A 57,224-nucleotide genomic window follows, 5' to 3' on the forward strand; every position below is an offset into this window, starting at 1 on the left:
CAACTGCGGCGGCGCGATGAACTCCAGTTCGATGTCATTGCCTTCGACCAACGGGCGGAACATGCCGCGCAGGGCCGAGAACAGATCCATGAGGTCGAACCAGCCCGGTGAAATGGTGATCCGGCCGGCCTCGATCTTGGCCAGGTCGAGCAGGTCGTCGACCATCTCGCGCAGCTCGCTGGCCGCGCTGCTGATGAACAGCACCTGCTGCCGCTGCCCGCTGCTCAGCTCACCGTCCATGCCGTCGTCAAGCAGCCGCGTCATGCTCAGGATGGAGCCGAGCGGCGTGCGGAACTCGTGGCTCATGTAGGACAGGAACCGGCTCTTGAGTTCGGACACCTGGCGCAGCTGTTCGGCCTGCTGGTCCAGTTCGCCATACAACGCCAGCACGCCTTGGTTGGTCTCGTCCAGTTCCATGCGCAGGCCCTCGTTCTCCACCCGGAGGCGCTCCAGTTCCTGCTGCAGGGACAGATCGGTGACGCTCATCGGAAGGCTCCCACGCGCAGCGCGACGACGCAGACATCATCGCGACCACGATCAAAATCACGTTGCAGCACGGCAACCACCAACGCCGGATGGCGATGCTGCAGCCCAGGGTAATCGCGCAGGCTCCACCGCGCCTGCAGTCCATCACTATGCATCACCAGCAGCGTGCCAGCCGGGGCGTGAAGGCTGAATGCCTGCGCCTTGCGGTACTGCACGCCGACGATGCCGGGCATCGAAGCCATGCCACGCGAGGTATCGCCGATCAGCAGGCTGCCGGCGATGTTGCCCACGCCGGCGTAATCAATGTCGCCACTTTCCGGCGAAACGCAGGCGACCGCCGCCGCACCGCCGCGCGAGCCCGACAATGCGGCATGCAGGTCGTTGATGGCGTCCACGGCCGAATCTGCGGTTGGCAGCGCGGCCAGCACGCGCACTCCGCCTTCGGAGGCCTCCGCCGCCAGCGCGCCGTGGCCCAGGCCGTCGATCACCGCCAACGCCAGTTTCTGGTCCTGCACGCGCAGGTGCCAGGCATCGCCGCAGGCGAGCTCATGCTTCATCGGCAGCCGCACCGCGCCATAGGCAAGGTCCGCATCGCGCGGCGCCCGCTCTGGATGGATCCGCACCACCACAATCGAGCCGCGCGCATCGGACCAGGCCTCCATCACCCGCGCCTGGCGTGCGATGGCGGCCATGCCAAGGCCCTGGCTGCCGCCGGTGGAGTACCCATCCTGCAGGCACTGGGCAAGCACGAAGCCCGGGCCGCGGTCGAAGGTGCACAGCTCCACCCCTTGGCCGCAGGCACCGGCGATGACCGACAGGGTCATGCGACCGCCGCCACCGTGGCGCCACAGGTTGGTCGCCATTTCCGTGGCGGCCAGCGCGACCCGGCCGGCATCGATCTCGTTGAAGCCGGCTTCGGCGGCCACGCGCAACGCTTCGCGCCGTGCCTGCCCGACCTGGGTGGTTTCCTCGACGACCACGACACGGGTAAGCGGACCGGAAAAATTCAGATCCATTTGGTGATGGTTACCCGCGTGCCCTGCCCTGCGGCAGTGTCCAGATCGAAATCATCGACCAGCCGACGCGAGCCGGACAGGCCCAGGCCCATCCCCGACCCCGACGACCAGCCATCGGTGAGCGCCTTCACCTGGTCCGGAATACCCGGCCCCTGGTCGGCGAACTGCAACTGGATGCCGCGGCGGACACCGCGTTCGACGATGCGCCAGTGCATGTCACCGCCACCACCATAGATCACCGCGTTGCGTGCCAGTTCGCTGGCGGCGGTGACCAGCTTGGTCTGGTCCACCAGCCGCAGCCCGAAGCGGACCGCCAGCTGCCGCACGGTCTGCCGCGCCAGCACCACGTCCTGCTCGATGCGAATCGGAAGGGATCCGTTCTCGGCGATCATGGGTCGCCTGCGGGCAGCTGCAGCAGCTTCATGCCGCGCTCCACGTTCAGCGCGGTACGCACGCCGCGCAGGTCCAGGCCCAGCTCCACCAGGGTGATCGCCACCGCCGGCTGCATGCCCACCACCACGGTGGTGGCATCCATGATCCGCGCCAGCGCGGAGATGGTCGAGATCATGCGGCCGATGAAGGAATCCACGATATCCAGTGCCGAGATGTCGATCAGTACGCCGCGTGCGGAGGTACGCTGGATCTTCTCGGTCAGGTCATCCTGCAGCGTCAATGCCAGCTGGTCGTGCATGTCCACCTGGATGGTCACCAACAGCAGATCGCCCATCTGCAGGATCGGGATGCGATCCATCTCAGCCTGCCACCTTGGTCACGGTCTGGCCGGTCCGCTTGAGCGCCAGTGCGAGGGCGTCGGCCAGGTTGGCCTTGGTCACGATGCCCTGCAGGTCCAGGCCCAGGTGCACGATGGTCTGTGCGATCTGCGGGCGCACGCCACTGATGATCGCGTCGGCGCCCATCAGGCGGATCGCGGTGACGGTCTTGAGCAGGTGCTGGGCCACCAGCGTATCCACCGTGGGTACGCCGGTGATGTCGATGATGGCGATTTCCGATCCGGTTTCTACGATCCGCTGCAGCAGCGACTCCATCACCACCTGGGTGCGCTGCGAATCCAGCGTGCCGATCATCGGCAGCGCCAGCACGCCTTCCCACAGCTTCACCACCGGGGTGGACAGCTCGAGCATTTCTTCCTGCTGGCGCTGGATGACCTCTTCGCGGCTCTTCTGGAATGCCTTCACGGTCTGCAGGCCGAGCAGGTCCAGCAGTTCGGAGATGGCCCACAGCTGGTCTCCCAGCTGCGCCGGATCAGCTGCCAGGGCCGCCTGGACCTGGGCGAACAACGGGCGCTTCAGCGAGAAGATGAAGCTCGCCGTCTCCGACGAATTGAAGCCCCTGCGCGCGCGATCGGCGGACAGGTCTTCAAGGAAGCGGCGCAGGCCCTGCCATTCCGGGCCCTGCAGGCTGCCGACATCGGCGGCCGGGATGGACTGCAGGAACAGCCGCCAGAACTCACGAAGCTGCGAATCCACTTCGTGGCTGGAAATGCGGTTGTCCTGTCCCTGGCCTGCGGCGGCAAGGGTCTGCTGCCACTGCGTGAGGACCTGTTCCTCGTTGCTGCGGATGAGATCGAGAGTGCGCTGCTGCAATGCCGCCATGGGAGTTTCCTGCTGGGTGGGGCCAGCAGTGCATGCCATTGCATGACCACCTGGCCGGAAGGATTCCAGCCGGGTAAGACGTAACGCAGTACGGTGCGTTCCCCTCCCCCGACCGGACAACCTTCACATTACGCAATCAGCAATGTGTTCAACGCGTGAAGACATTCCGGGCGACTCGCGACGCGGTGTGTCGCGTACTCCGTATCGCCAAGGCCGGCGTCAGCTGACTTGTTCAGAAATGCGCTGCAAGGCCACCCGTCCCACCCTGCGCTTCTCCATCGACAGCACCCGCAGCCGGAAGCCTGCGTGCTCGATCACATCGCCGGCCAGCGGCATCCTGTCCAGCGCATGCAGGACCAGCCCGGACAACGTCTGGTAGTCGCCGCTGCGCTCGAAGCGGATGCCGGCCATGCGCTGCAGGTCGTCCAGGGTCAGCGCGCCGTCGGCCTCCCACTGCTGGTCGGCGATCCCGGTGATGCCATAACGCTCATCCTGGGTGTCGGCGAGGTCGCCGGCGATGGCGGCCAGCAGATCGTTGGAGGTCACCAGCCCTTCCACGCTGCCGTACTCATCCACGGCCACCGCCAGCGGCACCGGATGCTGTCGGATCAGCTCCAGCACCTGCAGCGCGCTGGCGTTGGAGGAAACAAACTGGGCCTCGCGCAGGCTGGCCTCCAGCTGCAGCGGCTTGCCCTGCAGCAGGTTGGCCAGCAGATCGCGGCTCTGCACCACGCCGCGCAGGCGGTCCAGGTCGCCGTCGGCCACCAGCAGGCGGGTGTGGGGGCTGGCGATCAACCGTGCAATGACATCTTCAGTGCCGCGGCTGATGTCGATCCACTGCACATCGGTGCGCACGGTCATCACGCTGGACACCGGCCGTTCGGCCAGCGTCAACACGCTGCGGATCATGTCCTGTTCCACCGGTTGCAGACGCTCCCCGCCGACGCCAGCTGCCGGATCACCATCGTCCTCGTGCGCGCCGACATCGCGCACCCCGAACATGCGCATCACCGCATCGGCGGTGCGCTGGCGGAACGGCAGCTGAGCCTGGTCGCGCTCGCGGTTGAAGCCCACCCACTGGTTGAAGCCTTCCACGAGGATCGAGAACGCGATCGCCGCGTACAGATAGCCCTTCGGGATCCTGAAGCCCAGGCCCTCGGCCACCAGGCTGAAGCCGATCATCAGCAGGAAGCCCAGGCACAGCACCACCACGGTGGGATGGCGGTTGACGAAGCGCGTCAGCGGCTTGCTGGCGAGCAGCATCAGCGCCATCGCGATGGTCACTGCTGCATACATGACGCCCAGGTTGTCGACCATGCCGACCGCAGTGATCACCGAGTCCAGCGAGAACACCGCATCGAGCACCACGATCTGCGCCACCACCGTGCCGAAGCTGGCGTATACCCGGTTGCCGCCGCCTTCGTGCGTACGGCCTTCCAGCCGCTCGTGCAGTTCCATGGTGCCCTTGAACAGCAGGAACAGGCCGCCCACCAGCAGGATCAGGTCGCGCCCGGAGAACGCGTGCTCCATCACCGAGAACAGCGGCTCGGTGAGTTTCATGATCCACGACAGCGCGGCCAGCAGCACCAGCCGCATCAGCAGCGCCAGGGTCAGGCCGATCACCCGCGCGCGGTCGCGCTGGTGCGGAGGCAGCTTGTCGGCCAGGATCGCGATGAACACCAGGTTGTCGATGCCCAGCACGATCTCAAGCACTACCAGGGTTGCAAGCCCCATCCATATCGAGGGGTCAGCCAGCCATTCCATGCGTGGGTTCTTTTCTGTGGTTGAAGGGGAAGAAGTGCGGTTGCTGCAGGATCAGGCGCCGTCGTCCTGCGTCGCGGCCGGATCGTGCCCGAGCAGGTCACCGGGCGTGCAGCGCAGTTCGCGGCAGATCGCATCGAGCGTGGAAAAGCGGATCGCACGCGCCTTGCCGGTCTTCAGGATGGACAGGTTGGCCAGGGTGATGTCGATGCGCCCGGCCAGCTCGGACAGGGTCATGCCGCGTTGCTGCAGCATGCGGTCCAGGGTGATGACGATCGCCATCAGACCACCCCCTCCAGGTCCTCACGCATCGCAGTGCCCACGGCAAACACATGGGCGATGACGAACAGCATCAGCACCGCCACCAGTCCGGTGATCGACATGCCGCCGCCTACTTCCATCCAGGCGAACTGCGGTCCCATCCAGCTGGCATAGACGCCGATGAGGATCGACAGCAGCTCCATCGCCAGCATCAGCCAGGCCATCCGGCGCAGGCGGGTGACATTGCCCCGGGTGAACGGTTGCCGGTCGCCCACCGAGCGCACCAGGCGCTGCAGGTGGCGCAGGAACACCAGGCCCAGCGCCAGCAGCGCCACGATGGCCAGCAGGCCGGCACTGAAGTGCAGCAGCAGGTGCGGCGCATCGCCATGGTCGGCCACCACCGACGCGTCGACCGCATCGAGCAGCCGCGCCGGACGCTGCAACACCAGCGGCACCGCGCACAGCGCGGCCAGGATGCCGAGCCAGCACATCGCCACGACGGCGTGGATGGCGGCATGGGTCAGCTTGAAGATGCCACGCGGATCAGGCGCGCGGCGGGTACGGCTTGGCACGGAGCCTCCAGCAGACAGGCGCCGGAAGAGCGCCCTGCGTTTATTGATAAACGATAAACAGCGTCGTGTCCAGCCCGTGATGCGGTCGTCAGCGCGGGTCCGGCAGCGCGTCCAGCGCGGCACGCAACGCGGCAACCTGCGTGGCGTCGCTCTGCTGATGGTCCAGCGCCAGGCCGGACAGGGCGCGGTTGTGGTGCTGCATCGCACTGCGCTTGAGCGCCTTTGCCGAGGCATGCAGTTCGGTGCAGCCACTGCGCTGGGCGACATCGGCGATGTTGGACGCGGCAAGGCCCGCCCCGGCGATGATCCCGATGCGTCCCGCAGACCGCTGGACCATGCCCGCCAGCACGTCCGCGCCTTCCACCGCCGAGCCGTGGCCACCGGAGCTCAGCACCCGCGCGCAGCCCAGCCCGATCACCGCCTCCAGCGCCTCGTGCAGCTCGCGCGCCGCATCGAAGGCGCGATGGAAAGTGACCGGCAGGCCGCCTGCCGCCGCCACCAGCTCGCGGCACAGCGCGACATCGACGTCGCCCTCGGCCGTCAACGCGCCGAGCACCACGCCGTCCATGCCCAGTGCGCGGCAATGCTGGATGTCGCGCAGCATGACGTCCGCTTCCCAACCGCCATACAGGAAGTCCCCGGCGCGCGGCCGGATCAGCACGAACAGCGGCAGGCGCACCCGGTCGCGGCTGACCGCCAGCGTTGCATGCGAGGGCGTGAGGCCACCGGAGGCGAGGTCGGCGAACAGTTCCACCCGGTCCGCTCCGCCGGCCTGCGCGGCCAGCGCAGATCCAACCCCATCAGCGGCGATCTCCAGCAGCCGGCGCATGCTCAGGTCTGCTCCGTGCGGTACACCGAGTCGGCATCGTGCAGCCCGTCCTGGCGTTGCGCATCGCACACGGCGTAGACGAACCCACGATGCAAGGCGTAGGCGCCGACCTCGCCGTCACGATTCATCGCCAGGAAACAGACCTGCAGTGTGCGGCTGGCTTCGGGGCGCTTGCGCACCACCCGTGCGATCGCCTCGCGGCAGGCCTCGGCCGGACTGCGGCCCTGGCGCATCAGTTCCACCACCAGGAACGAGGCCGCGTTGCGGATCATCTCCTCGCCGACACCCGATGCGGTCGCCGCGCCGACGTCGTTGTCCACGTACAGGCCAGCGCCGATGATCGGGCTGTCACCCACCCGGCCCTGCATCTTCCACGCCATGCCGCTGGTGGTGCAGGCCCCGGCCAGCCGACCCTGTGCGTCGCGGGCCAGGATGCCCAGCGTGTCATGGTTGCTGCTGTCGCCAGGAAGGCCGCGGCGTTCGGCATTGATCTGCGGTGCGTACTCGGCGGTCTGCAGCCACGCCTTCCAGGCCTTTTCGGCGGCGGGGGTGAGCAGCTTGCCGCGCGGGAAACCCTGCTCAACCGCGAAAGCCTGTGCGCCCTGCCCGACCAGCATCACGTGCGGGGTCTGTTCCATCACCCGGCGCGCAACCGATACCGGATGCAGGATGTCGATCAGCGCCGCGACCGAGCCACAGCGACCGTCGCCGTCCATGATGCTGGCATCCAGGCTGAGGTTGCCGTCGCGGTCGGGGTTGCCGCAGCGTCCCACGGTCGGATTGCACAGTTCGCTCTCCGCCCAGCGTGCGCCCTGTTCCACCGCGTCCAGCGCGCTGCCGCCCGCAGCCAGGGTCTTCCAGGCCACGTGGTTGGCACCCACTCCGAAGTCCCAGGTCGACACCACCCGGGGCCCCGGATCGGCCGCGGCAGCGCGTGCGCTGCGTGGCAGTCCGAGAGCGCCGACTGCCAACGCACCGGCCTGCAGGAAGCTTCTACGATCGGTCATGCGCATCCCTCTATTGGTTGTGCCACCGGGCGCGGCGGCCTCGTTTTACCGGGCCAGCGACGCGTTCCACGCCGCTGCACCGAGTACGCCCAGTTCGCCATGTTCAACCCGCCACACCGGCACCTGCTGCAGCACGCTGGCCAGTACGCCCTTGTTGAGGAAGCGTGCCACGAACGGGCTGTCCGGCAGGAACGGCGCGATATGCGCCGAGACCCCGCCGGCGAGGTAGACCGCGCGTGCACCGAACGCAATCGCCAGGTCACCGACGAAGCTGCCCAGCCAGCCGCAGAACATGTGGACGGTTTCAAGCGCCAGCGGATCATCGCCCCGGTGCGCGGCAGCGAGCAGCGCTTCGGTGTCGTCCCAGTGCGCGCTCGCGCCACGCAGTTGGCACAGACACTGGTAAAGATTGAGCATGCCGGTGCCGGACAAAACGCGTTCGTTGTCGACGTGGTCCCAGCGCTGCAGCAGCAGGCGCAGCACGTCCAGCTCCAGCGCGGTACCTGCCGACAGCGCCGAATGACCGACTTCACTGGCCAGCACCGGACGCGCGCCATCGGCAAAGCGCAGCGCAGCACCCAGTCCGGTACCAGGCCCGAGCACCAGCGCCGGCCACGCCGTGGTTGGATCGCCGCTGCCATGCAGCGCGACCAGTGCACCGGCGCGCACGTGCGGGATCGCCAGCGCGACCGCTTCGAAATCGTTGATCAGCTGCAGCGAATGCAATCCTGCCTGCTGGCGCGTGGATTCGACGGCCACCGGCCAGGGCAGGTTCGCGTTCACCAGCACATCGCCGCGCAGCAGCCCGGCGATGGCCACTACCGCGCCACAACCAGGCCCTGCACGTTCGCCGGCGAAGTCGGCCAGGATGGAGGACAGGCTCGGATGGTCGGCACAGCGGTAGCGCCGGAAACCCTCGATGCGTGGCGTGCGCCCAGCGCCGCACGACCAGGCCAGGCGGGCGAAGGTCCCGCCGACGTCCGCGACGATCTGTGCGACATGGGACTCGGGCAAGGGCTGCGGCGAGGGGGATGGGCTCTCGATGGAGACCGGGGACGATACCGCAACGTTCACTCGCACGCCTTTACGGAAAACAACGCAATGCGTGCAATTCTCAGCGATTGCCCGCGCTTTGCATAGCGCGGGCCCTGGCCGTTCAGGCTGTGCCCGCCACCGGCTCGCGGGAGCTCATGCGCGCCGGACGGCTGGGGAACGCATGCCGCAGGATGCGCCAGACGACCTGGCCGAACTGGCTCGGCAGTGAGCCGGTGTTATAGTGCTGGCCATAGCGGCGGCAGATGTCCTTCACTTCCACGGCGATGCGTGAATAGCGGTTGGCCGGCAGGTCCGGGTAGAAGTGGTGCTCGATCTGATGGCTCAGGTTGCCCGACAGCACGTTGATCACCCAGCCGCCCTTGAGGTTGGACGAGCCGCGCAGCTGGCGCAGGTACCAGTGACCGCGCGATTCGTTGCGCAGGCAGTCCTTTGGGAAGGTTTCCGCATCGGCGGTGAAATGACCGCAGAAGATGATCACGTAGGTCCAGATGTTGCGCATGCCGTTGGCCACCAGGTTGCCCAGCATCACCGGCAGGAAGAACGGGCCGGCCAGCGCCGGGAACAGCAGGTAGTCCTTGCCCAGCTGGCGGGCCATCTTGGCACCCACCGGACGGGTCTCCTTCCACAGCTGGCGGGCGGTCATGCGGCCCTTCAGCCAGCGCCCGATGCGCAGGTCCTGGATCGCCACGCCCCACTGGAACAGCAGCGCGAAGACCGGCGCGATGATCGGCTGCAGCAGGTAGAACGGACGCCAGCGCTGCTCGGGGAAGATGCGCAGCAGGCCGTAGCCGATGTCATCGTCCATGCCGCGCACGTTGGTATAGGTGTGGTGCTTGAAGTTGTGGGTCTTGCGCCAGTTGTCACTGGTGGCCACGATGTCCCACTCGTAGCTGTTGCCGTCCAGCTTCGGGTCGCCGGTCCAGTCGTACTGCCCGTGCATCACGTTGTGGCCCAGCTCCATGTTTTCCAGGATCTTGGACAGCGCCAGCAGCAGCGTACCGGCGATGCACGCCGGCCACAGCAGCGGCGACCAGAACAGCGGCGAGAACGCGCCAACGAACAGCAGCAGGCGGCCGAGCACGCCGGACCAGCGCACGGCGGCGGCGACGCGACGAATGTAGCGGGTGTCCTTGGCGCCCAGTTCGCCGATGACCCGGTCGCGGATCGCGTCCAGTTCGGCGCCGAAGGCGTTCAGCTCAGCAGGGGTCAGGGCACGATCAGGGCGGCTCATCAGCAAAGGCTTCCTTTAAAGATCCAGAACCAGGTCGGTGGTCGGGGCACTCACGCAGATACGTACCGGCATCGCCGGTTCATCCTGGTCCTGGCCAGTACGCAGGTGCCGGGTGGCGCCACTGGCGCGCACGCAGGTGCAGGTATTGCAGATGCCCATGCGGCAGCCATGCTTCGGCTTGAGCCCTTGGGCTTCCAGGCTGTCCAGCAGTGCCCTGCCGCGTGGCACGGTCAGCGTGCGGCCACTGCGTGCCAGGGTCAGCTGGACCTCGCCCTGGTCATCGGCAGCCACCGCAGGCGCCGTGAAGGCTTCGGCCTGGAAACCTGCCACGTGATGCAGCAGGCGGTTGCGCGCTGCAGCCACGAAGCCGTCCGGACCACAGGCCAGCACGTGGCGCTGCGCCAGCGGCACATCCCCCAGGCTGTCGAAGGCCACGCGGTCGATGCGTGCCGCTGGCGCCTGCGCATCGCGCGTGGCCAGCAGGCGCACCTGCAGTTGCGGGTCGGCTGCCGCCATCGCCAGCAGCTCCTCGCGGAAGTTGAAGCCGGCGGGGCCGCGCTCCCAGTAATACAGGTCCACCGGTGCACCGAGCGGGCGCATGGACAGCGCGCGCAGCAGGCTGCGCATCGGCGTGATGCCACTGCCAGCGGCCAGCAGCAGCAGCGGGGCCGCGGTGGGCACCGAGAACTCACCGAACGCCTCACCGATGTGGAAAACACTGCCGCGGCGGGCCTGTGACACCAGGTACTGGCTGACCCGGCCGCCATCCACGGCCTTGACGGTGATCGCCAGCAGGTTGCGGCCGAGCAGCGTCGGGCTGTAGCTGCGATGCAGCAGACGGCCGTTGATTTCAATACCCAGGGTCACGTGCTGGCCCGGCTGCATGCCGCGCCAGTGGCGGTTGGTGCGCAGTATCAGGGTGCAGGCGCCCTCGCCGGCCGGCTCACGCCGCAGCAGGCGTGCCAGCGGCTGGCGCAGCGTCCACAGGCGGTTGACCTGCCCCGCCCAGTAATCAAAAAGCGCGGGCGACAGCCAGCGATGCGGCGAGAGCAGCGACGGACGATCAACCATGGCAGGGCGGACGGCAGTGTTCATGGATCCAACTATACGTGCGCGCACACAGCTGTGTATACAGGTGTATATCCAGCCGGATCAGGTATGATTCACGCTTGGTCCACCCGGTTGCCCCATGCCCCCCATTCTCACGCCTCCGCCCGAAGACGCCACGCCGGTCCGCCGTACGGTGACCCGCGAGGATCTGATCATCGCGGCGCTGGCGCTGATCGGGCCGCACCGCAGCCTGTCCACCCTGAGCCTGCGTGAAGTCGCGCGCGAGGCGGGCATCGCACCGAACAGTTTCTACCGCCAGTTCCGTGACATGGACGAACTGTCCATCGCGCTGATCGACCTGGCCGGGCGCTCGCTGCGCACCATCATCGGCCAGGCCCGCCGCCGTGCCACGGTGTCGGCCACCAGCGTGGTCTGGGTGTCGGTGGAGACCTTCATGGAACAGCTGCGCGCCGACGACAAGCTGCTGCACGTGCTGCTGCGCGAGGGCGCGGTCGGTTCGGATGACTTCAAGCATGCGGTGGAACGCGAGCTGCAGTACTTCGAAGACGAGCTGCAGGTCGATCTGGTCAGGCTGGCCGCGATGGACGGGGTACGCCTGCATGCCCCGCAGCTGGCTGCCAAGGCGATCACCCGGCTGGTGTTCGCGATGGGCGCCAGCGCGATGGACCAGCCGCCGGAAAAGGATGCCGAGCTGATCGAAGAGATTTCCACGATGGTGCGCATGATCATCGTCGGCGCCCGCACCCCGGCCGCCTTCCGCCGCAAGCGCTGACCCCGGTACTGACGGCCGCTGGCCGTCCTCCACCGGCTGCCACTGCCCCATCGCCGTTGCCGTTGACCTGCCGTTACCGCGCGCGGTGGCACCCTGTGGGCCTCCCCCCCCCACCAGGATTCCGCATGCGCGCCGCCCTCCACGCCAGCTTTGGCGACCCCACCTCTGTTCTCTCCGAAGGCCAGACGGACCTGCCCGAGCCCGGTCCGGGTGAAGTGCGCATCCGCACCGTGCTCGCTCCGATCCACAACCACGACCTGTGGACGGTGCGCGGGCAGTACGGTTACAAGCCGACCCTTCCGGCCGTCGGTGGCAGCGAGGGCCTGGGCATCATCGATGCCCTCGGCGAAGGCGTGGAAGCACTCGCGCCAGGCCAGCGGGTGGCCGCCGCTTCGGTGCATGGCACCTGGGCCGAAGCCTTCATCGCACCGGTGAGGATGGTGATCCCGATGCCGGATGTGATCGCCGATGAAACCGCAGCGCAGCTGATCGCGATGCCACTCAGCGCGCTGATGCTGCTGGAATTCATGCACGTGGAAAAGGGCGACTGGATCGTGCAGAACACCGCGAACGGTGCGGTCGGCAAGACGCTGGCGATGCTGGCCAGCGCACGCGGGGTCAATGTCGCCAATCTGGTCCGCCGCGACGACGGCGTCGCCGAACTGGAAGCACTGGGCATCACCCACGTGTTCTCCACCGCCTCCGACAACTGGCAGCAGGCGGTGCGCACAGCGCTCGGCGACCGGCTGGCGAGCGCCGCAGTGGACTCGATCGGCGGCACCGCCAGCGGCGATCTGCTGGGGTTGCTTGGCGAGGGCGGCACGTTGGTGTCGTTCGGTTCGATGACCGGCGAACCGATGCAGATTCCTTCCGGTGAGGTGATCTTCAAGCAGGCCACGGTGAAGGGCTTCTGGGGCAGCAAGGTCAGCCAGGCGATGGCCGTGGAGGACAAGCGCCGACTGGTAGGCGAGCTGTTGGAGCGTGCCGCTGCCGGTGGCCTGCAGCTGCCGGTGCAGGCGGTCTATCCGCTCGCGCAGATCGCCGACGCGGCCGCAGCCAGCCTGGCAGGGGGACGCACCGGCAAGGTGCTGCTGCGTCCGTAAACGCGGCATCTCGGAGCAGGGGCCGGGCCGCGCTCGGCGGCGCTTTTCCACGACACCCGACGGATTCCGCCGAGCATGGCTCGGCGCTACCGTCGGGACCTCATGCAGGCTCGGCGGTGAGCGCGGCGCGGTGCGTACGGGTGGAGGTCTCGCGCAGGCGGAAGATCGCCACCGCCTGCTGCAGTTCGTGCGACTGCTCTTCCAGTGAACGCGCCGCGGCATTGGCTTCTTCCACCAGCGCGGCATTCTGCTGGGTCGCCTCGTCCATCTGCACCACGGTCTGGCTGACCTGCTCGATGCCCGCGCTCTGCTCCTGCGAGGCAGCGGAGATCTCGGCCATGATGTCCGTCACCCGGTGCACCGACGTGACGATGTCCTGCATGGTGCTGCCGGCCTGGCGCACCAGCTGGGCGCCCTGCTCCACCTGTCCGACCGAATCATCGATCAGGCCCTTGATCTCGCGCGCGGCAGTGGCCGAACGCTGTGCCAGCGCGCGTACTTCGGTGGCGACCACGGCAAAGCCGCGACCCTGTTCACCGGCACGCGCGGCTTCCACCGCGGCATTCAGCGCCAGGATGTTGGTCTGGAACGCGATGCCGTCGATCACCGTGATGATCTCGGCGATGCGCCGCGAGGATCCTTCGATACCGGTCATGGTCTGCACCACCTGCGCGACCACCTCCCCTCCTTGTGACGCCACCGCGGCGGTACCCTGCACCAGCTGGTTGGCCTGGCGTGCGTGGTCGGCATTCTGGCGCACGGTGGAGGTCAGTTCCTCCATAGACGCCGCGGTTTCTTCCAGGCTGGCCGCCTGTTGTTCGGTACGCTGCGACAGGTCCTCGTTGCCTGCGGCGATCTCGCCTGCCGCACTGTTGATCATCGCGCTGGCCTGCTGGATGCCCCCGACGATGCGCGTCAGCTGCTCCACCGTGGTATCGGCATCGCGCCGCATCCGGGCGAACACGCCGTGGAAATCACCCTGCATGCGCGCGGTAAGGTCGCCCCGGGCGATCGCCTGCAGCAGCCGCGACAGCTCGGCCAGGTTGCCATCGGTGGTATGCATCAGGGTGTTCAGACCCTCCACCATGCTGCGGAAATCGTGGGTGAAGCGCGCCACATCACCGCGCTGGGTGAAATCACCGGCCGCTGCAGCATGTGCCAGCTGCAGGATCTGCGCGTTGATCGCCTGCAGGTTGGCTTTGGTGTCGCGCATCGCCGCGCTGATCATCGCCTTCTCGCCGGGCAGCTCCTCCATGTCCGCGCTCATGTCGCCCACCGCGTAGCAGGCCATGACCTCGACCAGCCGACGCTGCACGTCCACGTGCCCAGCCACCAGCATGTTGGTGCCAGCCACCATGCGGCCATACTCCCCGGGGAAGGCGCCATCATCCAGCCGATAGCTCATCTGCCCTTCGTCATGCCGGCGCGCCATGTCGGCCTGCGCGGCGATCACCGCGCGCAGCTGGGCCTGCATCGCCCCCATCGAGGTCAACAGGCGCCCCACTTCGTCATTGCGCGATGCGCTGATACGGCTGTCCAGGCGCCCCTCGGCCACCGCCGCGGACACGCGTTCGGCCTCGGCCAAGGGCTTCAGCACCAGCGCACGCAGCAGCACGAACAAGGCCGCGCTCAGCAGCACGGCCGAGAACAGGCCCACTGCCACGATCACCCACAGCAGCGTGCGCGCCTGCGCCATCACGTGCGCCTTCGGCACCGCGATGCCCAAGGCGAACACCTGCGGCGCCGAGCCTACCCGCAACGGCACGAACACCTGCAGCTCCTCCTCGCCATTGAAGCGGGCTTGGCTGCCGATCGTCTCGCCCTTGGCGACGGCGGCCAGCATCGCCTGGGTACCGGCATCGTCACGCAGCTTGCCGACCTCATCCGCATTACGGCTGGCCATCACCGAACCGGCCGGCGACAGCAGGGTGGCGTGGCCGACCTCCATCGGCCGCATCGCCGCGATGCGCGCCTGCAGCGCCGCCAGCGTGAAGTCGACCGTGATCACCCCTTGGTAGCGCCCGTCTTCGAGGATCGGGGTGGCCACGGTGGTCATCAGGGTGTCCTTGCCGGCCACCGGGTAGTAGTACGGTTCCACCACGGCCTGGGCGAGCGTCTGCCGCGGCTTGAGGTTCCAATCACCTTCACCGGGCTTTTCGTAATCGCGCAGCGCTTCGCGCACCAGCGTACCGTCCTGCCAGGCCCACCAGGCCATGAAGCGGCCGCTGCCATCATGGCCCTCGCTGTCCACGAACGCAGCGTCCTTGCCATCGAAGGCATCGGGCTCCCACAAGGTGCCCATGCCGAGCCACTGCGGGTGCGCCTGCAGCTGGGCGCGGATGACTTCGTTGGCCGCCGTCCGGTCCAGGCTGCCCAGCGATCGCTGCACGCTGAAACTGTTGGCCAGCGCCGTGCCGGTGTCGGCGGCCACCGCGATCTCGGCCGCGATCCGCTGTGCCTCCTGCCCGGCCAGGTCCTGCAGGCGGGCCTGCGCGCTGTCCAGCAACGCATCGCTGCTGCGCCAGTAACTGATCACGGCGGTGAAACCGAAGCAAGCCAGGGCGAGCAGGCCGGTGCCGAGCATCAGGCGCCGGGCCACGCTGGGCGGACGCGTGGAGCGGGAAGAAAGGAAAGCGGTACGCATCACGGAACTCGGAAGGGGGCGGACAGCCTCTCTATCGACCCGTATGACGGTTTCTTGACCATCGGTAGGGACGGCCGCTGGCCGTCCGCCTCCCGCTCTGGTGGGTGACGACCGTTGGCCGTCACGCCTCTGCCGTTGCCGCTGCGCTCGCCGAGCATGGCTCGGCGCTACCACGCCAGCCGCCGACCCCGCCGCTGGCCGTCCCGCCGAGCATGGCCCGGCGGCGCCGGAAATCAGCGACTCAGGTGCAGGAACTGCACGTGGCGCTCGTACTGGCTGATGATGTCGTTGATGATCTGCTCGCGGCTGTAATCGACCAGATCGTAATCCTGGCTGCCCTCGTACAGATGCACCTCGGCCCGGTAGTAGCGGCTGTTGCGCGCCTGATGCGAGGCGAACGACGGCACCCGGTAACCGGTCAGGATCACCCGGTACAGGAAATCCTGCTGCTCGCCATGGTTGACCGACAGCTCCATGTCACCCGCTTCCAGCCGCGTGGAAACCTCCCAGCCATCCCCGCGCAGCTGCTCGGCCACCGCTTCCATCGCCGGCTTCACGTCGGTATCCATGAACCGGTACACCTGGTCGCGCACCGGGAAATTGACCGCCCGCCCCAGCCGCTGGCGCCAGCCCTGGTGGTGCCGGCTGGCCCCCACCAATGGCGAGGCCCGGTACTGCAGCGCCCGCTTGCGGTGCGACTCATCGGCAAAGGACCGCATCAGCCCCCACGCCATCAGCAGCAGCACCGCCGAGAACGGCAGCGAGGCCAGCACCACCGCGGATTTCAGCGCATCCATGTTGCCGGCCAACAGCAGCCCGGCGGTGACCACCGCGGTCACCGTGCCCCAGAACACCCGCAGCCAGCGCGGACCGTCGTCTTCGGGCGCCCCGCCATGCGATGACAGCGTGGACAGCACCACCGCACCGGAATCGGCCGAGGTCACGAAGAACACGAAACTCACCAGCACCGTCACCGCGATCACCGCCCGGCTCCACGGATAGCTTTCCAGCAGGGCGTACAACACGGTGGGAGGGTCATCGATGGCCAGTTGCGCCAGCTGCGATTGCCCATGGTGCAGCACCTGGTCCAGTGCGCTGTTGCCGAAGATCGACAGCCACGCCAGGGTGAACCCCAGCGGGATCAGCAGCACCCCGAACACGAACTGGCGGATGGTGCGGCCGCGCGAGATGCGCGCGATGAACAGCCCCACGAACGGCGACCAGCCAATCCACCAGGCCCAGTAGAACACCGTCCAGCTGCCCATCCAGCCCGGCTTCCCGCCGTAGGCATAGACATCGAAACTCTTGCCCACCACGCTGCCCAGGTAGTCACCGGCGTTCTGCATCAGCGTGCCCAGCAGGTACTGGGTAGGGCCGGCGAACAGCATGAACAGCACCAGCGCGATGGCCAGCAGCATGTTGATGTTGGACATCCAGCGCACGCCCTTTTCCACGCCGGTCACCGCCACCGCCACCGCCGCGCCCATCATCAGCACGATCAGCGTGATCTGCACGCCGTGGGTGTGCGGCACGTTGAACAGATTGGCCAGGCCGGCGTTGAGATGCAGCACGCCAAAGCCCATGTCCGCGCCCAGGCCGAACACGGTGGCGACGATGCCGAGGGCATCCACGGTATAGCCGATCGGTCCGTTGATGCGGTTGCCGATCAGCGGGTAAAGGGCTGAACGCAGCGCCAGCGGCAGGTTGTGCCGGTAGGCGAAGTAGGCCATCGCCATCGCCGCCAGCGCGAACACGCCCCAGCCGTGCAGGCCCCAGTGCAGGAACAACAGCTGCATGGCCTGGCGCGCCCCGGCTTCGCCTGCCGCCGGGTCACCCTGCGGCGGCTGCATGAAGTGGGTCAGCGGTTCGGACACGCAGAAGAAGAACAGGGTGATGCTGATGCCGGCGGCGAACAGCATGCCCGCCCAGGACAGATAACTGAACTCCGGCTCGTCGTGGTCGGCGCCCAGCTTGATGCTGCCATACGGCGACAGCGCGGCGACCACCACGAATACCAGGTACAGCGTCATCGCCAGCAGGTAGTACCAACCCACGTTGGACGAGGCCCAGTCCTGCGCCTGCATGAGCATCCGCCCGGCACCCAGCGGGTAGACGCTGACGAATACGGCGAACGCCACGACGATGAGCGAGGCGATGGCAAAGACGGGCCGCAGCGTCCGCACCGGGGTTTGTTGAGGCTCCAGGGCTTCCATGAAAAGCGACCTGCTCCGAATCAAGGGGTATCCGTACCATCATGACGGACCCACCATCGATTCGTGATGAAGGCCACCAGAAACCAGGCATTTAGCGTGATTTCTGGCGGAAGGCGACAGTCGATTACGTCAAACAGCAGCCAATACGTAATCCAGCGCAGCGGTCACCGCCACGACCTGGGCCTGGTTGCACTGCGCCGGGGTGGCGCGCGGGCTGTCCGGGTAGACCTCGGTGGTGGTGGTGTAGCGGGCCCCGGTGATGCCGGCACACAGGCCCAGCGCCACCAGCGGGTACTCGATCACCCCGTGCGAGACCACCTTCGACCCGATGATCTCCCCGGCCTCGTCGGCCGGTGCGATATGGGTCACCTGCTCCACCGCCGTTACCACCGCCTGCTGGAACGCCGGCTGCGGGTTTTCGGTGTCATCCACCAGATAGAAGCCATCCGGAATCAGGCCCGGCTCGAACGGCTTGCCGTCGCGTGCAGCCACCGCCGGACGGAACTCGCTCTCGTCGCTGTCGGTAGTCTCGTGCAGGTCGATGTGCAGCACGAACTGTGACTTCAACGGCGCCACCAGCTCGATCAGCGCGGTGGACTCACGTGCCGGACCGCCCTCGCGGAAGTTGCGGTTCGGGTCGATGGCATCGTAGTTCCAGCGGTTGATGCGCTCATAGCCCCACGGGTTCACGCACGGCACCACCAGCAGGTTGATGCGCCCTGCATAGGCGGCGGCATGCAGTTCCAGAAACTCCAACGCGCCCATCACGCCGCTGGTCTCATAGCCGTGCACGCCGCCGGTCACCAGTGCCGCCGGCAGCGCCGGATTCCAGCCGGGGCTGCGCAGGGCCAGCAGCGGGTAGGTCTCGCCGGCGTAGTCCAGCGCACCGTACTGCACCGGCTCAAAGGAACCCGCGAGCGCATCGATGCGCGGCAACACGTCCTGCTCGAAACGACGCAGCCGCTGCTGCCGTGCCCGCCACTGCGTGCGCTCGGCCTCGCCCCAAGGCTGGCCGGGGGTTCCCACGGGATAGAAGGCAACAGGGCTCATGGCGGTCTCGCGGCAACGGAAATCAGCGCGCATTTTAGCACCGCAGCCACGGGCGACTGGATTCAGCCCATCGCCTCGCCGGCATCGGCCAGGCGTTCTTCGATCTGCGCATACCAGTCCTGCAGCACCTCGATCAGCAGGTCCATTTCCGCATCGGCGCGCGGAAGGCGGCCAGCGCGCAGCGATACCTGCGCCTCCTGCAACTGCGCGATGAAGCCGGCCACGGTGTCGGACTGCACGATCAGGCCAGGATGGCGGCGCCCCGGCAGACGCACCACGGCATGGTTGCCGAGCTGTCCATACAGACTGATCGTGGTGTAGGTCTTCATCGCCAGTTGGGCGTTCATGCGATCCTGTCTGGAGAGAACTGGTTCACCGGCACGCGCGGGCTGGACGGGGGAGACGCTGCCGCGCGTGCCGGGGAACCAGGGGGACACGGGAGGTGGGCCGGCGCGCAGGCCGCCCACGAGAAGAAGCGGTCAGTCGATCCGGGCACGCCCGGATATCTGCACCCGGCGGTTGGGCGCAAGGCAGGCGATCAATGCCGGCTGGCTGCGCTGATCGCACTGCACCAGTGGCTCGGCATCGCCGCGACCTTCGGCACGGATCGCCCCGCTGGCCACTCCGCCTTCCACCAGTGCGCTGCGCACGGCTTCGGCACGACGCATGGACAGCGCCTGGTTGTAGGACGCGCTACCGATGCGATCGGTGTAACCGACCACCTCGATCCGCTGTACCTCGCTGGCCCGCTGTACCTGGCCGAGCAGCCCGTCCACCGCACGGCGGCCGGCGGCGCTCAGTTCGGCGCTGTCGAAGGCGAACAGGGCATCAGCGGACAGCCGCAGCGGCTCCGGCGGTAACGCGGCGGGCACTTCAGCGGTGGCTGGCGGCGGCGGTTCCACCAGCGCCGCGCACGACTGCGGCTTCCAGTAGCCGCCCTGGGCGACGCCCTTGCCATCGAACCGCACCTGGAACTGGCAGGTGAAGTACTCACTGCGCTGCGGGGTGCGGAAGTTGAGCAGGTAGTTCCACTCACGCACGCCCCACATGCCTTCGTTGAAGTGCGGTGTGCCCAGCAACGCGTACAGCTGGCGCTTGCTCATGCCCGGTGCGAAGCGGCGCAGGTCGGCCGGGTCGGCGAACACACCTTCCTTCAGCGAGGCCTTGCCGGGCTCCGGGAAGCTCACTGCTTCGCCAGCGGTGCTGCCGGCAACCGGCGCCTCACCCGCCGCGCCATGGCTGCGGCAGCCGGCCAGCGTGATGCAGGCCATCAGGGCGGGCAGCAGCACGCCGCGCAGCGCCCTGTAATGCGTATTCGTCGTGTCCATCAGGTTCCCCCTGTCATTGCTGGAGCCAGGACGGGCCGGCATCTCACCGGCCCGTCCGGCGTGCTTACCACTGGATGCCGGCACCTACAGCCACCCCGCCATCACCGCGGGTGTTGGTCGAACCGCTGAACTTGTAGATCCAGCGCCCGCCATCGGAGACGCCGGAAAGACCGACCGCCATGCCCGATTCGCCGTTGAAGCTGCCCGCCGCGAACGACGCCATGCTGCGACCGGCTTCGCTGGGCTGTGGCAGGGAGGCCACCGCCATCGCCGAGGCGATACCGGCCGAAGCGCGGTCATCGGTGCGCTTCAGGTTGCGATCGAAGCTGTCCATGCGCTCATCGGTATAGGCCTTGGACCAGTCCAGGGTCTGCGCCATGCCGCTGCGCAGCTGGTCGACATTGACCGCGTCGGTGCCGGCGGTACCGGCGGCGACATTGCGTACCTGGGTCGGCCCACTGCCCGCCTGCCCCAGCGTCACGCTGCTGAAGTTGGTGGTGCCGTTGGTGTTGTTGTCATAGCGCAGCGTTCCCTGCTGCGAGGCCTGCAGCTGGCGGACATTGACCGCATCGGTGGCCTGGCTGCCATCGGCCACGTTGGCGATCTGCCTCTCGGCACCGACGCTGCCCACCGACACCGTGTTGGCACGGTCGGCGACCGAGCCGGCACCCAATGCCACCGTGTTGTCGGCCTGTGCCTGTGCGCCGTTGCCCAGCGCGGTGGCATTGGCACCGGCTGCACTGGAACCGGCACCGCCGGCGGCCGCGTTTGCCCCGCTGGCCGATGGATTGGCCAGGCCCTGCGAGTTGTTCACCTGGAACATGCCCGAGGTGCCGTTGTTGATGTTGTTGATCTGCTGGTCGGTGTAGCTCTTGGATTCGTCGATGGCGTAGTTCACCCCGTTCTGCAGCTGGCCGACATTGACCGCGTCATAGCGCTCTGACCCATCTGCCACATGGGTGACCTTGCGCTCGCCACCGCTGCTGCCCACCGACACTTCGCCTGCCGAGTTGCTGGCCCCGGCCTGGCCGTAGGCGCCGGTATAAGCGGCCTGCGCGCCGGTATCGGCGACCGAGCCTGCACCCAGCGCCACGCTGTTGTCGGCCGATGCATCGGCGCCATCGCCGATCGCCACGCTGGCCGCACCGGCTGCGCTGGCTTCAGGACCGACCGCCACCGCGTCGGTACCACTGGCTGTGGCGCCGGCCTTGGCCGAATTCACCGCCAGGAACGGGTTGCCACCGGCGATATTGTCGATGCGCTGGTTGATGTTCAGCAGCGAGGAATCCACCGCCGAGAACGCAACGGTGACATTGCCGTAGTCGTTGCCGGTCACCGTGCCATCGGTGGCGATGGATGAGATCCGGAAGGTCGGCGCGGTCCAGATGTTGCTTCCGCCGTCATACATCGTGGTACCTCCGAAATAGTTCGCCACGGTCTGGTTGGTCGCCGACAGCTGGTTGCCGGTGACCGCCTGGCGGCTGCCCGCGGTCACGCTGCCATCGGCCAGGTTGTCCAGCACCACCGCAGTGCCGCTGCCATCGCCGGCCAAGGTGATGCGGTTGCTCGCGTTGCCCGCCACATCGGCGTCGTACTTCACCGCCAGGCGGTCCACCGTATCGGTCTTGTCAGCGACATTGGCCAGCGAGGTGCTGACGGCATCGAAGGCAGTGCCTACGTCGTTGTAGTCACCGCTGCTGACGCTGCCATCCACGGCGACGTTGTTGAGCGTATAGGTCGGTGCAGTGACCGTACCGCTTGCATCCACGCCAGCGCCGCCACCGAGATGGGTGGCCACCGACTGGCTGCTCGCGAACAGCTGCGCACCGTTGATCGCTTCACTGCTGGTGGCCGATACCTCGCCCGCTGCCAGGTTGCTCAGCGTGGTCGCGGTGGCGCCATCACCCAGCGTGGCGCTGCTGTAATCCACGCTGCCATCGGCGGCGATGTCATAGCGCAGCGCCCCTTGTTCGGAGGCCTGCAGCTGGCCCAGGTTCACCGCATCGGTGGCGGCCGTCGCATCGGCGACGTTGGCCAGCTGGCGTTCGGCACCGGCGGCGCCGATGGACACCGTGCCATCCCGATCGGCGATGCTGCCCGAGCCGATCGCCACCGCGTTGGCCGCCGTGGCACTGGCGCCGCCACCGATGGCGACCGATTCAAGGCCGCTGGCAGCAGCATCCACGCCCGTCGAGTTGACCTTGAAGAAGCGCGACGCTTCACCGGTGCGGATGTCGTTGATCTGGGTGTTGAGGTTGACCAGCGAGCCGTCCACCGCCGCGAAGGCATCGCTGGCGTTGTCATACACGCCCGGGGCCAGCACGCCGTCGGCCGCGACCGAGGTGATCGCGAAGGCCGGGGCGGTGAACAGCGCGGTGGCCGGATCGAACGCGGTGGTGCCACCGAAATAGGCCACCAGTGCTTCATTGGTTGACAGCAACTGGGCGCCGGTGATCGCCTCGGTGCTGCCTGCCGCGACCAGGCCGTTGCTCAGGTTGCCCAGCCGGGTGGTGCCACTGCCGTTGCCCAGCGTGGCATTGCGGTAGTCGATGCTGCCGTCGGCGGCCACGTCGTAGCGCACCGCGCCCTGCTCCACCGCCTGCAGTTGACCTACGTTGACCGCATCGTTGGCGTCCACGCCATCGGCCACGTTGGCCAGCGTGGTGGTGCCGGTGCCTCCGCCCAGGGTGGCACGACGGTAGTCCGGCGCGCCGGTGCCATCGTCGTCGTAGGTGATGGCCATCACACCGACGTCGTTGATCAGCTCGACCGCACCCTGCAACTGCGCGACGTTGACCGCATCGGTGCCCAGGCTGCCGGCGGCCACGTTGCTGATCTGCCGCTCTCCGCCAGCAAAGCCCACCGACACTTCGCCGCTGGATACCTGCGCGGTGTCCAGGCCATACGCGTTGTAGCTGGCCTGTGCGCCACGCAGCGCGCTGGAACGGTAGCCCAGCGCCACGCTGTTGGCCTTGTCGGAGGTGGCTTCGGCACCCAGCAGCACCTGGCCGTTGGCGGTGCCGCTGGCGCTGTCACCGACGATCACCGAATGGCCCATGCGCGCGGCGTAGTCCGCCGTCGGCACGCCGGTGGGATCGGTCGGGTCGTTCACTCCATTGCCCGGGAACGCGAGGTTGGCATCCTGCAGCGGCAGCCGGTGGCTGGCGTTGGCGCCGATCACCACTTCACGCGAGCCATTCGCATACGCGCCATCGCCCATCAGCACCTGGTAGTCCTGGGCCGGGTTGACCGCCCAGCAGTCGATCGACACCACCCCCAGCACATCCAGGCACGAGGCGGCCCAGTCCGGCGCCTGGCCCGGCAGCACCAGGCCGAGCAGGCCATTGGGGTCGCCATTGTTGATGTTGTAGATGTAGCTGTCCGAGGTCACTCCGCCGATCAGGGTCAGGTGCGAGCTGCCGCCGGTGGTGGCGCCGCCCAGTCCATTGAGCAGCGTGCCGACCGGGGTCAGGTTGACCACCGGCAGGCCGAGCACGTTGGTGACCGAATAGGCCTGCTGCACGTTGGCACTGTTGACGGCCAGATTACCGTTGCGGACATAGCCATCGCCGCCGAGCAGACCCTGCGCGGTCGGCCCGACCAGCGTGGACAGGGTGCCGACCAGGCCACCGCTGCCGATGATCAGGCCGGAATTGGGATCGGCCGGGCGCGGCGCCTTGGGGCTGGTCGGCGGAATGGCAGACGGCGAGGACAGGCCGAGACCATCGGTCACCCCGCCCACCAGTCCACCTACGCCCCCCACGACCCCACCGACGACTCCGCCCAGGTCGCCCTGGACCAGACCGCCGACCGCGTCGCCGACGCCATCCAGCAGCGACCCGACTCCCCCGACCACGCTGCCCAGGTTGAGCCCGCTGGCCTGCGCGGCGGCGGTCGCCTGCGTGGCCAGCTTCGGATTGCGGTCAGCCACCGCCAGCAGGTGGGCTTCACCCTCCACGCCCACGCCACCGGCCACGCCGGTATCCAGGGCGGCGCTGACCACGGCATCGGTGGCGACCAGCTCTTCGTCCTTCGCGGCAAGGCGGACGGCGGCCTCGGCAGCAACCTTCGCATCCAGTGCGTCGGTGCCTGCAACCTCGGCGTCCACTGCGGTAGCCAGCTTTGCCTGCACCAGCGCGGCCGGGGTCGGTGCGACGGCGATGCCGGCATCGACCGAGGCGTTGATCGCAGCAAGCGTGCTAGAAGGCGCATCCACCGCGCCGATATCCGCCTTGACGCCAAGCTGCGCGGCGACGGCCGGTGCCGGCGCTGCGACGTTCGGCGTGCGCACCGCAGCCGCGACTTCCACCTTCGCGGGCAGCACATGACGGACCACCGGCAGGCGGCTGGCAACTCCCGGCGAAACGCTGGCATCGACGTTGGCCAACGCATTGCCCGCAGGCTGGCCGACGATGGCGGCCAGCGCTACGTCAGCATCCACCTTGACCGGGGCCTGCTGGGTGTACTTGGCCGCAAGTGCCTGCAGGTCGCGCAGGGTCTGGTTGTTCTCCGAAGCGGTTGCGGTACCGGCGCACAACGCAAGCGCCAGGGCAACGGCCAGCATCGCCGGCGCCGGCAGCGCGGCACGTTGATCGATGAGCGAGGAGGCGCCGTGGGCGCCGGTGGCCAGTTCAGAGGCCACGACCATGGCGCGCAGCTGCCTGCTCCACACCAAGCGGAAAATACGATTCATGAGTTTAGTCCCCCGTGGACGACGCTTTGTGAGTCAGAGATCTGCCTGCTGGCAGGTGACTCCTATTTGAGCGCGTGCAATGAAGGCGGGGCACTTCATTCCGGCAGGGCAAGCGCGCATTCCGGCAAGGCCTCGACCAGATTCGGCAGCGCGATGCACCAATTCGGCAAGCGGGTCCTGCGCGCGTCCCGCACAGGTATCAGGCAGGTTGCCCGACGATCCCTGGCGCACCGGGTGCGCGCATCAACGTGTCTCGTGGCAGCTCGCCGAACACCTTGCGATAGTTGTCGGCGAAGCGCGAAAGATCCCACAGGCCGCAGCTCAGCGCGATCGCCTTGACCGAACGTCGACCGCCATCGGCCATCGACAATCCACGGCACGCCGCGCACAGGCGCAGCATCGACAGGTAGCGGTTGGGCGAGATCCCGAACAGATCCTCGAACGCATAGCGCAGGCCACGCTCACTGACCCCCGCCGCGTCACAGATCTCGTTCATGTAGATATTGCGCCGCAGGTTGAGGCGCATGAAGTTCTCTGCCCGTTGCACGATCAGGTAGTGGGTGCGCCGCGCACGGGTGTTCATCGCCTGTTCGCCCGGTCCGGCCGCCAGCAGTGCCTGCACGTGCTCGTGCAGCAGTCGCTCGCTGCCCTCGGCTGCCATCGCCGCAGCGTTGCCTGCCGCCAGTGCATCCTGCAGGTGGCGGTAGTGGTTGGCGAGCAGGGAATTGTCGGCAATCGAAAACAGATTCAGCGCTTGGCCGGACGGCGGCATGCTGCGCAGGCTGAGCTCGGAGAGCTTGCGCTGCAGCCGTGCCGCCGAGACCAGTACAAGGGTAAGTCGCGTGCCCGCGCCGAGGGCGAATTCACTGATGCCTTCCGGCAGCACGGTCAACACCGTGCCCGCGGTCAGCGGAACACCGTGGCACCAGCTCAATGCCGGGTCCGAGGCATGCACGTACCCCAGCAGGGCCCAGTCGGTGGGCAGCATGAACCGGCCACGTGCCTGGAAGCCGGTGACCGCATGGCAGAACAACGCTTCATCCTGTACCCGTGCGTCCACCGCTGCGCGCGGCCCGTTGCCATCCAGCAACACCAGTTCCACCTCACAAACGCGCAGCACGTTGCCCAGCGTGGCCAGGTCCATCGGCCTCAGCCCATCCGTGCTCTCGCTTCCCACACCATCTGCCATGACAGTGATACCCCCCTTTCCAAGGTCCGTACGACGAGCCGTGCTGACCGCAACCGTGCGACCGCTGCAGCGCCGCCTTTTTTCTCGGGGTCGAGTATGCCTGATTATCTGTGGCCGTATACATTCGTAAACTGCGTGGCCGCGCAAGGATTAACTGCCAACCACCAGGCGTCAAATTTCCGTCGCTCCGCGGCCGCGCCACGGGATTTATTACGATCCAAACGTATTTAATTACGGGCACGGCCATTGCAGGCCGGGAGATTTCGCATTTGTGCCGAATTTGCGTATCGATTGATGTGGTCACCGGGTGAAACTACGGCACAGTAGCAACACGGTGGTTGGCTGGGGGACATCTGGCTACCCAGAGGGAAACGTGATGATGTGACGTACATCTCACTATTGAGAGAGGCGACGGCGCGTTTGGCGTCATCGCGCTTCTGGCTCCTGAAACCTGCCACCCGTATTCACGGCCACATTATGTTGGCCGCGCCCTCGCATGGCCTTTGATTATCACCCCGGACCCGTCCGGTTAATCAAAAGGAGCCCCATGCAACCGTTGACAGGTAAAAGGAGAAAACCGTCATGAATGCATCCATCCGCAAGTTCCTGAAAGAAGAAGACGGCGTCACCGCGCTCGAATATGGCCTGCTCGCGGCGATGGTCGCAGGCGTGCTGGTTGCCGTTGCCGGCCCGCAGATCCGCACCTTCTTCACCACGCTTTTCACCACGCTGACCGGTTTCCTGACCACCGCGTCCAACGGCAGTCCGCCGCCCGGCTGATACCGTCGCGGGACGGTCCTGGTCGCTGCAGGCCCCGGCCTCCAGCGATGGGCGGCGGATTGCCGCAGGTTGCATCGTTTCCAGGGAAAGGGAGGCCACATGTTGCTGTTCGCTATGCTGGCAACCACGTTGAGCATGCGGGTCATCGCCAGCGATCTGTACGCACGACGCGTACCCAACCGCTGGCTGCTGGGCGCACTGCTGCTGGGCGCGCTGCTGCTTGCCTGGCTGGCCATGCATCAGGGCATCGCCAGCATCGCGCCACACGCTGCCGGGCTGCTGCTGGGCCTGTGCAGCCTGCTTCCCTTCTACGTCATGCGCTGGATGGGCGCCGGTGACGTCAAATTCTTCGCCGTGCTCGGTTTCCTGCTCGGCTGGCAGGCACTGCTGCCGGTGTGGATCGGCGCCAGCCTGCTGGCCGGTGTGCACGCGGTGGCGGTGTACAGCTGGCGCAGCCTGCGCCTGTATCTCCCGCTGCGGCTGACACTGCTGCAGCACAACGCCGCCCAACACCGCGCACTGGCCCCTGCGCTGCATCAGCTGCAACAGGCACGCGGTGGCCGGCAAGGCATTCCCTATGCCGCCTATCTGGGCCTGACCAGCATCTGCTGGATCGGCTGGACCCTGCTCGGGGGTGCGCAATGACACGTCTCAGCCTGCGTCCGCGAAAATCACAACGCGGCGTCGTCACCATCGAATACGCCTTCATGCTCATGTTCGGGGTGATCCCACTGCTGCTGCTCACCTACACCGGCGTGATGCTGATGGCGGTGCAGCAGACCCTGGCCACCGCCTCGTCGGAGGGCGCGCGCGCATCGCTGCGCTTCGCCCCGCTGGACCAGCGCCGGGTGGCGGCCTGCGAAGCGGCGCGGCGCTCCATGCAATGGCTGCTGACCTATGCCGCGCAGACACCGGACTGCAGCAGCGCCAGCAGCGCACCGATCGTGGTCTCCTCGGCGGCGCCCTGTTCCGGGTTGGCAGATGCGCAGTGCATGCAGGTGTCGGTGAGCTTCGATTACCGCGCCACCCCGTTTCTTCCAGGCACCGGCCATTTGTACGGCTGGGTGCTGGACCGACCCATCAGCAGCACCGCCGTCGCCCAGCTCGACCTGGGCAGCAACTGAAAGGCGCAAGGAGACGTTCCATGCTCAGGTTCACCCGCATCGCCGCCATCGCCTTGATCGCCCTCGCCGTACTGCTGGCCGTGGTCGCCTTCGTGATCGGCCGTCGTGCCGCGACAACGCAGGCACCCACTGCCGCGCCCGCCCTCGCCGCCAGCGAAACACCGCAGGGCGTCATGGTGGTGGAGGCCGGCGGCCGCCTGGCCGCAGGCGTGCCGATCGAGCCAGGCCAGGTGCGCATGGCCCGCCGCCCGCAGCCACCGGCAGGTGCGTACCTGGACGTGGTCAGCGTGGTCGGGCTGGTACCGACCCAGGACGTACCCGAAGGCACGGTGCTGCAGCAGGGCCTGTTGGCGCAGGGTTTCTCGCTGCAGCTGCGTCCGGGCGAGCGCGCGCTGGCGGTGCCGGTGGATGAACTGGCAGCCGCCGGCAACCGGATCCTGCCCGGCGATTTCGTCGATGTGTTCCTCAACCTGAAGGGCAGCCAGGGCTACGGTGAACAGGAGGCCGCGCAGGCACGGCTGCTGTTGTCGCGGCTGCGGGTGCTGAGCTACGGCGCACACGATCTGCGTCCGCCGCAGCCATCGCCACAAAGCGAAGCCGGGGCCACCGCCAGCACGGAAGGCGATCCGCGTGCAGCCGACATCCGCGGCGCCAGCGCGGCCGGCAGCGCGTCGTCGTCAGGCACACCGGAGGCGCCGGCGCGTAGCGCGGTGCTGGCCGTGCCGGTCGCCGATGCCAACCGCCTGCTGCTCGGCGCGCAGCAGGGCAAGTTGTTCCTGGCCCTGCGCAATCCTTCCGATACCGGCATCGCCGACCCCTCGCTGTTCCCCCTGCCCCGGCCGGTCCTGGCCGCGGCACGTGGCCTGGAGGGCGAGCGCGCCGCCGCGCTGGCGCAACCGGAAAACGATGCCTACGCCGGGCTGGACGGCGATGAACTGGCAGGCCGCAACAGCGTGCGTGCAGCGCCGCCGGTGGCAGCCACCGCCGTACCGGCACGCCGCAGCAGCGCCCCGCGCGCACCGGCCGGCATTGAAATCATCCGCGGTAGCGGCACCCCCTGAACGAGACGAGACCGACCATGACGTATCGCTGCACCCCTCGCCTGTTCCGCCGACCGCTGCTGCTGGCCCTGCTGGCCGTGGCACTGGCCTGCCCCCCCGGGCTGCAGGCCCAGGCACAGCCGGATTTCGTCCTGCAGACCCGCGAACAGCGCCCGTGGACGCTGCCGGCCAACCTGGAACGGGTGGCCATCGCCGACCCCGGCGTCGCCGACGTGGTGATGCTGCGCGGCAACCGCCAGGCGCTGCTGGTCGGCAAGGCGCCGGGCACCACCACCCTGCTGTTGTGGCAGCGCGGCCAGTCCGAACCGCAACGTCTGCAGGTGGACGTGCGCAGTGCGGTACAGGGCGGCCTGGCCATCGAAGGCGGAACCGCGTTGACCGTGCAGGGCAACGACGCCCTGCTCAGCGGCAGCAGCCCGTCACTGCTGGATCATGCGCAAGCGCGCAAGGCCGCCGAGGCGGCAACCGGTGCTGACGGCCGGGTTGCCGATGTATCCACCGTGGGCATCGGCGGCGTGGTCCAGGTGGAAGTGAAAGTGGTGGAGTTCAACCGCAGCGTACTGCGCCAGATCGGGATCAACTTCCAGAACCAGAACGGCGGCTTCTCATACGGCATCGCGCGCCCGGGTGGCGTGGCCAGCGGCGATGGGGACAGCGGCAGCACCCCGCTGCAATCGGCGTTCAGGCTGGTGTTCGGCTCCAGCAAGGACCTGTGGAGCGCCGACATCGACCTGCTGCAGAGCAATGGCATGGCGCGCGTGCTGGCAGAACCGACCCTGGTCGCACTGTCCGGCCAGAGCGCCAGCTTCCTGGCCGGCGGTGAGCTGCCATTGCTGGAACCGCAGGGACTCGGTACCACCACCATCACCTACAAGCCGTTCGGCATCGGCTTGACGGTATCGCCGACGGTGCTGTCGGCCGACCGCATCGCCTTGAAGGTGGCGCCCGAAGCGAGCGACCTGGACTACAGCAACGCACTGACCCTCAACGGCGTGCAGGTGCCTTCGATCAGTACCCGGCGTGCCGATACCACCGTCGAGCTGGGCGATGGCGAAAGCTTCGTGATCGGCGGGCTGGTCAGCAGCACCGTGGCCTCCACCGTCAACAAGCTGCCGCTGCTGGGCGACCTGCCCATCATCGGTTCGTTCTTCCGCAACCTGGACTACAAGCGCCAGGACAAGGAACTGGTGATCATCGTGACGCCGCGGCTGGTCAAGCCGCTGGCCCGCAATACCGAATTGCCGCTGCCAGGTGACCGCGAAGCGCGCGCCAACCTGCCGGTGTGGGGTTCCTGGCTGATCGGGCCGGCCGGGCCTGACGCCGTCCCCGGCTTCTCGCGCTGATCCATGACCGGAGCACCCAGCACATGCCCTTCGCCACTGCACGCCAGCTGCCTTCGTCGGGATTGCCGATGAACCTGGTCGTGTTCGCCAGTGACCGGGAGCTGCTGTCACGGCTGGCGGCGAAGTTGCCGCCGCATTGGCCGTTGACCTACCACGACGCCGGTTTCCCCGGCGCGGTGCAGCAGTTGCGGGTCGCCCCCCAGACGCTGGTGCTGCTGGATTTCCATGCGACGCGCGCGGCGGCGTCGGCCGAACTGGTGCGACAGATACGCCAGCTGCGCCCGGAACTGGCGATGGTCGCGGTGGGTGCCACCAGCGTCAACCAGGTCGAGGGCGTGGTCACCGCACTGCGCGTCGGGCTGCGCGACTTCGTCGACCTGGATGCCGATACCGAAGGGGTGCAGGCCGTGCTCAGGCGTGCCACCGCGCCTGCCGCAGCCGCGATCCCGGTAGCGACTCGCAAGGCGCCGCTGACGTTGATGCTGGGCGTGCGCCCCGGCATGGGAACCAGCACGCTGGCTGCGCACCTGTGCGTGCTGGCGCAGCAGATGCGCGCGGCCGGCAACAGCCAGGACGTGCTGCTGCTCGACATGGGCCAGCCGGCGGGCGATGTGGCCTTGTACCTCAACATCGAAAGCCGGTTCCACTACGACGAAGCCCTGCGCAGCGCCAGCCGGCTCGATGCCACCCTGGTGCGCACCGCGATGGCCCGCCATCCAGGCGGGCTGGTACTGCTGGATCGCGCCGTGGGCAGTGAATCGCTGCCGCCCAGCGATCCGGGCCTGCTGCTCAAGCGCCTGTGCGGCCTGTTCTGCAGCGTCCTGTGCGAACTGGGCGGGACGCCGTTGCGGCAGATCCCTGGCGCACTGCTGGAACATGCCGATGAGATCTGGCTGGTCACCGATGGTGCCATCGCCAGCCTCGTATCGCTGGACCAAGTGCTCAAGCAGTTGCCGCCAGGTGTGCGCGAAGGTGACCGGCTGAAGCTGATCGTCAACCGAAACGATGAAGAGGCCGGCATGGCTGCCGCGCAGATTGCCGAACGCTTCCAGCTGCCGTTGCTGGCCACCCTGCCCGAGCGCCCGCGTCTGCGCGCCAGTGCCAGCCAGGGCCGCCTGTTGCTCGATGACGCACCGCGCGACCCGTACCTGCGGGCGCTTGCCCCGCTGCTTGCCCGTTTCGACCCGACCACCAGCCCACCGGAGGCGCAGGGACTGCGCGACCGGTTCGCCTCCGCCCTGAGTAGCCTGCAATGGAAGACAAAGTGATGCCCTTCCCGAATGCACCGTTCCGCGAGGTGCCGGCCGAACCCGCCGCGACGCCGTTCGCGCAGACCGACCAGTACCAGAAGGTGCTGTCGGCCGCGCACGAGCACCTGTTGAACCGGATCGAGGATGAGCGGATCGACATCGACGCCTGGGCGCCGGATACGGTCAGCCGCTGGGCCCAGGGCGAAACGGCAGCGTTCGTGCAGGAGTGGCGCATCCCGATCAACGAGCAGGAAATGCAGGACGTCGCTGCCGGGCTGGTCAAGGAATTGACTGGTTTCGGGCCGCTGGACGACCTGCTGCGCGACCCGACCATCGAAGACATCCTGATCAACGGCTACAAGGACGTGCACGTCTCGCAGGGCGGCCGGCTGCAGCGCGCCACCCAGCGCTTCACCGATGACACCCACCTGCTGCGCATCCTGCGCCGGATCATCGCCCCGCTCGGCCGCCGCCTGGATGACTCCAACCCGATGGTCGATGCGCGCCTGCCCAACGGCGGCCGCCTCAACGCGATCATCGCGCCACTGGCCGTGGACGGTCCGATGGTGTCGATCCGCAAGTTCCGCAAGGATCCCTACACGCCGGAGGAGCTGCTGCAGATGGGCACCTTCGACAAGCCGATGCAGGCGCTGCTGCAGGCCATGGTGCTGGGTCGCTGCAACATCCTGGTGTCCGGCGGCACCAGCTCGGGCAAGACCTCGCTGCTCAATGCACTGGCGCATTACATCCCCGCGAACGAGCGCGTGCTGACCGTGGAGGACACCGCCGAACTCTCGCTCAACCATCCGCACGTGGTGCGTCTGGAAAGCCGGCTTGGCGGTGCCGATGGACAAGGCGCGGTGAGCATCCGCGACCTGGTCCGCAACAGTCTGCGCATGCGTCCGGACCGCATCGTGGTCGGCGAGGTGCGTGGCGCCGAAGTGCTGGAAATGCTGCAGGCGATGAACACCGGGCATGACGGCTCCATGGCGACCATCCACGCCAATTCGCCGCGCGACTGCCTGTACCGGATCGAGATGCTGGCCGGCTTCGCCGGCTTCCAGGGCAGCGAGGACAGCCTGCGCCGGCAGATCGCCAGTGCGATCGATTTCATCGTGCAGATCTCCCGTCTCGGCAGTGGCAGGCGCGTGCTCGTCTCCATCACGGAAATCACCGGGGTCAGCGACAACATGATCTCCACCCAGGAGATGTTCCGCCACGAGGTGCAGATCGACGAAGCCGGCCGTGAAACCGATCGCTGGATTGGTCTCGGCTTCCATCCGCATTCGCACAAGCTCGAGCCGTTCCGGCAGGCGCTGCGCGACTCCTTCAGCCCCGGGGCGTGGTGACGGTGGGTATCGTCCTGCTGCTGCTGAGCTTTGCCGCGCTGCTCGGCGCCGGCGCAATGCTGCTGCTGGGCAGCGCGCAGCGGCGCGCGCGTGCGCAGGCCACGCTCGGCCATGCAGAACAGCGCCTGCAGCGCAGCGCTGTGTCGATGGCGGCTACGAACGCTGCGGCGCCTTCAGCGGCGGCGGTGGCACTCGCCGGTCCTGCCGCCGTCGATGGCAAGGCAACGGCGGCCGGCCGCCCCTCCCTGCCCTGGGACGCCGCCCTGCTGCGCGCCGGGATGAAACCCGGCTGGCGTGCGCCGGTGCTGGCGCTGGTGCCGGGACTGGCCCTGGCCGGCTTTGCGGCGATGCGGCTGGGCACCGGCTGGGCCTTCCCGCTGACCCTGCTGCTGTACGTGCTGGTCGCATGGCTGCTGTTGCAGCGGCGCATCGGCAAGCTGCAGCAGAAGCTGATCCGTCAGCTGCCGGATTTCCTCGACAACCTGGTGCGCCTCACCGCACTGGGCAACAGCCTGCAGATGTCCTTCCAGACCGCCTCGGTACAGACCGTGGCGCCCCTGCGCGAGCTGCTCGACACCACCCTGCGCAACGCGCGCGGGGGCATGGATCTGGACCGTGCACTGGCCCAGGCGGCCGCGCCATGGCGGGTGGAAGCACTCGACGTGCTTTCGGTGGTGTTGGGCGTGTGCGTGCGCATCGGCGGCCGATCGGACCAGGTGCTGCAGCGGCTCAGCGATTTCATGCGCGACCTGGATCAGGCCCAGCAGGAGCTCAAGGCGACCACGTCTGAAACGCGGATGTCAGCCTGGGTGCTGGCCCTGCTGCCGCCGATCAGCGCACTGATGATGGCGCTGGCCAGCCCGGGCTTCTTCGAACCGATGCTGCGCGAGCCGCAGGGCCACAAGATCCTGCTGGCGGCGCTGGGACTGGAGCTGGTCGGCGGCTTCCTGCTGTATCGGCTGGCCAAATCCATATGAACCGCACTCCGAACGCCGCAGGAGCAGAGCGATGAACCCGGCTACGTTGTGGATCCTGGCACTGGTGCTGCTTGCTGCCGGTATGGCGCTGTTCGGCGTGGCGTACTGGGTGCAGGGCGCCCGCCTGCAGCGTAGCGAAGCCACCCTGGAAGCGGCCCTGCAACCGCGCGGGCCGGCCACGCCGGCCGCGCCGCCCGCCGCGCGCAGCCGATGGGCATGGCTGGAGCAGTTCGGTGCGCAGTTCAGCGGCAGCCGCATCGAAGGCGCACTGCTGGCCAGCGAGGACCGCATGCTGCTCGACCTGGGCGGCTGGAACACCCGCAGCGGCACTGCCATCTACCTGGCATTGCGGCTGCTGCTGGCGCTGTCGGTACTGCTGCTGGTACTGGCGCTTGCCCCTGTAGACGGCATGGCCGGCCTGCTGACCTGTGTCGGCGCGCTGGCTGCCGGGCTGCTGCTGCCCAAGGTCGTGCTGGGCATCTGGGCCGGACGACGGCGCAGGCGCGTCGGCAACGAACTGCCGATGCTGATCGACCTGCTGCGCCTGCTGCAGGGCGTGGGCTTCAGCATGGACCAGAGCCTGCAGACGCTCGGCGACAAACTGCGTCCGGCGCTGCCGGTGCTCGGCCAGGAAATCCACGATGCCAACGTCAACTACAGCCTGGGCCGCAGCCGTCCGCAGTCGCTGCGCCGCTTGTCCGAAGCCTATGACGACGAAGACCTGCGCAGCCTGGTGCAGCTGATCGTGCAGGTCCATGCGCACGGCGGTGCGGTGCAGGAACCGTTGAAGCAGTTCAGCGTGCGGCTGCGCGAACAGCGGCGGCACGCGCTGAAGGAAAAGGTCGGCAAGCTCTCGGTGAAGATGACCGTGGTGATGATGGTGACCCTGCTGCCGGCATTGATGCTGGTGCTTTCCGGTCCGGCGCTGATGGCGCTGGCCTCAACCCTTACCCGGATGTAGCGCCCATGCTGCGACCCTTGATCCTTGTCTGCTGTTTCGCCCTCGCCGCCTGCTCACAGACCGTGGGCGGCTATCGCCAGGCTGCACCCAGCCTCGCCGAACCCGGTGCCGACGCGGTGGATACCCGCAGCACCTACCTCGACCTGATCCGGCGCATGCAGAAACAGGGCGCGTACTACGCTTCTTTGGCGCACATCGACGCATTCCGCCAGCGCCACGGCGACAGTCCCGCGCTGCGCCTGCTGCAGGCCGATGCGCTGCGCCACACCGGCCAACTGGATGCCGCCGGCGCGCTGTATGACGGACTGACCCGTGGCGAGCAGGCCGCAGCGGCGTGGCACGGACTGGGCCTGATTGCCGCCCAGCGCGACCAGGATGCAGTGGCCGAGGCCGCACTGGCACGCGCCGCCCAGCTGACCCCACTGGACACCGCCGTGCTCGGCGACCTGGGCTATGCGCGGCTGCGTGCCGGCCAGCTGGAGCAGGCCCGCGCACCGCTCGCACAGGCGTTGGAGCTGGCTCCGGACGATGCCCGCGCGGTCGCCAACCTGGCGGTGTGGGCGCTGCTGCGCGGCGACACCGCCACCGCCGAACGCCTGATGCAGCAGGGCAAGGTCAGCGAGACCACCCGCGCCGAAGTGCAACGGCAGGCCATTGCCCTGCGTCAGCGTAGACCAGCCGTCGCGACCGCAGCCGCAGCGGCCGCGCAGACCACAGCCGCCCCCGCAGCGGCCGCCGGGCGTGCCGACAGCGTGCCGCGCCGCGTACCGGTTGATCCACGCGCGGTCTCCGCCGTTGCCCAAGGCACTGCCGAGCGCCCCGATTCAACCCTGCCGGCGACCATGCTCGAACGCTTCGGCCGCCCGACCCCTCCCACGGAGAGCACCCGATGACCCGTTCCCTGACCCTTGCACGCGGGCTGGCCGTGTCGGTACTGCTGGCCGCTGGCCTCGCCCACGCGCAGCAGGCGCCGGTCACCGGACGCATGCTCGGCGGCTCCGTACCCGCGCCGGCGCAAGCCCGCGCTGCAGCGCCCGCACCTGCACCGACCCGTGCCGTGCCGGAACCGGGCCCGCAGCATGCCGGACCGCTACCGCCACCGCGCTACGCCGATGCCCCGGTCGCGCCCTTGGTGCAGCGGGCAGCGCGTCCCGAACCCGGCGATGCCACCCGCCACCTGCTGCAGTTGCAGGCATCCGGCGCACAGGGCGGGCGCAGCCTGCCGGTGCTGGGTGACCAGGCCCACGCCAGCTACGCGCGTTACCTGAGAAGCTTCGAACATGACCTCCCCGAGTTCTTCGAGAACACCGTCGGCCAGAGCACCCCGGGCGGGAGCAACTGAGCATGCCGCGTCCGCGCACGCCTGGCTTCCCACACCGGCAGCGCGGCGCCATGTCGGTGACGATGCTGCTGGTGATGATCGGCCTGGTGGCGATGCTCGGCCTGGTGGAAATCGGTTACCTCTACTGGGCAAAGCGCGACGCGCAGAAGGTCGCCGACCTGTCGGCGATCGCCGGTGCGCAACGATTGGACCTGTGCAACGCCAGCTACAGCGACAACAGCGCGGCACGCAACAATGCCGAACGACAGAACCGCTTTGCCGGCACCTTGGCCATCCAGTGTGGGAGTTGGAACACCAACCATCCGGCCCTCGACCATTTCGTGGCGGGCGTCTCGGCAAGCCATCCGCTCAACGCGGTCAAGGTGACCGCCAGCCGCAGCGTGGTCCCGTTCTTCGGCCAGAACGCATCGCTGCCGCAGATCAGTGCGCAGGCCGTGGCCAAGCGCAGCGCGCCCACCGCGGTGTTCAGCGTCGGCTCGCAACTTCTGCGGGTCGATGGCAACACCCCGCTGGGCAGCACGCTGAAACTGGTCGGCGTGGACCTGGACCAGACCACCCTGCTCGGCTATGACGGGCTGGCCCAGGCACGCGTCACCCCCGGCGGGCTGCTGCAGGCGCTGGGCATTCCGGTGGATGCCAACATCAGCATCGGCGATTTCAACGCGCTGCTGGCCGCGCACAAGGTATCGCTCGGGCAGCTGGTCGATGCCACCGCCAGTGTCCTCGCACGCAGTGGCGTGGCCGGCGCCGACCTGCGCCTGCTGCGCGACGCGCTCGGCACGAAACTGGACCTTGATGCACTGGCCGTGCAGCTGGGCAGCGACGCCAGCGGCAGTGGCCTGTTCGCCAAGCTCACCGCACCGGACGGGTCGGCCTCCAGTGCACTGCAGGCCGATGTCAGCGCATTGGACCTGCTGACCACCGGCATCACCATCGCCAGTGATGGCCGCGGCGTGTCGATCAACCAGTTGAACCTGCTCGGCGACGCGGTCAGCGTGCGCACAGGCGTGGTCGAACCACCGTCGATCGGCATCGGCGGCGTGGGGGCGACAGCTTACAACGCGCAGGTACGCGTAGTCGCCGACGTCGATACCAACGGTATCCGGATCCTCGGCCTGGGGCTGGGCCAGCTGCTCGGCAACCTCGGCATCCGGGTCAAGCTGCCGGTGCACGCCGATGTGACCAACGCGATGGGCACGCTGGTGTCGCTCCAGTGCACCACCGAACGTCCGACAGCGACCATCCGCGTGGATGCCAAGGTACTGCGCAGCTGCGTCGGCAAGGTCACCGAAGCGGAGCGCTTCTCCACCCGCAATGTGTGTGGCACCAGTCTGCAGAACGAGCAGATGATCACCCTGCTCGGCGCGTCACTGGTCAATGACAAACTCAGTCTGGATGCGCTGCAGGACAGCCAGCAGGTCACCCTCGCCGCGGGCGAGACCGCCTCCACCCGGATCAATCCGCTGCTGATCGGCGATACCGTCAGCCACATCGTCGAGGAACTGCTGCGGGTGCTGTCCAACCTGCTCAGCCCGGCCAACAGCGGCATGGGCACCAGCCAGGCCGCCGACAACCTGGCCGACCAGCTGCTGAAGGCGGCCAATCCAGGCGGCGGGCGCTACAACGTCAACGACACCGTGACCTTCCTGCGCCGCACCCAGGCCCACAATGGCATCGAACCGTTCGCCGAGTGGCAGCTGGCCAACGGGGTCCCCTATGCATGCAACCTGCTCGGCCTCAACACCTGCTTCAGGACCGGCCCGGTCTGGGACGGCTTCAAGGCCACCGTCACCGGCGAGGGCCTGGGCGTGCTCAACGGCCTGCTGGGTTCGCTCACCGGCGGCCTGCTGATCAACCGCTGCGACAGCCTGATCAGCAACCTGGTCGGCTACAACAGCTGCGTGCAGAAGAACCTGGCCTCCTACCTGCAGACGGCACCGGAAGGCGTGCTCGACGCCTACCTCGGCAGCGGCGTCACTGCGCCGGGCAACCAGATCAGCTGCAAGGGCCTTCTGTGCACCCTGCTCAAGCCGGTGCTGGACGTGCTGAAGCCTGCCCTCAACGGCATCGGCACCCTGCTTACCACCACGCTGGCCAATGTGCTCGGGCTGGAACTGGGACGCACCGATGTGCACGTGCAGTCGATCCAGTGCAACAGCGCGCAGCTGGTGTACTGAATGCGATACCGGTGGCATTGGCGACGGAATCGCGCATGCTAGACTGCGTTCGGGGAACTATCGACATCAACAACAATCCACTCGTGGGTGGTCCATACATGCGACATGACTCAGGGACGGCAGCGCCCATCCGGCGCACGCGCGTCGTGGCGGCTGCACTGGCGATGATCCTTTCGGTGCCGGCAGCGCATGCCGCGCGCGCAGAGCGCACGCCCGTGCCGGATACCGAACGCACCGCGCCGGTGGCACGCAATTCGGTCGACGAACTGCGCCAGCTCATGGACGCCAAGCAGCTGACCGAGCTGCGCACCACCTACAACGGCAACTACGGTGCCAGCCTGCTGTTCAATCCCAGCACGCTGAACTACTACGTGGCGCTGTTCCAGGAAAAGAATTTCTGGCGTGTGATCAAGACCGATTCGGTGGAGAACGCCGAGCACGTCTACCGCACCTTCGTGCAGCAGACCGAGCAGCTGGCGCAGGTCAACATCGACACCATCCGCCTGGATGCCGGCAAGCGCTACACCGAGCGCCTGGTCAGCTTCAACGAAGAGCGCCTGCGCACCCTGCAGGCGCAGGTGGAACAGGAACGCGCGCAATCGCTGCAGGTCAGCACCGCGCTGCAGCAGGCACAGCAGCAGGCGGTCAGCCTGAGCACCGAACTGCAGAGCAGCAACAGCCAGCTCGGCACGTTGCAGCAGCGCATCCAGCAGCTGCAGCTGCAGCAGGGCAATCCGGAAACCACGCTGCCCACGCCGGCCCCGCCGCCGTCGCCGGCCCCGCAGGTCGACTGATCCGACCGTCGTAGCCCGTCCGATGGCGCTGCAAAGTGCCATCGACGGTCAGCCCGCGCCGGGCGGGACGTTGCAGGGTGGCTCGCCCGCGCAGGGTGCATCGCCGCCGTGCAGGCGCCAGGCATCGCGCAGGCGGCGGCGCTGTTGCGGCGAGGCATACAGATACGCATTGAGCGCCTCAAGGAAGGCAGCCTGCCCTTTCGCGTCGAGCTCGGAGAACCGGGCCAGCATGATCACGATAGGGGCGGGTGGAAGGGGCAGCACATCGGCACCGGTTGATCCACGACATTGCATGCCACCATAGAGGCATGCGCACGCGCCGCGTATCGGACCCGGACTAAACGCTACTCCGCTTCTGCCGCATTCGCCCGGGCCTGCTGCGAGGCATTCACCAGGCCATGGGCGATGGCGTACTGGAACACATCGGCGTCGGTCGCCAGCCCGAGCTTGCGCATGGCCGCCACCTTCTGCGTGCTGATGGTCTTGCGCGAGCGTCCGATGCGGGCAGCGATCTCGATCACCGAAAGCCCTTCGGCATACATGCGCAGCACTTCCTTCTCGCGCTTGGACAACGGCTGGCCCTCGTCGTCGGCCCCGGCTTCCGGCACAAGGCGTGCCCGCACCTGCGGCGACAGATAGCCGCCCTGGGCCCACGCCATCCGCAGCGCCGGCAACACTTCCTCGATCGGATCGCTCTTGCTGACGATGCATTCCACGCCCGCCGCCAGGATGTTGTTCAGCACCAGCGGGCTCTCCATGCCGGTCAGCACCACCAGCCGGGTCTGCGGGAACCGGCGATGCAGGAACCGCAGCATGGCGATGCCGTCACCGTACTGCCCATGCGGCATTGAAAAATCGGTGACCACCACATCCACCTCGTGCCCGCTGACCAGCGCCACCAGGGCGGTGGAATCGGTCACCACGCCCACGACCTCAATGTCGGCCGCGGACTGGAGCAGATGGGTGATCCCGGCCAGCAGCACGGGGTGGTCATCGGCGATCGCTATGCGAAGTGGCACGTCATCAGCCCATGAGTTGAGGGTATGCCGGGAACTATATGCCACCTTCAATCGAAGCTGTCATATAGTTGCGCCGCGCCCCCTTTCTGCAGGGGCTGACAACGAAAGCTGGAGTCCTGAATGGCCGATAATTCCATCCACGTCGTCGTGGCAGACGATCATCCGCTGATCCGGATGGCCGTCGAATCCGCCCTCGATTCAATCCCGGCCCTGGTCCATGTGGGATCCGCCGCCGATTCGACCGAACTGATCGCGCTGCTCGATGAACACCCCTGTGACGTACTGGTCACCGATTACGCCATGCCGGGCGGCGCACATGGCGACGGCCTGCCGTTGCTGCACTTGTTGCGCGAGCGCTATCCGGAACTGCAGATCGTGGTGTTCACTGGCCTGGACCAGGCCGCGATCGTGCAGACGCTGTTCGAAGCAGGGATCAGCCATATCCTGAGCAAGGCCGATGACGTAAGCCACATCGCCGCTGCGATCACCGCGGCCCACGTAGGGCGCCGGTATCTTTCGCCCAGCATCGCCCCACTGCTGCCCTCGCGCGGCACCCAGCGACCCACCCTGGCACTGTCCCCGCGCGAGCGTGAGGTACTGACCCTGTTCGTGGCCGGCTGGAGCGTCAACGCCATCGCCGAGAAACTCGACCGCCGCAAGCAGACCGTCAGCACGCAGAAGGTCAACGGAATGGCCAAACTGGGCATCGAGCGCGATGCGGACCTGTTCAAATACGCCGTCGAACTGGGCCTGTCGGGGGCCGCGAGCTGATCCGATCCACGCAGGCCGGTTCAACCTGCGCCAAGCTGCGCCGCCTGTTGCTCCACCAGAACCTGCAGCGCGTCGATCACCCCATCCAGCGTGGCGGCGTCCACGGATATTCCATCGCGCAACTGCGCTTCGATCACGCTGAAGCGCTCTCCCAACCCGCGCTGCCCCAACATCATCAGCACGCCCTTGAGCGCATGCACCCGATCCAGCAGCGCCGGTTGATCCTGGTCGGCGCGTGCACGCGCGATGCGCTGCAGGTCGTCCCTGGAACTGTTGACGAACGTCCGGCGCAGGTGGTCCGGGAGTACCATCCCGCCGGCCGGCGGCGCGATGTCGGCCGGCGCGGCAGGCCGCACGGCGGCCTCGTCGTCAATGCCGGGCATCGGACCGAGGTGCTGCTGCAGCATGCGTTCCAGTGTCTCCAGGTTGAGTGGCTTGAGCAGCAGGTCGGTGATGCCGGCCTGGCGGCAGCGCTCGCGCTCGCTGGCAAGCGCCGTGGCGGTGATCGCCAGGATCGGCAGCGACGCTCCGCGTTCGCGCAGCGCACGCGCCAGCGCGTAACCATCCATCACCGGCATGTTGATATCGGTCAGCACGGCCAGGTGCTCATGCTGCCGCCACGCCAGCAGCCCTTCCTTGCCGTCCTCTGCGGTGTCCACGGTGAATCCCAGTGTTTCCAGCTGCTGCTGGATCAATTCGCGGTTGATCGGATTGTCTTCCACCAGCAGCACCCTGCCGCGTGCGCTGACGGCCGCCGCCGCCGGCGGTGCGGGCGGCAGGGGCGAAACAGCGGTGTGCAGCGCGCCCAGCGCACGCAGCAGCGACTGTCCTGCATAGCAGCTGACATGCACCCCATCGGCCATCTGCTGCGGCGAGAGGGGTCCATTGGCGTAGGCACGCACCACGTAGCGGTGGCGCGCGACCAGTGCCGCCTCGTCATCGGCGCTCCACGCGCGCCGCTCGCCGAACAGCAGCAGCGTGGCACCCTCGCTGGCCACCGGCTCCAGCGGCGGCTGCTCCAGCACCGTCACCTCTGCCCCCGCCCGCTGCAGCAGCCCGCCGATCTCCAGCCGCCATTCCGCCGCGGCCGACAGCAGCGTGATGTGCTGGCCGGCAAGCACTGCAGCGGGACGGGCGGGCACCGCGGCACGCTGCACCGGTACGTCCAGGGTGAACACACTGCCCACGCCCAGCGTGCTTTCCGCACCGATGCTGCCGCCCAGCAGGCGCGCCAGCTGCTGGCACAGCGCCAGCCCGAGCCCGCTGCCGCCGTAGCGACGCGAAACGCTCGCATCGGCTTGCTGGAAGGGCTGGAACAACTGCCCCAGCTGGTCTTCGGCAAGCCCGATGCCGGAATCCACCACCTGCAGCCGCAGCAGCGGATCCGGCGCGGTGGGGCGCTCCACCAGTGCGGCCCTGACCACGATCCTGCCGGACTCGGTGAACTTCACGGCATTGCCCAGCAGGTTGTTGAGCACCTGCCGGATGCGCTGCACATCGGCCAGGAACACGCTGTCCAGCGCCGGATCCAGCGCGTAGTAAAGCTTCACGCCCTTGCGCTGGGCCTGCGCGGAAAACAACAGCGCGGCCTGTTCGATCAGCGGACGCGGCTCGAACGCCACCGGGTCGATGTCCAGCTGGCCTGCCTCGATCTTGGAGAAATCCAGCACATCGCTGATGATGCCGAGCAAGGCATCGGCCGACAGCCGGATGCGCTCTACGCGCTCCTGCTGCGCCGGTTGCATCGGTGAACGCGCCAGCAGTTCCAGGTGGCCCAGCACCCCATTGAGCGGCGTGCGGATCTCGTGGCTCATGGTGGCAACGAAGGCGGATTTCGCCTGCGATGCCGACTCGGCCGCCGCGCGCGCGCGCTCGGCATCGCTGCGCGCAACCCGCAGCGTCTGTTCCAGCTCTGCCTGCGCGGTGACATCGCGCAGCGCACAGACCCACACGGGCCGGTCGCGGAACATGGCAGGCGCCATCGCCACCTGTAGCTTCAGCCCATGCCGGGCAGGTCCCTCGGCGTTCCACTGGAACTCATGGGCGCTATCGGCGTCGGCCGCAGCGGCCTCACGCGCGTGCCCGGACAACACCGCGTAGAGCGCTTGGCCGTCAGCGGCCACGCCCTGCGCGGCCATCTGCCGGGCCGGCTCGTTTTCAACCAGCGGCTCACCGCTGGTCGGGTCGATCAGCACCAGCCCGACCGGCGAGGTATCGATGATCACCCTGCTCAGCGCCTCGCTTTCGTACACGCGCGAGGCGTCCGCCAGCGCGGGGGTGAAGACGCGACGGTCCAGCCGCAGCAGCAGCAGCCACAGCGCCAGCAGGATCACCGCCGCCGCCAGCGCCTGCGCCAGCAGCCGCGTGCCTTTCTCCTGCCACAGATCGTCCCAGCCATAGAGGTGCAGGACGGTCCAGTCCACCCCATGTACCGGCCCATGCACGATGAAGTGGCCGCCCACATGCAGCCGACCGTCTCCCGCCGGGGCGCCGGCGATCCTTCGCGCCAGCGCGGGACTGACATCACGCGGCAGGCCGGCACTGCGCAGCACCGTACGCCCGTCGCGGGTGACTACCGCGTAGGCACCGGAAACGCGCTCATCCAGCCGCGTCTTGATGGTCTCGACCGGCTCGAAGACGATGCGTCGGAACGCCGGATCCCGCCCCTGCAGCAGGGTCTGCACGCCGACCAGCGACGGCTGGCCGGTAATCGGGTTGGTATCAAAGCGCGAGATCAAGCGGCCGCTGGCGGCGGCACTTTCCACTGGACCCACCTGCGGCCGCATGGCCCGGGCCCTCTCTTCGTCGACCAGCAACCGGGCGAAGGCTTCCTCGCGATTGGCAACCCGAAGCGCGCGCAGCAGCTGGGCCTCGTCGGCCACCCCGGCGACCGCCAAAAGGCGACCCTGCGGTTCGTACAGGTACATCGTGACCGGACCCGAGGCACGCAGCGCGGTCACGGTAGAGGCGGCATAGGCCGAGTACTCGACCATGATCCCAAGGTAGGCATCCAGCTGCGGCCGCGGCAGCGCGTTGTCCTTCGCCCCCAATACCAGCCACGGCACGGAGGTACGTCCCTCCGCGCGTACCACCCCTTGGCCGCCAGCGGCGAGGAAGCGGTCTGCCAGCGGCCGCCCCTGCGCCTGCAGCTGTGCCTGTTGCCCGTTCCACATGGCCTCGCTGCCGTTGATGTTGGCGGCATAGGCACGGTCGCGCTGGAACAGGAAATAGTCGACCGAGGCGCGCGCTTCGGCGAACCGCTGCTGCTGCGCAGCATGGAACGCATCCACGTCGGACAACAGGGCCACCAGCAGGGTCGCCAGGATCAGCAGGCTGACCACGCCCCCGCCGCCGAACAACAGCCTGCGCTGGTGGCGGCGTAGCGACGGCAACAGAGAGCGTCCCTGCACCGATGCAACTCTGGTTGGCAACGTATCCAAGCCGATTCCCTTTGCGCGCCTGCGCGGCTCGAATCTAGCCGATCGCTGCCGGGGTTGCCATCGGCCCATCCAGCGTGACCGACCCGTCCTCCAGGCGTCCCGGTTCCAGCAGCGCTTCCAGCAGCGATGCAGCCGAATAGGCCGACACCTGCCACACCCCTTCGCGCAGCGCGGCCCGCAGCGGCCCGTCGCTGCGCACACGGACGACGCGCTCGACCCCGGCGTGCCGCGCTGGACCGGTAGCGCGCTGGTTGCGTTCGAACAGCACCAGCGGCAACGGTCCGCCGTCATTGGCCTTGTCCGCCTGCCCCAACGTGTCCAGCACCAGCACCTCAGCGCCCCATCGGCGCAGCCGGCGCGCCAGCTCTTCGCGCCAACTGGTCACCGTCGAATGCAGCAGTACCCGGCGACCTGACAGCGGACCCCGCCCACCGTCGCAGGGGCGCTCGGCAGGCAGCAGCGGGATGTCGAAACCGAACACGCTGCCCACCCCCGGCGTGCTGTGCACATCGATGTCCCCGCCCATCAGCCGGCACAACTGCCGGCACAGCGACAGGCCAAGACCGGAACCGCCGAAGCGGCCGGCAATGGAGTCGTCGGCCTGGATGAAAGGCTCGAAAAGATTCTCCTGCTGCCTTTCGGTCAGCCCGATTCCGGAATCGGCGACCTCCCAGCGCAGCGCTCCCGGCTGCGCCGATGGCAGCAACCGGATCTCGATCCTGCCGGACGGCGTGAACTTGATGGCATTGCCGACCAGGTTGCGCAGCACCTGCTCGATGCGTGCCATCGGACCGGTGCAGTGGCCGGGCAGCAGCGGATCGACCAGCAGGTCCAGGTCCACCCCCTTGCCCAGCGCCAAGGGTGCGTACAGCAGGGCCACGCCTTCGATAAGCACGGCCGGCTCGAAGCGCACCACCTCCAATCCGAGCTGGTTCGCCTCCGCGCGCTCCAGATCAAGCACGTCGCTGATGATGAGCAGCAACGAATCGGCGGACTGGGTGATGCGATGCAGTCGCGCGCGCTGCTCGCCGTCCAGGCGCGAGCGCGCAAACAGTTCCAGATGGCCCAGGATGCCATGCAGTGGCGTGCGGATCTCATGGCTCATCGCGGCCAGGAACCGCGATCTTGCGCGGTGCGCGGATTCTGCCTGGTCATGCAGCAGGTCCTTCTGTGCCTGCAGTTCAACCCGGGCGGTCAGGTCCTGCAACACGCACAACAGTACACTGCGCTGCTCGTGGACGACCTGGGTCGCACTGACCAGCAAGTGTCGCGCCGCGACCCGGCCCACTGCAGGATGGGACAGTTCGAATTCGGCGATCGCCGGATCGCCCTCCCCGCCGACCCTGCGCGCGCGGATGTGGCCCTCCACCAGGGCGGCATACAGGTCCATGCCGCAACGCTCGGCCGCGGCCGCATAGCGCCGCATCAGTTCATTCTGCACCACCGGCTGCGCCCCTTCGGTGTCTATCAGGCACAGCCCGGCCGGCGTCATCTGGATCAGCGAGCGGAACAGCTGTTCATCGGCATGCACCTGCCGCGACCGATGCGCTGCCGGCGCGAGCACGCGTCGGTCCAACCACGCCAGCAGGATCCAGATCGTGGCCATGCCCAGTGCCCACACGGCCACGGCGATGCCCAGCTCGCGCCGCGCCTCGGCCAGCAGCTCGCGCCCGTCCAGCAGGCTGACCAGCGACCCGTCGGTTCCTGCCACGGGCGCAGCGAACCCCAGCCAGCCCGCGTGCAGGTACTCGCTGATGCCGGAGCCGCCTCGTGGCCATCGGCGGAGATCTTTCAATGCGTGCAGCAGATCGGCGGGCGCGCCCGCGCGCGAACCCAGGATGACTTCGCCATCGGGGCCAACGAGCAGCAGATTGTCGGCCGTTGCCTGGCCAAGCACGCCGGCCAGCGCTGCGACGGGTTCGAAGGCCACCAGCACACCCACCGCGCGCGTGCCGTCATGGACCGGAAACGCGGTTGTCCGCGACGCCCTTCCACTGATGGGATGGGGAGCCGTGCCGGTTCGGTTGCGGCGATCGCCGAGGGACGGGCCCGGCGTCGCCACGCTGCCGCGATCAGGCCCAGCCAGGCTCGATTGCACGTACGCGCGCAGCTGGCCGAACGGCGCATCACGGTCCGCGCGGGACAGCGCACGGGCCAGGGCACTGTCCTGCAAGCCGTGGTCGAGCACGGCAACGTGTCCGCTGGGATCGAGGAAGTACGCCACGCTCGCCGCTGCTGCACCATCGGACTCCAGCTGCGAAACGAGCGACATCGATCGCGCCAGCGCCAGGTAACGCCCGAGCTGTCCTGCAGGCCATCGCTGCGTGTCCCTTCCAACGACCAGCTGCGTGGCTGCACCCGCTCCCTGCTGGACCTGCAGCGTCTGGCCATCGGCGAAGTAACGCCGCAGGTCCGCGGCCTGCAGCGCCGGATCCCTCTGCGCACCCTGCTGCCACGCGTAGGCGGTCAAGCGGGCAAGCCTGGCGTAGTGGTCGTGGTGATGGCGCAGATGCGCGTCCAGTGAGGCGCGCGCGCGCATGAAATCGTGCAGATGGCCCTGCTGCCTGGCACGCACGCAGGACGCCACCGTGATCGCAAGGGCGATGCACGACAGCATGCTGAGCAGTATCCCCGCTGCCAGCAGCAGGCGCCGCGAATGCCGATGGGCCAAGCGCAGGTCACCGCCATGGCCAGGTCGATCACGTCCACGCAGGCGCGACAGGTAGATGAAGGGCCGCAGGCAGGCAATCATGCTGGGGGCGGGCAGGCAGGCAGGATCCACGCAGCGCGCGGCGTTCCTGGTTGCCACAGGGTTCCGGGGAGATGACCTGCACGTTAGTCGGCCCCGTCCTCGATCCCCATAGGACGCGACTGAAACGACGAGCGCGCTGGACCGTCATCGACAGGCATCGCGCAGTAGATCGTCCCAGCGCCGCTGCTGGACGTAGGATTCGCGCTGGCGTCTCCGCTGCAGGGCGTTCTTCCGTGCACGCTGCGCGCGGCTGCAGGCCTGCGGGTCGCGTTGCAGGGGGATCAACACGATCCGTCCCGGCGGTGGCCGGCGCGTTCTGCGGCTGACGGGCGGCGGCCGCGGCGGTGGCTCGGCAACGGGCGTTGCGGCCGGGGTTTGGGCGGTTGCCGCGCTGTCCGGGACCATCCACCGCACCATCGGCTCGCCCGCCGCGCACGCTGCGTCCTGGTAACGCACTGCGGCGCCGCTGCCACATCGATGGACCGGGCCGGCAAAGGCAGCGGAGCACACCCCGATGCCCATCGCCAACCAACAGACTGATGCGTGCATGGTGATCCTCCTTGCGCGCCACGCTGCGGCATGGATGAACGCCGGCCAAGAGGCGAAGGCGGCGGATCCACCTTTTCGTGTTTGTTGTATTCCGCACCCCGACGCAAGCCACCAAGCTGCCCGCCCTCCCCTCCCTACCCCTCCTGCCCGCCATGAATCCCGCGCTCCCGCACCTCCGGCACGCAGCACGCCGCATTGCCGAGCGTGGCCGCGTGGCACGCCGCCTGGAAGCGGCGGTGATGCTGGTGATCGTGGTCAACGTCCTGGTGCTCATGCTCGACAGCGTGGCGGACATCCATCGACAGCACGGGCACCTGCTGAGCATCCTGGAGTGGGCGTTCACCGGGCTGTTCACCGCTGAATACCTGCTGCGCCTATGGCTGCTGCGCAGGCCCTGGCACTACGCGCGCAGCTTCTTCGGCATCGTGGATCTGTTGTCGATCCTGCCGGTGTTCCTGGCCTTGCTGCTGCCCGGCCTGCATGTGCTGGCCGATGTCCGCCTGCTGCGCCTGCTGCGTCTGTTCCGCATCCTGCAGCTGCCGGTCTACCTGGAAGAAACGCGGCACCTCCGTCAGGCACTGGCGCGTGCGCGCCGCAAGATCCTGGTCTTCATCGGCGTGATGGTGCTGCTGGTCATGCTGCTGGGCACGGTGATCTTCCTGGTGGAAGGCCCAGACAACGGGTTCAGCAGCATTCCGGTCGGCGTGTACTGGGCCGCGGTGACGATGAGCACCACCGGCTATGGCGACATCACCCCGCAGACCGGCCTGGGGCGGTTGATCACCGGCTGCGCCATCCTGCTCGGTTACGGCATCATCGCCTTCCCCACCGGCATCATGGGGGCGGAACTGTTCGCCGGCGCGATGCAGCCCCCCCCGCAGCCGCACGACAGCTGCCGGTGTCCCTGCCACTGCGGCAAGCGCGGCACAGCGGCTGAAGACCCGAAGTGAACCGCGGTGCGCGGTTCAATCAACGCGCGCGTCGCCTTGCGCTGCGTCCCAGGCCTTCACCTTGCTGCGCACCTGCTGCAGCATCGCATCCAGCGCGGTGCGGTCATGCACCTTGCCTCGCAGCACCACCGTGTTGATCGACTCGGTGGCGCTGATGTCCTGCAGCGGATCGGCGTCGAGCAGCACCAGGTCGGCGGCCTTGCCCGCTTCCACCGAACCGTAGCGGTCCATCTGGCCGAACCAGGCCGGACCGGCGCGGGTAGCCGCCGCCAGGGCCTGCGGCGGCGTCAGTCCCTCGCGCACGAACAACCGCAGTTCCTGGTGCAGCCCGATGCCGGGATAATTGAACGCGTTGAGGAACCCGGCATCGGTGCCGGCAATGATCGTCACGCCTGCCTGCTGCAGCATCGGCAGCACCGCAGCCACCTGGTGGTACTGCCGGTGGCGCGCCTGCACCTGCGCCGGCGTGGCCTTGGCAGCGCGATCCACGCGCCATGCATAGGTGGCGCGCAGTCCGGGCCCGATATAGGCCAGATAGGGATCGTGGCGATGGTCGTCCTGGTCGAGGAAATCCAGGATGCGTCCGCCGTTGAGCGTGGGCGTGACGAAGACGCCGCGACGGGCGAAATCACGGTAGGCCGCCATCGCGGTGTCCCGATCGAAGCTGGCATCCAGGCGCTGGTTGGCCTGCGCGCGGTCGATCCGCCCGGCGCCGAAATCCGCGGCGATGCCGGCCTGTTCCCGGCTGCCGGCCTTGAACGCGTAATCCAGGTGCTCGATGGACGCCAGGCCGGCATCGACGGCCTGCTCCACCGTCAGGGCCATCGGGATGTGCCCGGAGGCCTTGAGTCCGGCCTTGCGCGCCGCGCTGGCCGCATACAGGAACAGCTCGGGCTTCAACGTACTGTCGGTGATCTTGACGAAGTCCACGCGGTCGCGGCGCAGCTGCGCGATCGCCGCATCCACGTCCGCCTCGCTGCCCACTTCCAGCGTGCCCTTCCAGACCGGCTTGATACCCTCGATCTTCGCGCCGGAGGTCAGCAGCCGTGGCCCGGCAAGCGCACCGCTGGCGATCTGCCCGCGCCACTGCAGTACCTGCTGCGGCAGGTCACCGGACGCATCGCGTACGGTGGTGATGCCATGGGCGATATACAGCGGCAGCAGCGCCTTGTTCTCCTCGATCAGGGCCGGGCCACCGCCGAAGTGCACGTGCATGTCCCACAGCCCCGGAAGCAGGTACCGGTTGCCCGCATCAACGCGCTGCGTGGAGGTCCAGCGCCTGGCCATGGACGCATCGTCACCGACATCCACGATGTCCTCGCCACGCAGTGCCACGCTCTGCCCGGGACGGGTCGTGCCCGCTTCGACGTCGACGATCGTGGCGTGCTGGATCAGCACGTCGGCGACCTTGGGCGAGGCCAGTGAGACAGCAGGCATGCCGGCCCCGGCAAGGGCCAAGGCAAGCAGGCAAATGGTTCGAGCAGACATGGGCGGCATCCGGTTGCACGGCGCGCAGGCCGCGGGAATCAATGCGGGCATGCGCGTTGGCACACCGTGTCAGCGCATGGTAGAAGTCGTTTTACCCATGCGGAAACGAAATAAGCAAATGCCAGCGATGAACCAGGCAAATAGATCGCTCTTTGAACTGGACCTGCTGCGGGCGCTGGTCATGGTCGCCGACTGCGGCAGTTTCACCGCGGCCGCCAGCCGCTTGCATTCCACCCAGTCCACCATCAGCCAGAAGGTGCGGCGCCTGGAACAGCTGGCCGGACATCGTCTGCTGGAACGCGGTCACCGCGACGTGCAGCCTACCGACGCCGGCCAGACGCTGCTGGGCTACGCGCGCCGCATGCTCGGGTTGAACGACGAACTGCTGCAGGCGCTGGCGGGTGCAACGGTGGCCACGACGCTACGCCTCGGCGTGCCCGAGGATTTCGTCAACCCGGCCACCACGCGCATGCTGGCCGCCTTCAACCGGGGCAATCCGCAGGTCCGGCTGGAAATCAGCAGCGGCCTGAGCCGGGACCTGGCCCAGGGCTTCGACCACGGTGAGCTGGACCTGGTGCTGGTCAAGCAACGGCGCAACAGCCGACCGGCGGTGCATTGCTGGCCCGAACCGATGCACTGGATCGACAGCAGGGCCGCGCCCAGCGCAGGCCAGGACGTGCTGCCGCTGGTCACTTTCCCGCCGCGTGGGCTGTACCGCGATGAGATGATCCATGCGATCGAAACGCTCGGCAGGGGCTGGCGGATCACCTTCACCAGTTCCTCGCTGAGCGGCATCCAGGGCGCGGTGGCCGATGGCATCGGCATCAGCCTGCTGCCACGGCGCGCGGTGACCGCCGACCATCGCATCATCGATGGCGAACACGGACTACCGGTGATCGACAGCTACGAGATCGGCATCCTCTACCGTGACAACGCCGACGACGGCGTGCGCGCGCTGGCGCTTGAGCTGAAGCGCCAGGTCGACAACGAAGCGCGGTGAGCCGGCGTGCTCAGGCGATGCGCGGGGGCAGGATCCAGCGCCCCCGGCGCATCGAAACGCGGTCCGACGGCACGCCCGCCACCGCGGCCGGTCCATGATCGGCGCGTACCGCCACGAAGGTCGCCGGCAAGCCCTCCTGCAGGCCATGGTCGGGCAAGCCCAGCACCGCAGCCGCGTGGGTGGTGACCATGTCCAGCGCCAGCTGCAGCTTGGCGTCGGTATGGAAGCCGGACCGGTAGCCGATCAACATCGCACGCTGCAGCAGGTCGCCGTTGCCATACGGCCACCAGCTGTCGCGGATGTTGTCGTTGCCGGAAAACAGCCGCACGCCCTGTGCATGCAGTGCCGCCACGGGGGGGAACGGCCGGTCGCCCGGCGCATTGGTCATGATCGCCACCTGCGCGCGCGCCAGCGCCTCGCCCACCTGCTGCGCACGGGCCAGCGGCACCTCACCGAGGGCGTACGCATGGCTGACCGCCACCCTGCCCTGCAGGCCCGCCGCTTCGGTACGCGCACACACCTGCAGCAGCTGCGCCAGGCCCTGCTCACCGGGCTCGTGCAGGTGCACGTCGATCCGCGCGGCATGCCGGTCGGCCAGGTCGAACAGCAGGTCCAGCTGGCCATTGGCATCCCCATCCAGGCCCTGCGGGTCGATCCCACCCACCACCTGCACCCCTTCAGCCACTGCCTGCCGCAGCACCTGCGCGGTGCCGGCACAGGACATCACCCCGGCCTGCGGGAAGGCCACGTACTGGATGTCCAGCAGGTCGGCGCAGCGCGCATGCGCCTGCTGCACCGCATGCAGGTTGCGCAGGCCGGTGGTCGCATCGACATCGACGTGGCAACGCACCGCCGCGGTGCCCAGTGCGACGATCTGCCGCATCAGCGCCTCGGCGCGCACGTCCATCGGCGCGGCATCCGCCAGCGCCTGCTTCTCCTGGGCCAGACGCTCGCGCAGGCTGGCGACCGGTTGGTGCGGACGCCAGTGGTCGCCAACGAAACTCTTGTCCAGGTGGATGTGGCCGTCGACCAGAGCCGGCAGCACCGTATACCCGCGCAGGTCGACCCCCTCGCCGGCGCCGGCTTCGGGCGCCCCGCTGGCAGCGAAGCGGGTGAACCGTCCGTGCTCGATGGTGAAGGACAGGGGCTGGCCGGCGGCATCCACCGCGCCATGGACATGCAGGGCCGTCATGCGGGTCTCCTTCGATGAATGCATGCGACCTTACGGCGTGGTGTGGCCAGACGACCAATGAAATCGCTGCATTGCAGGCATCCATCTCGCCACTGCCGGGCGCCCCGGCAGCGGGTCGACCCCGGGAGCGGGTAAACTAGCGCTGACGCAATCACCACAGCAGGATCCATGGGCCCGTTCGACCGCACCGACCGCCTTCGCTGGCAGGCCGCCTCGCTGCTGGCGGCAGCGCCGGTGGCCGCCTTCGCCGCGGCCGATGCGCAGACCGGGCAGGACGCCCCGGCGGCATCCGCAACGCCGCAACAGCGCGTGGAGGAACTGCACCAGCGCGTGCTGGCCGGACGCAGCGCCACCGCCACGTTGGAAGCATGGTGCGCCGAACACGGGCTGGCCGACAAGGCGCGGGTCCGCGCGGTACGGGTCCAGGGCGTGCAGCGTGATGCACCCGACGACGTACGCAGGGCGCTGCAGGTCGACGCCGGCACGCCGTTGCGCTACCGCCGCGTGCAGTTAGCCTGTGGTCCGCGCGTGCTGTCCGAGGCGGACAACTGGTACGTACCCGCGCTGCTGACGCCGGCGATGAACAGCGTGCTCGACGGCACTGACGAACCGTTCGGCCGGGTCGTCGCACCGCTCGGCTTCAAGCGCCAGACCCTGCGTGATCAAACGTACTGGCCCGCACGCGGCGACGGTGCCGGCGCCACCGTACTGGAAGTCCGTGCCCTGCTGCGCGACGGCGCGCAGCGGCCTTTCAGTTATGTCATCGAAAGCTACCTGCAGGGCGCGCTGCCGCACTGACCGCCCGGCTGCCGTGGCCGTCACGCCGGGCGGTGCTATGGTGCTTCCACCTCCCCTGTGGAAGCGCACTGATGGACACCCGCCACGGCATGATGATCCCCCTCGCGCTGCTCGGCACGCTGGCCCTGAACGGCTGTGCCAGCAGCCCGGGCCCGCAGGTGCGCGGCAGCGGCCAGTGCCAGGCCAGCACGCTCGGGTGGGCCGTGGGCCAGCCCGCGAACGAGGCGAACATGCGCCGGCTGTCACGCGAAAGCGGCGCCGGGCTGGTCAACCCGATCGGTCCAGGCACGATCACCACCAAGGACCTGCGCACCGATCGCCTGCGCGTCTTCATCGACAAGCAGGACGTGATCACCGCCGTGCGCTGCGAGTAACGCAGCACCGGGGCGGACTTCAGTCCGCGCGGACCAGCAGCTCGGGGCTGATGTCGGCGATGCGACGCGCGCCGGTGAGGGTCATCGCCACCCGCATCTCCCTTGCCACCAGGTCCAGCAGGTTGGCCACCCCGGCTTCTCCATGGGTGGCCAGGGCGTACACGAAAGCACGACCGAGCAGCACCGCGTCGGCTCCCAGCGCCAGCATGCGCACCACGTCCAGGCCACTGCGGATGCCCGAATCGGCGAGGATCTTCAGTTCGCCCTTCACCGCATCGGCAATGGCCGGCAAGGCGCGCGCGGTCGACAGCACGCCATCCAGCTGGCGCCCGCCATGGTTGGATACCACGATCCCGTCGGCACCGAAGCGCACTGCATCGCGCGCGTCATCAGCGTCGAGGATGCCCTTGATCACCATCGATCCCTTCCAGAATTCGCGGATCCATTCCAGGTCCTTCCAGCTGATCGACGGATCGAAGTTGCTGGCCAGCCAGCCGATGTAATCGGCCAGCCCGGTGGGACCGCCGCGGTAAGCCGATATGTTGCCCAGGTCGTGCGGACGCCCGCGCAGGCCCACGTCCCAGGCCCAGCGCGGATGCGCCAGCACCTGACCGGCGCGGCGCAATGCAGCGTTCGGTCCGCTCATCCCCGAATGCATGTCGCGGTAGCGCGCACCGGGCACCGGCATGTCCACGGTGAACACCAGCGTGGTCACCCCGGCCGCCTGTGCGCGTTCCAGCGCGTTGCGCATGAAGCCACGATCGCGCAGCACATACAGCTGGAACCACATCGGCCGGTTGATCGCCGGGGCCACCTCCTCGATCGGACACACCGACACCGTGGACAGCGTGAACGGGATCCCCCGGCTGGCCGCCGCGCGTGCCGCCTGCACTTCCCCACGCCGGGCGAACATGCCGGTCAGGCCGACCGGCGCCAGCGCCACCGGCATCGCCAGCGACTCGCCGAACAGATCGGTCTGCAGGTCCAGTTCGGACATATCGCGCAGCACGCGCTGGCGCAGCGCGATGCCGGCCAGGTCCTCCACGTTGCGCCGCAACGTGTGTTCGGCGTAGGCACCGCCGTCCACGTAATGGAACAGGAACGGCGGCAACCGGCGCTGCGCCGCTGCCCGGTAGTCGGTGGAGGCGGAAATGATCATGTCCGACTGTGAGCGCAAACCGCGCCGCCAGGCAATTCGCCTTTCGGCGAATGCGCCGGATTACAGTTTCTTCTCGACCCGGCGCATCACGGTCAGCACTACCACGCACATCAGCGTCACCCCGCTGGCGATCACGTACGCGCCGATTCCGACTGCGATGCCGACCGCGGCGGACATGATCAGCGAACTGGCGGTGGTCAGGCCGCTGACTTCGCCATCGCGCGTGCCGCGGATGATGGTGCCGGCGGCGATGAAGCCCACGCACGCCACCACCGCCTCGATCAGGCGGATCGGATCGACCTGCAGCAGGTCCCGGTACTGGTCCTGCTGGAAATGCTCGGCCACTGAATCGCCGAGCCCGACGATCAGCGCCGCCGCACCGGCCAGCAGCATGTGCGTGCGCAGTCCCGCCGCATGCTTGCCCAGTTCGCGCTCGAACCCGATGACCCCGCCGAACAGCATGGCCGCAGCCACCCGCAGCAGCAGGGAGATATCCTGGCTGAAATCCATCGCACGTCTTCCCTTGGTCAAACCGTGAAGGTCGCCGGAGCGCCGTGCGAGGACCGTGAAAACCGACGGCTTACTGTGCCAGGTAGCCGCCATCGATGGCGTAGTAGGTGCCGGTGGCGAACGATGCGGCATCGCTGGCCAGCCAGGCCACCAGCGCGGCGACCTCTTCCGGAGTGCCCAGGCGCTTGAGTGCGTGCCGGCCTTCCAGGGTCGCCCGTACCTTCGGATCCATCTGTTCCAGCAACGGGGTGCTGATGAAACCGGGGCCAACCGCGTTGATGCGGATCTGGTCGGCGGCATGCTCCCAGGCAGCGGTCTGGGTCAGCCCCACCACGCCGTGCTTGGCCGCCGCATAGGCCACCGAACCGGCATACCCCACCTGCCCCAGGATCGAGGCCATGTTGATGATGCTGCCGCCACGGCCAGCCTTGCGCATGGCCTGGATCTGCGCGCGCTGGCACAGGAACACACTGGTCAGGTTCACGTCGATGACCTTGCGCCAGCCATCCACCGGGTAGTCCCCGCTGATCGCGGCCGGACCGGCGATGCCGGCGTTGTTGACCGCGATATCCACGCTGCCAAGTTCGGCCACGGTGCGCGCCACGGCCGCTTCCACGGCGGTCTCGTCGGTGACGTCCAGCGCGATGCCGAGCGCCTTTGCGCCCTTGCCACGCAGCGCTTCGGTGGTGGCGTCGACCGCCTCCTGCTTGAGGTCCCATACCGAAACCGCGGCACCGGAGGCGGCAAGCATTTCCGCCACGGCCAGGCCGATGCCCGACACGCCGCCGGTCACGATCGCGGTCTTGCCCTTGAGTTGGTAATCAATCATTGCTGGACTCCTGTTGCGGGGGTCTGGATGGACGTCCATCCGTCACCGGCAACGCTACGCCGCGCCGCGTGACGCGCCCGCATCATGCGTCCACGGCGCGTGCAACAGGCCTTCCCACCGCTGCAACAACCCAGGTCCTATGCTCGGTCCACGGGCCTGCAACGGCCCCTCCTCCCCCAACGAAGGATGCTTGATGCCAACCGATGACAACGTGCTGTTCACTGCAACCCGCCTGGGCGGGATCGCCCTCGCCAACCGGGTGGTGATGGCACCGCTCACCCGAAATCGCGCACTGCCGGACCGCGTTCCCACGCCGCTGGCGGTCGAGTATTACGGACAGCGCGCCAGCGCCGGGCTGATCATTGCCGAAGCCACCCAGATCAGTCCGCTCGGCCAGGGTTACCTGGACACCCCCGGCATCTACACTGATGCACAGGTGAAGGGCTGGAAGGCCGTGACCGACGAAGTCCACGCCCGCGGTGGAAAGATCGTGCTGCAGCTGTGGCACGTCGGCCGCATCTCGCACACCAGCCTGCTGCCGGAAGGTGAGGTGCCGGTCGCACCCAGTGCCATCCGCGCCGATGCGAAGACCTTCACCGCCAACGGTTTCGAAGACGTGTCCACGCCGCGCGCGCTCGCCCTGGACGAGATCCCGGCATTGATCGAGGACTACCGCAAGGCCGCGCACAATGCCATCGAAGCGCGCTTTGACGGTGTGGAAGTGCATGCGGCCAACGGCTACCTGATCGATCAGTTCCTGCGCGACGGCAGCAACAAGCGCGAGGACGCCTACGGCGGCAGCATCGAGAACCGTACCCGCCTGTTGTTCGAAGTGGTCAGCGCAGTGGCCGACACGATTGGTGCGGCGCGAACCGGTGTGCGCCTGTCCCCCACCACACCAGCCGGTGATGCCCACGACAGCGATCCGCAGCCGTTGTTCGAACGCGCCGTGGAACGACTGGACGATATCGAGGGGCTGGCCTTCGTGCATGTGATCGAAGGGTCGACCGGCGGTGACCGCGACAATATCCCGTTCGACTACGCGGCCCTGCGTTCGCGTTTCGGCGGCGCATGGATCGCCAACAACGGTTACGACAAGGCACGTGCCGAAGCAGCAGTGGCATCGGGCTATGCCGATGCGGTGGCGTTCGGTCGTGCCTTCATCGCCAATCCGGACCTGGTCGAGCGCCTGCGCCTCAACGCACCGCTGGCCGAGCTCGACCAGGCCACCCTGTATGGCGGCGGCGCAAAGGGCTATACCGATTACCCGCCGCTGTGAGCAATACGGGCTGACATGCTGCCTGGTGGGTGACGACCGCCCCGGTAGGTGACGACCGTTG

At 67.9% G+C, this 57,224-nt stretch carries 51 protein-coding genes (1 of these 51 only partly in view); 21 read left to right on the forward strand and 30 right to left on the reverse strand.

Annotated elements, in window-relative coordinates; all coding sequences use genetic code 11:
* The 13 genes from SOM47_RS11480 to SOM47_RS11540 form a co-directional block, all read right to left on the reverse strand.
* Positions 1–486, reverse strand: the 5' portion of a protein-coding gene (locus tag SOM47_RS11480) for a sensor histidine kinase (protein WP_042613594.1). 387 nt of this gene lie to the left of the window's left edge; 486 of the gene's 873 nt are visible here — the first part of the coding sequence; the start codon lies at positions 484–486; its stop codon lies off the left edge, out of view.
* A complete protein-coding gene (locus tag SOM47_RS11485) occupies positions 483–1,502 on the reverse strand; it encodes an ATP-binding protein (protein WP_320505617.1) in 1,020 nt (339 codons plus the stop codon). Before SOM47_RS11485 ends, SOM47_RS11480 begins: the two co-directional genes overlap by 4 nt.
* Positions 1,493–1,894, reverse strand: coding sequence for an ATP-binding protein (locus tag SOM47_RS11490; RefSeq protein ID WP_042613596.1), 402 nt, complete (start codon positions 1,892–1,894; stop codon positions 1,493–1,495). Before SOM47_RS11490 ends, SOM47_RS11485 begins: the two co-directional genes overlap by 10 nt.
* Complete coding sequence (locus SOM47_RS11495) at positions 1,891–2,253, reverse strand: STAS domain-containing protein (RefSeq protein ID WP_123699094.1); 363 nt, start codon at positions 2,251–2,253, stop codon at positions 1,891–1,893. Before SOM47_RS11495 ends, SOM47_RS11490 begins: the two co-directional genes overlap by 4 nt.
* 1 nt (position 2,254) lies before the next feature.
* Complete coding sequence (locus tag SOM47_RS11500) at positions 2,255–3,115, reverse strand: STAS domain-containing protein (protein ID WP_192083609.1); 861 nt, start codon at positions 3,113–3,115, stop codon at positions 2,255–2,257.
* 219 nt (positions 3,116–3,334) lie between these two features.
* On the reverse strand, positions 3,335–4,879 hold the full coding sequence (locus SOM47_RS11505; RefSeq protein WP_320505618.1) for a TerC family protein: 1,545 nt from the start codon (positions 4,877–4,879) through the stop codon (positions 3,335–3,337).
* A gap of 51 nt (positions 4,880–4,930) precedes the next feature.
* The gene (locus SOM47_RS11510) at positions 4,931–5,158 is read right to left on the reverse strand and encodes a helix-turn-helix domain-containing protein (protein WP_042613600.1); all 228 of its coding nucleotides are present in this window, start codon (positions 5,156–5,158) and stop codon (positions 4,931–4,933) included.
* Positions 5,158–5,628, reverse strand: a complete 471-nt coding sequence (locus SOM47_RS11515) for a DUF2975 domain-containing protein (RefSeq protein ID WP_042613615.1) — start codon at positions 5,626–5,628, stop codon at positions 5,158–5,160. Before SOM47_RS11515 ends, SOM47_RS11510 begins: the two co-directional genes overlap by 1 nt.
* 169 nt (positions 5,629–5,797) lie before the next feature.
* Entirely contained in the window at positions 5,798–6,544 is a 747-nt protein-coding gene (locus tag SOM47_RS11520; RefSeq protein WP_320505656.1) for a copper homeostasis protein CutC, read from the reverse strand.
* The gene (locus SOM47_RS11525; protein ID WP_192083611.1) at positions 6,541–7,545 is read right to left on the reverse strand and encodes a glycosylasparaginase; all 1,005 of its coding nucleotides are present in this window, start codon (positions 7,543–7,545) and stop codon (positions 6,541–6,543) included. The genes SOM47_RS11520 and SOM47_RS11525 overlap by 4 nt, the downstream gene beginning before the upstream one ends.
* Positions 7,546–7,590: 45 nt before the next feature.
* Positions 7,591–8,619 (reverse strand): glucokinase, encoded by a 1,029-nt coding sequence (locus SOM47_RS11530; protein WP_414715794.1) that lies wholly within the window; start codon positions 8,617–8,619, stop codon positions 7,591–7,593.
* Positions 8,620–8,701: 82 nt separating this feature from the next.
* The gene (locus tag SOM47_RS11535; RefSeq protein ID WP_042613601.1) at positions 8,702–9,832 is read right to left on the reverse strand and encodes a fatty acid desaturase family protein; all 1,131 of its coding nucleotides are present in this window, start codon (positions 9,830–9,832) and stop codon (positions 8,702–8,704) included.
* A gap of 15 nt (positions 9,833–9,847) precedes the next feature.
* On the reverse strand, positions 9,848–10,927 hold the full coding sequence (locus SOM47_RS11540; protein WP_042613602.1) for a flavin reductase family protein: 1,080 nt from the start codon (positions 10,925–10,927) through the stop codon (positions 9,848–9,850).
* Positions 10,928–11,021: 94 nt separating this feature from the next.
* On the opposite strand from SOM47_RS11540, the gene fabR reads away from it, so the two are divergent.
* Positions 11,022–11,675, forward strand: coding sequence for an HTH-type transcriptional repressor FabR (gene fabR, locus SOM47_RS11545; RefSeq protein WP_042613603.1), 654 nt, complete (start codon positions 11,022–11,024; stop codon positions 11,673–11,675).
* Positions 11,676–11,800: 125 nt separating this feature from the next.
* Positions 11,801–12,778, forward strand: coding sequence for a zinc-binding dehydrogenase (locus tag SOM47_RS11550; protein ID WP_320505620.1), 978 nt, complete (start codon positions 11,801–11,803; stop codon positions 12,776–12,778).
* 100 nt (positions 12,779–12,878) lie between these two features.
* Here SOM47_RS11550 and SOM47_RS11555 read toward each other — a convergent pair whose 3' ends face one another.
* From SOM47_RS11555 to SOM47_RS11585, 7 genes are all read right to left on the reverse strand, one after another.
* On the reverse strand, positions 12,879–15,422 hold the full coding sequence (locus SOM47_RS11555; RefSeq protein ID WP_320505621.1) for a methyl-accepting chemotaxis protein: 2,544 nt from the start codon (positions 15,420–15,422) through the stop codon (positions 12,879–12,881).
* Between the two features lie 233 nt (positions 15,423–15,655).
* Complete coding sequence (locus tag SOM47_RS11560) at positions 15,656–17,635, reverse strand: choline BCCT transporter BetT (protein WP_042613606.1); 1,980 nt, start codon at positions 17,633–17,635, stop codon at positions 15,656–15,658.
* Positions 17,636–17,764: 129 nt separating this feature from the next.
* Positions 17,765–18,685 (reverse strand): M14 family metallopeptidase, encoded by a 921-nt coding sequence (locus SOM47_RS11565; protein ID WP_320505622.1) that lies wholly within the window; start codon positions 18,683–18,685, stop codon positions 17,765–17,767.
* A gap of 62 nt (positions 18,686–18,747) precedes the next feature.
* Positions 18,748–19,032 carry a DUF6959 family protein gene (locus SOM47_RS11570; protein ID WP_042613608.1) on the reverse strand — a complete coding sequence of 95 codons (285 nt, stop codon included), beginning with the start codon at positions 19,030–19,032 and terminating at the stop codon, positions 18,748–18,750.
* Between the two features lie 132 nt (positions 19,033–19,164).
* Positions 19,165–19,956: an OmpA family protein gene (locus tag SOM47_RS11575; protein ID WP_320505657.1), complete on the reverse strand. Its 792-nt coding sequence runs from the start codon at positions 19,954–19,956 to the stop codon at positions 19,165–19,167.
* A 121-nt stretch (positions 19,957–20,077) separates the two neighbouring features.
* Positions 20,078–24,706 carry a YadA-like family protein gene (locus SOM47_RS11580; RefSeq protein WP_320505623.1) on the reverse strand — a complete coding sequence of 1,543 codons (4,629 nt, stop codon included), beginning with the start codon at positions 24,704–24,706 and terminating at the stop codon, positions 20,078–20,080.
* Between the two features lie 199 nt (positions 24,707–24,905).
* Entirely contained in the window at positions 24,906–25,895 is a 990-nt protein-coding gene (locus SOM47_RS11585; protein ID WP_042614768.1) for a helix-turn-helix domain-containing protein, read from the reverse strand.
* A 582-nt stretch (positions 25,896–26,477) separates the two neighbouring features.
* On the opposite strand from SOM47_RS11585, the gene SOM47_RS11590 reads away from it, so the two are divergent.
* The 13 genes from SOM47_RS11590 to SOM47_RS11650 all read left to right on the forward strand — a co-directional run bounded on the left by SOM47_RS11590 (position 26,478) and on the right by SOM47_RS11650 (position 39,053).
* Positions 26,478–26,675: a Flp family type IVb pilin gene (locus SOM47_RS11590; protein WP_042614767.1), complete on the forward strand. Its 198-nt coding sequence runs from the start codon at positions 26,478–26,480 to the stop codon at positions 26,673–26,675.
* A 99-nt stretch (positions 26,676–26,774) separates the two neighbouring features.
* The gene (locus SOM47_RS11595) at positions 26,775–27,320 is read left to right on the forward strand and encodes a prepilin peptidase (RefSeq protein WP_320505624.1); all 546 of its coding nucleotides are present in this window, start codon (positions 26,775–26,777) and stop codon (positions 27,318–27,320) included.
* Positions 27,317–27,799, forward strand: coding sequence for a TadE/TadG family type IV pilus assembly protein (locus tag SOM47_RS11600; RefSeq protein WP_320505625.1), 483 nt, complete (start codon positions 27,317–27,319; stop codon positions 27,797–27,799). Before SOM47_RS11595 ends, SOM47_RS11600 begins: the two co-directional genes overlap by 4 nt.
* A 20-nt stretch (positions 27,800–27,819) precedes the next feature.
* Positions 27,820–28,860: a Flp pilus assembly protein CpaB gene (gene cpaB, locus SOM47_RS11605; RefSeq protein ID WP_320505626.1), complete on the forward strand. Its 1,041-nt coding sequence runs from the start codon at positions 27,820–27,822 to the stop codon at positions 28,858–28,860.
* 17 nt (positions 28,861–28,877) lie between these two features.
* Positions 28,878–30,203 (forward strand): type II and III secretion system protein family protein, encoded by a 1,326-nt coding sequence (locus tag SOM47_RS11610; RefSeq protein ID WP_320505627.1) that lies wholly within the window; start codon positions 28,878–28,880, stop codon positions 30,201–30,203.
* A 23-nt stretch (positions 30,204–30,226) separates the two neighbouring features.
* A complete protein-coding gene (locus tag SOM47_RS11615) occupies positions 30,227–31,471 on the forward strand; it encodes a P-loop NTPase family protein (protein ID WP_320505628.1) in 1,245 nt (414 codons plus the stop codon).
* The gene (locus SOM47_RS11620) at positions 31,456–32,802 is read left to right on the forward strand and encodes a TadA family conjugal transfer-associated ATPase (protein WP_042614761.1); all 1,347 of its coding nucleotides are present in this window, start codon (positions 31,456–31,458) and stop codon (positions 32,800–32,802) included. Before SOM47_RS11615 ends, SOM47_RS11620 begins: the two co-directional genes overlap by 16 nt.
* Positions 32,803–32,804: 2 nt before the next feature.
* On the forward strand, positions 32,805–33,779 hold the full coding sequence (locus SOM47_RS11625; protein WP_320505629.1) for a type II secretion system F family protein: 975 nt from the start codon (positions 32,805–32,807) through the stop codon (positions 33,777–33,779).
* A 31-nt stretch (positions 33,780–33,810) separates the two neighbouring features.
* A complete protein-coding gene (locus tag SOM47_RS11630) occupies positions 33,811–34,740 on the forward strand; it encodes a type II secretion system F family protein (RefSeq protein WP_042614760.1) in 930 nt (309 codons plus the stop codon).
* A gap of 5 nt (positions 34,741–34,745) precedes the next feature.
* Positions 34,746–35,633, forward strand: a complete 888-nt coding sequence (locus tag SOM47_RS11635) for a tetratricopeptide repeat protein (RefSeq protein WP_042614759.1) — start codon at positions 34,746–34,748, stop codon at positions 35,631–35,633.
* Positions 35,630–36,082, forward strand: a complete 453-nt coding sequence (locus SOM47_RS11640) for a DUF3613 domain-containing protein (protein ID WP_192083623.1) — start codon at positions 35,630–35,632, stop codon at positions 36,080–36,082. The genes SOM47_RS11635 and SOM47_RS11640 overlap by 4 nt, the downstream gene beginning before the upstream one ends.
* 2 nt (positions 36,083–36,084) lie before the next feature.
* A complete protein-coding gene (locus SOM47_RS11645) occupies positions 36,085–38,259 on the forward strand; it encodes a TadG family pilus assembly protein (RefSeq protein WP_320505630.1) in 2,175 nt (724 codons plus the stop codon).
* A 98-nt stretch (positions 38,260–38,357) separates the two neighbouring features.
* Positions 38,358–39,053, forward strand: a complete 696-nt coding sequence (locus SOM47_RS11650) for a DUF2968 domain-containing protein (protein ID WP_042614756.1) — start codon at positions 38,358–38,360, stop codon at positions 39,051–39,053.
* 48 nt (positions 39,054–39,101) lie between these two features.
* Here the strand turns inward: SOM47_RS11650 and SOM47_RS11655 are convergent, their stop codons facing one another.
* Together SOM47_RS11655 and SOM47_RS11660 are read right to left on the reverse strand one after the other, a co-directional pair.
* Positions 39,102–39,290, reverse strand: a complete 189-nt coding sequence (locus SOM47_RS11655) for a hypothetical protein (protein WP_320505631.1) — start codon at positions 39,288–39,290, stop codon at positions 39,102–39,104.
* A gap of 107 nt (positions 39,291–39,397) precedes the next feature.
* Entirely contained in the window at positions 39,398–40,072 is a 675-nt protein-coding gene (locus tag SOM47_RS11660; protein ID WP_320505632.1) for a response regulator, read from the reverse strand.
* Positions 40,073–40,192: 120 nt separating this feature from the next.
* Between SOM47_RS11660 and SOM47_RS11665 the strand changes: the two genes are divergently transcribed.
* Complete coding sequence (locus SOM47_RS11665) at positions 40,193–40,843, forward strand: response regulator (RefSeq protein ID WP_320505633.1); 651 nt, start codon at positions 40,193–40,195, stop codon at positions 40,841–40,843.
* Between the two features lie 20 nt (positions 40,844–40,863).
* On the opposite strand, the gene SOM47_RS11670 is transcribed toward SOM47_RS11665, so the two are convergent.
* The 3 genes from SOM47_RS11670 to SOM47_RS11680 all read right to left on the reverse strand — a co-directional run bounded on the left by SOM47_RS11670 (position 40,864) and on the right by SOM47_RS11680 (position 47,323).
* Entirely contained in the window at positions 40,864–44,253 is a 3,390-nt protein-coding gene (locus tag SOM47_RS11670; RefSeq protein ID WP_320505634.1) for a hybrid sensor histidine kinase/response regulator, read from the reverse strand.
* Between the two features lie 64 nt (positions 44,254–44,317).
* Entirely contained in the window at positions 44,318–47,092 is a 2,775-nt protein-coding gene (locus tag SOM47_RS11675) for an ATP-binding protein (RefSeq protein ID WP_320505635.1), read from the reverse strand.
* Positions 47,093–47,179: 87 nt separating this feature from the next.
* The gene (locus SOM47_RS11680) at positions 47,180–47,323 is read right to left on the reverse strand and encodes a hypothetical protein (RefSeq protein WP_161793584.1); all 144 of its coding nucleotides are present in this window, start codon (positions 47,321–47,323) and stop codon (positions 47,180–47,182) included.
* 413 nt (positions 47,324–47,736) lie between these two features.
* On the opposite strand from SOM47_RS11680, the gene SOM47_RS11685 reads away from it, so the two are divergent.
* Positions 47,737–48,534 (forward strand): potassium channel family protein, encoded by a 798-nt coding sequence (locus SOM47_RS11685; RefSeq protein ID WP_192083631.1) that lies wholly within the window; start codon positions 47,737–47,739, stop codon positions 48,532–48,534.
* A gap of 15 nt (positions 48,535–48,549) precedes the next feature.
* Here SOM47_RS11685 and SOM47_RS11690 read toward each other — a convergent pair whose 3' ends face one another.
* Entirely contained in the window at positions 48,550–49,971 is a 1,422-nt protein-coding gene (locus SOM47_RS11690) for an amidohydrolase family protein (RefSeq protein ID WP_414715795.1), read from the reverse strand.
* Positions 49,972–50,140: 169 nt separating this feature from the next.
* Between SOM47_RS11690 and SOM47_RS11695 the strand changes: the two genes are divergently transcribed.
* Complete coding sequence (locus SOM47_RS11695) at positions 50,141–51,022, forward strand: LysR substrate-binding domain-containing protein (RefSeq protein WP_320505636.1); 882 nt, start codon at positions 50,141–50,143, stop codon at positions 51,020–51,022.
* 10 nt (positions 51,023–51,032) lie between these two features.
* Here SOM47_RS11695 and SOM47_RS11700 read toward each other — a convergent pair whose 3' ends face one another.
* Positions 51,033–52,214, reverse strand: coding sequence for an amidohydrolase family protein (locus SOM47_RS11700; protein WP_320505637.1), 1,182 nt, complete (start codon positions 52,212–52,214; stop codon positions 51,033–51,035).
* A 168-nt stretch (positions 52,215–52,382) separates the two neighbouring features.
* Here SOM47_RS11700 and SOM47_RS11705 point away from each other — a divergent pair, with 168 nt between their 5' ends.
* Together SOM47_RS11705 and SOM47_RS11710 are read left to right on the forward strand one after the other, a co-directional pair.
* On the forward strand, positions 52,383–53,012 hold the full coding sequence (locus SOM47_RS11705) for a hypothetical protein (protein WP_320505638.1): 630 nt from the start codon (positions 52,383–52,385) through the stop codon (positions 53,010–53,012).
* A gap of 71 nt (positions 53,013–53,083) precedes the next feature.
* Positions 53,084–53,386, forward strand: a complete 303-nt coding sequence (locus tag SOM47_RS11710; protein ID WP_052811968.1) for an I78 family peptidase inhibitor — start codon at positions 53,084–53,086, stop codon at positions 53,384–53,386.
* Between the two features lie 19 nt (positions 53,387–53,405).
* On the opposite strand, the gene lldD is transcribed toward SOM47_RS11710, so the two are convergent.
* From lldD to SOM47_RS11725, 3 genes are all read right to left on the reverse strand, one after another.
* A complete protein-coding gene (gene lldD / locus SOM47_RS11715; protein WP_042613936.1) occupies positions 53,406–54,545 on the reverse strand; it encodes an FMN-dependent L-lactate dehydrogenase LldD in 1,140 nt (379 codons plus the stop codon).
* Positions 54,546–54,605: 60 nt separating this feature from the next.
* Positions 54,606–55,055: an MgtC/SapB family protein gene (locus SOM47_RS11720; RefSeq protein ID WP_042613935.1), complete on the reverse strand. Its 450-nt coding sequence runs from the start codon at positions 55,053–55,055 to the stop codon at positions 54,606–54,608.
* 70 nt (positions 55,056–55,125) lie between these two features.
* Positions 55,126–55,884 (reverse strand): SDR family NAD(P)-dependent oxidoreductase, encoded by a 759-nt coding sequence (locus SOM47_RS11725; protein WP_320505639.1) that lies wholly within the window; start codon positions 55,882–55,884, stop codon positions 55,126–55,128.
* Between the two features lie 193 nt (positions 55,885–56,077).
* On the opposite strand from SOM47_RS11725, the gene SOM47_RS11730 reads away from it, so the two are divergent.
* Positions 56,078–57,163: an alkene reductase gene (locus SOM47_RS11730; protein ID WP_320505640.1), complete on the forward strand. Its 1,086-nt coding sequence runs from the start codon at positions 56,078–56,080 to the stop codon at positions 57,161–57,163.
* The last annotated feature ends 61 nt before the right edge of the window (positions 57,164–57,224 follow it).

This window comes from Stenotrophomonas sp. CFBP8980, assembly GCF_034046095.1.
Taxonomy (GTDB): domain Bacteria; phylum Pseudomonadota; class Gammaproteobacteria; order Xanthomonadales; family Xanthomonadaceae; genus Stenotrophomonas; species Stenotrophomonas lacuserhaii.

Coding starts and splice junctions, on each gene's coding strand:
- SOM47_RS11485 (WP_320505617.1), bottom strand. CDS start 1,502: ATGGATCTGAATTTTTCCGGTCCGCTTACCCGTGTCGTGGTCGTCGAG.
- SOM47_RS11490 (WP_042613596.1), bottom strand. CDS start 1,894: ATGATCGCCGAGAACGGATCCCTTCCGATTCGCATCGAGCAGGACGTG.
- SOM47_RS11495 (WP_123699094.1), bottom strand. CDS start 2,253: ATGGATCGCATCCCGATCCTGCAGATGGGCGATCTGCTGTTGGTGACC.
- SOM47_RS11500 (WP_192083609.1), bottom strand. CDS start 3,115: ATGGCGGCATTGCAGCAGCGCACTCTCGATCTCATCCGCAGCAACGAG.
- SOM47_RS11505 (WP_320505618.1), bottom strand. CDS start 4,879: ATGGAATGGCTGGCTGACCCCTCGATATGGATGGGGCTTGCAACCCTG.
- SOM47_RS11510 (WP_042613600.1), bottom strand. CDS start 5,158: ATGGCGATCGTCATCACCCTGGACCGCATGCTGCAGCAACGCGGCATG.
- SOM47_RS11515 (WP_042613615.1), bottom strand. CDS start 5,628: ATGTGCTGGCTCGGCATCCTGGCCGCGCTGTGCGCGGTGCCGCTGGTG.
- SOM47_RS11525 (WP_192083611.1), bottom strand. CDS start 7,545: ATGACCGATCGTAGAAGCTTCCTGCAGGCCGGTGCGTTGGCAGTCGGC.
- SOM47_RS11535 (WP_042613601.1), bottom strand. CDS start 9,832: ATGAGCCGCCCTGATCGTGCCCTGACCCCTGCTGAGCTGAACGCCTTC.
- SOM47_RS11540 (WP_042613602.1), bottom strand. CDS start 10,927: ATGAACACTGCCGTCCGCCCTGCCATGGTTGATCGTCCGTCGCTGCTC.
- fabR (WP_042613603.1), top strand. CDS start 11,022: ATGCCCCCCATTCTCACGCCTCCGCCCGAAGACGCCACGCCGGTCCGC.
- SOM47_RS11550 (WP_320505620.1), top strand. CDS start 11,801: ATGCGCGCCGCCCTCCACGCCAGCTTTGGCGACCCCACCTCTGTTCTC.
- SOM47_RS11555 (WP_320505621.1), bottom strand. CDS start 15,422: ATGCGTACCGCTTTCCTTTCTTCCCGCTCCACGCGTCCGCCCAGCGTG.
- SOM47_RS11560 (WP_042613606.1), bottom strand. CDS start 17,635: ATGGAAGCCCTGGAGCCTCAACAAACCCCGGTGCGGACGCTGCGGCCC.
- SOM47_RS11565 (WP_320505622.1), bottom strand. CDS start 18,685: ATGAGCCCTGTTGCCTTCTATCCCGTGGGAACCCCCGGCCAGCCTTGG.
- SOM47_RS11570 (WP_042613608.1), bottom strand. CDS start 19,032: ATGAACGCCCAACTGGCGATGAAGACCTACACCACGATCAGTCTGTAT.
- SOM47_RS11575 (WP_320505657.1), bottom strand. CDS start 19,956: ATGGCCTGCATCACGCTGGCCGGCTGCCGCAGCCATGGCGCGGCGGGT.
- SOM47_RS11580 (WP_320505623.1), bottom strand. CDS start 24,706: ATGAATCGTATTTTCCGCTTGGTGTGGAGCAGGCAGCTGCGCGCCATG.
- SOM47_RS11585 (WP_042614768.1), bottom strand. CDS start 25,895: ATGGCAGATGGTGTGGGAAGCGAGAGCACGGATGGGCTGAGGCCGATG.
- SOM47_RS11590 (WP_042614767.1), top strand. CDS start 26,478: ATGAATGCATCCATCCGCAAGTTCCTGAAAGAAGAAGACGGCGTCACC.
- SOM47_RS11595 (WP_320505624.1), top strand. CDS start 26,775: ATGTTGCTGTTCGCTATGCTGGCAACCACGTTGAGCATGCGGGTCATC.
- SOM47_RS11600 (WP_320505625.1), top strand. CDS start 27,317: ATGACACGTCTCAGCCTGCGTCCGCGAAAATCACAACGCGGCGTCGTC.
- cpaB (WP_320505626.1), top strand. CDS start 27,820: ATGCTCAGGTTCACCCGCATCGCCGCCATCGCCTTGATCGCCCTCGCC.
- SOM47_RS11610 (WP_320505627.1), top strand. CDS start 28,878: ATGACGTATCGCTGCACCCCTCGCCTGTTCCGCCGACCGCTGCTGCTG.
- SOM47_RS11615 (WP_320505628.1), top strand. CDS start 30,227: ATGCCCTTCGCCACTGCACGCCAGCTGCCTTCGTCGGGATTGCCGATG.
- SOM47_RS11620 (WP_042614761.1), top strand. CDS start 31,456: ATGGAAGACAAAGTGATGCCCTTCCCGAATGCACCGTTCCGCGAGGTG.
- SOM47_RS11630 (WP_042614760.1), top strand. CDS start 33,811: ATGAACCCGGCTACGTTGTGGATCCTGGCACTGGTGCTGCTTGCTGCC.
- SOM47_RS11635 (WP_042614759.1), top strand. CDS start 34,746: ATGCTGCGACCCTTGATCCTTGTCTGCTGTTTCGCCCTCGCCGCCTGC.
- SOM47_RS11640 (WP_192083623.1), top strand. CDS start 35,630: ATGACCCGTTCCCTGACCCTTGCACGCGGGCTGGCCGTGTCGGTACTG.
- SOM47_RS11645 (WP_320505630.1), top strand. CDS start 36,085: ATGCCGCGTCCGCGCACGCCTGGCTTCCCACACCGGCAGCGCGGCGCC.
- SOM47_RS11650 (WP_042614756.1), top strand. CDS start 38,358: ATGCGACATGACTCAGGGACGGCAGCGCCCATCCGGCGCACGCGCGTC.
- SOM47_RS11665 (WP_320505633.1), top strand. CDS start 40,193: ATGGCCGATAATTCCATCCACGTCGTCGTGGCAGACGATCATCCGCTG.
- SOM47_RS11685 (WP_192083631.1), top strand. CDS start 47,737: ATGAATCCCGCGCTCCCGCACCTCCGGCACGCAGCACGCCGCATTGCC.
- SOM47_RS11690 (WP_414715795.1), bottom strand. CDS start 49,971: ATGCCTGCTGTCTCACTGGCCTCGCCCAAGGTCGCCGACGTGCTGATC.
- SOM47_RS11695 (WP_320505636.1), top strand. CDS start 50,141: ATGCCAGCGATGAACCAGGCAAATAGATCGCTCTTTGAACTGGACCTG.
- SOM47_RS11700 (WP_320505637.1), bottom strand. CDS start 52,214: ATGACGGCCCTGCATGTCCATGGCGCGGTGGATGCCGCCGGCCAGCCC.
- SOM47_RS11705 (WP_320505638.1), top strand. CDS start 52,383: ATGGGCCCGTTCGACCGCACCGACCGCCTTCGCTGGCAGGCCGCCTCG.
- SOM47_RS11710 (WP_052811968.1), top strand. CDS start 53,084: ATGGACACCCGCCACGGCATGATGATCCCCCTCGCGCTGCTCGGCACG.
- lldD (WP_042613936.1), bottom strand. CDS start 54,545: ATGATCATTTCCGCCTCCACCGACTACCGGGCAGCGGCGCAGCGCCGG.
- SOM47_RS11720 (WP_042613935.1), bottom strand. CDS start 55,055: ATGGATTTCAGCCAGGATATCTCCCTGCTGCTGCGGGTGGCTGCGGCC.
- SOM47_RS11725 (WP_320505639.1), bottom strand. CDS start 55,884: ATGATTGATTACCAACTCAAGGGCAAGACCGCGATCGTGACCGGCGGC.
- SOM47_RS11730 (WP_320505640.1), top strand. CDS start 56,078: ATGCCAACCGATGACAACGTGCTGTTCACTGCAACCCGCCTGGGCGGG.